Below are 48,095 nucleotides of genomic sequence, written 5' to 3'. Positions count from 1 at the left end.
CCGGATCGCGGATCACGATGACAACGGGCAAAGACCCCATCCTGAGACGATCACACGATCCGGTGCGGGGCCCCGGGTGGCCACCCGGGGCCCCGCAACCCGGCATCTCCACAATGCCACAAATCAAACAGACAATCCTGAGCCGCCAAAGGCGGCGAAGGATCTCGGGAGACGACACGACCCATGATACCCCGGTTATCCCAGTTCGGAGGCCCGCATGACGGCAGCGAACCGCCGCCGCCTGATCCTGTACGGCCTGCCCGGGCTGGCCCTGGCCATGCCCACCATCCCGGTGTTCGTGTTCCTGCCCACGCTGTACGCGGACACGCTGGGGCTGGGGCTCGCCGCTGTCGGGGCGGTGCTGCTGGGCGCGCGCCTGATCGACGGCATCACGGATCCGCTGGTGGGCCTGTTGAGCGACCGCCTGCGCACCCGCTGGGGCCGGCGCAAGCCGTGGATCGCGCTCGGCGGGCTGCTGGCCGGGCCGGCGCTGCTGATGCTGTTCCTGCCGCCGGACGACGCCGGCCTCGGGCACCTGCTGGTCTGGAGCATCGTGCTCTATGTGGGCTGGACGCTCATCAGCGTGCCCTACACCGCCTGGGGGGCGGAGCTCTCGGGCGACTACAACGAGCGCTCCCGCATCACCGGCTGGCGCGAGGGCCTGATGATCGTGGGCATCCTGGTCGCGGGCGCCATGCCGGTGCTGGCGACGATGCTCGGCCTGAGCGAGGGCGCCGGCCTGGGCATGGTCGCCGGCGCCGCCGTGGTGCTGGGGCTGCCGGCCATCGTGCTGCTTCTGGCCAAGGTGCCGGAGGTGCCGTTGCCGGCCGGGCCGCGCCGCAACCTGGGCTCGGTCTGGCAGCAGGCGAAGGGCGTGCTGCGCAACCGGCCGTTCACGCGCCTTCTGGCCGCCTGGGTGCTCAACGGCATGGCCAGCGGCCTGCCGGCGGCGCTGTTCCCGCTCTACCTGGCGCACGGGCTGGGCGTGGATGACGCCACGCGGGATCGCCTCATCCTGATCTACTTCGTGGCGGCGGTCGTAGCCATACCGGGATGGCTGGCGCTCAGCCGCGCCTGGAGCAAGCACCGGGCCTGGGCCGCCGCCATGGTGCTGGCCTGCCTCAGCTTCGTCTGGGTGCCCGCGCTGGGGCCGGGGGACGTCTGGCCGTTCCTGGTGATCTGCGTGCTGACCGGGGCGGCGTTGGGCGCCGATCTGGTGTTGCCGCCGGCCATGCAGGCCGATGTGATCGACCTGGACGCCCTGCGCACCGGCCAGCGTCGCGAAGGCATCTTCTTCGCCCTGTGGGGCATGGGCACCAAGGGCGCGCTGGCCCTGGCCGTCGGTCTGGCGTTCCCGATCCTGGATTGGGTGGGGTTCAAGGCCGACGCGGCGGTGGGCACCAACACACCGATGGCCCTGGCGACCCTGGCGGGGCTGTACGCGCTGGCCCCGGTGGTCCTGAAGCTGGGCGTGCTGGCGCTGGTCTGGAACCACCCCATGACCCGGCGCCGTCAGGCCATCATTCGCAAACGTCTGACCCGGTTGGGAGGGGAGCCCTCATGATGAACGGAAGCCCGGCGCGCGCTCCGCAGCGGCGCCGCTCCTGGAGACACCGCCTCGGCGGCCTGCTCGCGCTGAGCCTGCTGCTGGTCACCGCCACGACACTGACGGGGTGTGGAAACATGAAACCCGACGATTTCGCCGACGCCGAACCCAAGCTGGTGCTGGAAGAGTACTTCCCCGGCAAGACCTATGCCTGGGGCATCTTCGTGGACCGATTCGGGAACCTGCGCCGCCAGTTCCAGGTCGAGATCGACGGCACCTGGGACGGCACGACCCTGACGCTCGACGAGCACTTCGACTATGCCGACGGCGAGAAGGACCGCCGGGTGTGGCGCATCACCAGGACGGGCGAGAACACCTACGAAGGCCGGGCCGACGACATCATCGGCGTGGCCAACGGCACCATCGCCGGCAACGCGCTCAACTGGTCCTACGACATGAACCTGAAGGTGGGCGACAGCACCTGGAAGGTCCACTTCAACGACTGGATGTGGCTGCAGCCGGGCGACGTGCTCATCAACCGCGCCACGGTCACCCGATGGGGCTTCGAGCTGGGCACCGTGACCCTGTTCTTCACCAAGACTCCGCGCAACGCGCCGCCCGCCGCCGCCACCGACGCGCCGTCCTGAGCGCGGCGACGTCCTGAAGGGGGAGGGGCAAGGGCGGCGTCCAGACCCGGCGCGTGTGTGAGTCCTTGCCCCTCACCAGCCATGATGCCGGACGGGCGTTGGACTCCCGCCCGGACCATTTTCATCCCCATCCATCGGGCGAAACGGTCCGGACGGGGCTGCAAGCCCCGTCCGGCATGCGGAAAGCCTGTCCGTGGGACCCTTTGCGATATGCGATACCGGCCGACGGGGCCGGCGCCCTCTCGGCGCCGCATCGGGGCGCCATTCCTTAGGTGGCCGCCCATGGGCAGCCGGGGTGGCGGAGCCGCGCGCCCCAAAGGGGCGCTGCGGCGAAAACAACAAAGACCCATCCTGACGGTTCGGTGCAGCGACCCTGTGCGAAGGAGTCATCCTCATCGTCAGCCGGTCTCAGTCATGCCGCACCTTGCCGTCGCTGGACAGCAGGATGGCGATCGGACGGGTGGCCGGGATGTAGGACATCACGATCATGATGATCCCGGTCAGCGGCACGCACAGGAACATGCCCACGACGCCCCAGATGTTGCCCCACACCACCAGGGACAGGATCACCACCAGCGGGCTGAGGTTCAGCGAGCGCCCCATCAGGCGCGGCTCAAGAATGTTGCCGATGGTGAATTGCACGGATCCCAGCACCCCGGCCACGACCAGCGCCGGGATGGGTGTCGGGAACTGCACCAGCGCCAGCAGAACCGGGAACGCCACGCCAAGCAACGACCCGATGGTCGGGATGTAGTTCAACAGGAAGATGACCACGGCCCAGAACGGCGCGTAGTCCACGCCCACCGCCACAAGCACCCCGTAGCTGACCGCGCCGGTCAGGACGCTGGTCAGGGTCTTGATCCAGACATAGGTCTTGATGTCGAGCTGGATGCGACTGAGCACGCCGCGCACCCAGCGTTCACGCTCCGGGTCGGGGAAGAGCGCCTGCAGCTTGGCGCCGAAGCGGCGCTGCTCGACCAGCAGGAACAGGGTGTAGACCAGGATCAGCCCCGCCTGTCCCACCAGCGACGAGACGGCGCTGGCCACCTGGGGGACCGCATCGGCCAGACTGATCTGCCCGACGAAGTCTTCCAGATCGATCGGCCCCCTGATTCCCGCCAGTTCCGTGGCGTCGTGGACAAGCGTGCGCAGGTTCTCCTGGTACACCGGCGCGGCCTTGGTGACTTCCGAGATGTTCTCGCTGGCCATGCGGCCGAACAGCACCAGCAGCAGCGAGATGACCGCCAGCGCCAGCGCCATGTGGACCCAGCCGGGCAGACGCGAACCGACCTCGGGAATACTGGCGATGCCCTCGGCCAGGGCATTGATGAGATACCAGACGATCACCGCGATCGCGACCGGCACCAGGACGTCCTCGCCCAGCACCAGCACGGAGCCGATCAGCACCGCCGCGCCGAACCAGAGCACCGCCGTGATGGACCGCAGCAGGGCGAGGCGTTCCATTCCCGTCATCCTCCGTCTGATCCCGTCCGCCGGGAGGGCCCCTCCCGCCCCGGCATGCGCGCCCCCGGGTCGAGGCAAGCGGGATCAGAACGCCTGTACCCCATTCCTGGTTCACGATCCATCCCCGCGCCGCCCCTGTCAGGGCTTGGATTCCAGATGACCGGGTTTCATCGTTGGGGCCTTGTCACGAGATCCTTCGCGCTCTTAGGGCGCTCAGGATGACGACTTCTATAAAAAATTGTCATGCTGAGGGAGCCCCCGCGACCATCGGTCCGATGGTCGCGCTCCTTTGCGGCGACGCAACGCGTCGCCGGGGGCGACCGAAGGACCTCGTGAGGCGGGTTTCCCACAACCGTGCACAGAACGGCAATCCGGGTTCGGAGCCCTGCCGCCCCCGTGCGCGGCCCGGCGATGGACCGGAACGCGGATCAGGAGCGCTGATCCAGGTCCCGCATGAACGCGGCCACACGGTCGGAGAGGGTATCGGCCTCGCCCGTCAGGCGGTCGGCGGCGTCCAGCACGGCGCCGGCGGTCTCGCCCAGGTCGGACAGCGCGCCGGCCATCTCGGCGATGGCGGCCGAGACGGTCTGGATGCCGGTGCTCGCCTGATGTGTGTTGCGGTTGATCTCCTCGGTGGCGGCGCTCTGCTGCTCGATGGCGGCGGCCACGGAGGACGAGACCTCCTTGATCCGCTCGATCCGACTGTTGATGTCGGCGATGGAGGTGACGGCCGTCCCCGTGCGGTCCTGCACGCCCTTGATCTGGGTCGCGATCTGGTCCGTGGCCTTGCTGGTCTGGGTGGCCAGCGTCTTGACCTCGTTGGCGACCACGGCGAAGCCCTTGCCGGCGTCCCCGGCGCGCGCCGCCTCGATGGTCGCATTCAGCGCCAGCAGGTTGGTCTGGTCGGCGATGTCGGTGATGAGATTGACCACGGTGCCGATCGACTCGACGCTTTCGGCCAGGCCCTTGATCTGGCCGTCGCTGGCGGCGGCGGCCGTGCCCGCCTCGTCGGCCGCCTGGGTCTGGTAGGTCATCTGGCGGCTGATCTCGGAGACCGAATGGCCGAGCTGTTCGGCGGCGGCCGCGACCGTGCCGGCGTTGCGCGAGGCCTCGTCGGCGTCCGACACGACGGCGGAGGACCGGGCGCGGGTGGTGTCGGCGATGGACGCCATGCGTTCCGCCGCCCCGTGCATTTCCTTGGAGGACGCCTGCACGGAGGACATGGCGGCGGCCACGCTGTCCTCGAACTGGGTGACCAGAAGGCGGATGGCCTCGCGCTTCTCGGCGTCGTGGCGCTCGGCGGCCTGGACCTGCTCGGCCTTCAGCTCGTCCATCTGGATGACGGTGCGGCGGAACACCTCGACCGAGCGCGCCAGGGCGCCGATCTCGTCCTTCCGCGTCACGGCGGGCACCGTCTCGCCGTGGTGGCCGTCGGCGATGCGTGTGGTCACGCCGGTCAGGGCCACGATCGGGCCGGCGATGGAGCGGCCGATCAGCCACAACACCAGCACCATCAGGGCCAGGAACCCGAGGCCGATTCCCGCCATGGTCCATTGCAGCGCGCGGGACGCAGCCAGGATCTCCGCCGTGGGCGCGGCGGCGAACGCGACCCAGGTCGCACCCGCCCGCTCGAACGTGACCGGCGCGGCGGCGAACATGACGTCCTGACCGTCGATGACGGTGGCGCCCACGGTCGTCCGTCCGCGCAGCGCGGCGGCGTGGGCCTGCGCGATGGCCTCGTCCTGGCCGATGATCGACGTGTTCAGGCGGGCGTTGTCGGCGTGGGAGACCCATGCCCCCGTGCCGCTGAGCAGCCCGCCGAACCCGGTCTTGAACACGGCGATCTGGCCAATGCGGGCCTGCAGGTCGTCGAGCGCCAGATCCACCGTGGCGACGCCGATGGCGCGGCCGTCGTCCAGGATGGGCGCGGCGGCGGTAGTCATCAGCACGCTTTCGCCGGCGATCTCGTAGTCATACGTGTCGGTCAGCACCAGGGCGCGGCGCTGGATGGGCAGGTCGTACCACGCCTCCGACCCGCTGCCCTCGCCCATGAGCAGCGGCTCCCAGGTGACGGTGCCGCCATCGTGATAGAAGTAGGGCACCAGCCGGCCGCCGTCGTCGCTGTAGCCCTGGCCGGCGGCCTCCGTGTCCGGTCCCAGAACATCCGGCTCGATGCCCAGGCCGCCGCCCACGAACTGCGGGTGCGCGTCGATGGTCTGCTCCACCACCTTGGCGTAGGCGGTCCGGTCCGTCACCCCGGCGTCCCGCAGGCCGGCCAGGGCCGAGGCCATGGTCACGGCCGATTCCGTGGCCTCGCCCACCACGGCCGTCACCGTGGCGGCGATCTTGGCGGCGTTCTCGCCCAGCGCCTCCCGGCCGACATCCTCGGAGTAGGACGCCTGCTGACTTGAAATCACATAAAAGAACACACCGAACACGACGATCGTGACGATGGAAAACTGAAGCGCAATGCGCCAGGACAACGAGAGACCGGACATCATGGGAGGGCACCTTCTGTTACCACTATGTTGCTGTTCCGTCGCAATTAAGGCAATTCTTTGTCTTGCTACCTTCTGGCGGGGCGGAGTATAGGCGGCACCCGATCCGACCACAATTTAAAACCCGGCGATTTGTGATCCTGCCACCAGCCGAACAGGCCACCGGCGCGGCCGTCGCCGTGTCCCGCGACCCGACTCCCTGCGACACTCTCTGACGGAACGGTTGACACTTCGTTCATGAAACACCGCGTAAAATGTCCCCATGGCCGAGCCGACGATTGACATCCGTCCGGGAACGTTTCTTGATCCGGGGGGCGAGGGGTGTTGCGCCTCAGTCGTTTGCGGGCCCCCTGATCGGGATGACGCCCCGGATAAGGCGTGGACAGGACGCGCCCGCATCGGGCATATCACGACACGGGCGCGCGGCAGGGCCGCAGGCGGAACGGACCGGCGGCTCTGCCATGAGCCGAACCCGCGAGAGCGGGTGCGCCCGGCACCAGGCGGACCGGGAAGCGAAGGACCGTCGCAGGGGAACGCGAGACGCGGGGTGAGTGAGGACACATGTTTTCCAGGATGACGGGATGGCTGTCCGCCGACATGGCCATCGACTTGGGTACCGCCAACACCCTCGTCTATGTGAAGGGACGCGGCATCGTCCTCAATGAACCCTCGGTCGTCGCCATCGCCGAGCACAAGGGCCGCAAGCAGGTCCTGGCCGTGGGTGACGAGGCCAAACAGATGCTCGGCCGCACGCCCGGCAACATCCAGGCCATCCGCCCGCTTCGGGACGGCGTCATCGCCGACTTCGAGGTGGCCGAGGAGATGATCAAGCACTTCATCCGCAAGGTGCACAACCGGCGCAGCTTCGCCAGCCCGATGGTCATCATCTGCGTGCCCTCCGGCTCCACCGCCGTCGAGCGCCGCGCCATCCAGGAAAGCGCCGAGGCCGCCGGGGCGCGCCGCGTCTATCTGATCGAGGAACCCATGGCCGCCGCCATCGGCGCCGGCCTGCCGGTGACCGAACCGACCGGCTCGATGGTCGTGGACATCGGCGGCGGCACCACCGAGGTCGCGGTGCTCTCGCTGGGCGGCATCGTCTATGCGCGCTCCGTGCGGGTCGGCGGCGACAAGATGGACGAGGCCATCATCGCCTACATCCGCCGCAACCATAACCTTCTGGTCGGCGAGGGCTCGGCCGAGCGCATCAAGAAGGACATCGGCAGCGCCTGCGCCCCCGCGGAGGGCCCGGGCCGCACCATCGAGATCAAGGGCCGCGACCTGATGAACGGCGTGCCCAAGGAACTGGTCATCAGCGAAGCGCAGATCGCCGACAGCCTGGGCGAGCCCGTGTCGTCGATCGTCGAGGCGGTCAAGGTGGCGCTGGAGCACACCGCCCCCGAACTGGCCGCCGACATCGTGGACAAGGGGATCGTGTTGACCGGGGGCGGCGCCCTGCTCAGCAACCTGGATTTCGTGCTGCGCATGTCCACCGGCCTGCCGGTGTCCATCGCCGACGATCCGCTGTCCTGCGTCGCCCTGGGGACGGGCCGCGCGCTTGAGGAAATGAAGAAGCTGCGCAACGTCCTGACGACCATGTACTAGGTCCGCCGCCGCCGGAGGGCCCCGCGTCGCGATCCGTGCCGCCGGGCCGGGTCCGTCGTGGGCGGTCGAAGCGACCGCGACCCAACAGCGTGTGCCGGTAACGAGGCAGCCCGCGATGCAGCCCAACGGCCAGATGTCCCGATTCGGGGCCATGAAGGTGGCCCTGCACCGGCTCGCCTTCGGCGTGCTGGTGGCGGCGGCGTTCGGCCTGATGCTGCTGGGCAAGGCCGATACCGTGTTGATCTCGCGCATCTCCAGCACCGTGATCGACGCCCTGACGCCGGTGCTGGAGATCATGTCCAAGCCCGCCGCCAGCGTCGGCGCGGTCATGAACAACATCCGCGAACTGGCCGCCATCCGCGAGGAGAACGCCCGCCTGCGCGAGGAGAACCGCGGCCTGCTGCGCTGGCAGACCGTCGCGCGCGAGCTTCAGGTGGAGAATCAGCGCCTGCGCGAGCTGGCCAACCTGGTGCCCGAACCCGCGCCGAACCACATCACCGCGCGCGTGGTCGCCGACACCGGCGGGGTGTTCGCGCGCAGCCTGCTGGTCACGGCCGGCACCCGCGACGGCGCCCGCAAGGGACAGGTGGTGGTCGCCGCCGAGGGTCTGGTGGGCCGCCTGACCGAGGTGGGGGGGCGTTCCAGCCGGGTGCTCCTGCTGACCGACATCAACTCTCGCGTGCCGGTCATCATGGAGGAAAGCCGCGCCCGCGCCATCCTGATGGGCACCAACGACAACCGCCCGGAACTGGCGTTCATGAAGGCCAAGACGGGGATTTCCCCGGGCGACCGCATCGTGACGTCCGGCACGGCCGGGGCCTTCCCGCCGGATATCCCGGTGGGGGTGGTGGCCTCGGTGGACGATGGCCATATCCGGGTGGAACTGCTGATCGAGGAAGGACGGCTCGATCTGGTCCGGATCCTGGACTACGGCATCGAGGGCATCGTGCCCGACCCCGGGCCCGGCGTCGCCCTGGGCGGGCGGTAGGCGCCGATGCGGCCGACCCTGTGGCAGTCCCTGGTGCAGACCGTGCGGCGGCTGGTGCCGTTCGTGCTGTCGGTGGTCCTGGTGCTGGTGGCCGTGGCCCCCATGACCACGCCGGGGTTCCTGCGGGCCGGCCCCATGATCGGGCTGCTGTGCGTGTATTACTGGGCGGTGCATCGGCCCGACCTGATGGGCTATCTGGGCGGCTTCCTGCTGGGCATCCTGACGGATATCCTGATGAGTACACCCCTGGGGGTCACCTCGCTGGTGCTGATGCTGACCCAGTATGTGGTGTTGACCCAGTATCGGTTTTTCGTGGGCAAGCCGTTCCTGATTACCTGGTGGGCGCTGGCCCTGGTGGCGCTGGGAGCGACCCTGCTGAAGGCGCTGGCCGTGGCGGTCCTGACGGGGTACGTGGTGGCCCCGGGGGCGCTGGCCGCCAGCTACGGCCTGACGCTGCTGCTGTATCCGATCCTGGCCTGGGGTTTCGCGCGCACGCACTTCCTGTTGACCAAGGAGTCCTGAGGACCCGCCGCCATGCAGAAGGACGGAGATCGATCCAAGGTCTTCACCCGCCGGGTCGTGCTGTTGGCCGGCGGCAAGGCGCTGCTGTTCACGCTGCTGGGCGGCCGCATGTATTTCCTGCAGGTCATGGAGGCGGAAAAGTACCGCACCCTGGCCGAGGAAAACCGCATCAACATGCAGTTGATCTCGCCGCCGCGCGGGCCGATCGTCGATCGGCACGGCATCCCCCTGGCCGTCAACCGCCAGAACTTCCGCGCCCAGGTCATCGCCGAGCGCACCAAGGACCTGGAACAGACCCTGGACACCTTCGGCACCCTGGTGCCGCTGACCGACTACGACCGCCAGCGCGTCATCAAGGAGATCAAGCGCCGGCGCAGCTTCGTGCCCGTCACGGTGCGCGAAAACCTGACCTGGGAGCAGATGGCCACCATCCAGGTCAACATCCCCGACCTGCCCGGCGTGACCATCGACGAGGGCCTGACCCGCGACTACCCCTATGCCGACCTCGCCTCGCATCTTCTGGGGTATGTGGCCGCCGTGTCCGAAGAGGATATCGACGCCGGCGACGACCCGCTGTTGCAACTGCCGGACTTCCGCATCGGCAAGGCGGGCATCGAGAAGGTCTATGACCTGCCCCTGCGCGGCACCAGCGGGGCCAAGCAGGTGGAGGTGAACGCCGTCGGGCGCCGCATCCGCGAACTGCGCCGCGAGGACGGCGAGCCCGGCCACGAGGTCCAACTCACCCTGGACATGCGGCTGCAGGACTATGCCTCGCGCCGCCTGGGCGACGACAGCGCGGCCTGTGTGGTCATGGACGTGCACACCGGCGAGCTGCTGGCCATGGCCTCCATGCCGGCCTACGACCCCAATGCCTTCGCGCGCGGGCTGAGCAACAAGGAATGGGGCGAGCTGGCCAACAACCCGCGTGCGCCGCTGCGCAACAAGGCGCTGGCGGGGCAGTACGCGCCCGGCTCCACGTTCAAGATGGTGGTCGCCCTGGCGGCGCTGGAAAGCGGCATCGTCAACGCCGAACAGACCGTCTACTGCCCCGGACACCTGCGGCTGGGCAACCACCGCTTCCACTGCTGGAAGCGCTGGGGCCACGGTCACATGAACATGACCTCGGCCATCGAGCAGTCGTGCGACGTGTACTTCTACGAGGTCTCACGCCGCATCGGCATCGAGCGCATCGCCGACATGGCCACCCGCATGGGGCTGGGCGCGCCCCTGGACATCGAACTGCCGGGCGAGGCCTCGGGCCTGATCCCCACCAAGGCGTGGAAGTCGGCGACTCTGGGCCAGCCCTGGGTGCAGGGCGAAACCCTGGTGGCCAGCATCGGCCAGGGCTACGTGCTGGCCACGCCGCTGCAACTGGCCGTGATGACGGCGCGCATCGCCAACGACGGCCTGGCCGTCCGCCCCACCCTGTCGCGCCAGGCCATCGTGGACGGCCAGCTTGTCGAACAGCCGACGCCCGCGTTCGAGAGCCTGGGCATCAGCAGTTCGGCCATGGCGGCGGTCAAGCACGCCATGTGGCGGGTGGTCAACGGCAACCGGGGCACGGCGCGCGGCGCGGCCATCGACGTGGACGGGGCGACCATGGCCGGCAAGACCGGCACCTCGCAGGTGCGCCGCATCACCATGCAGGAACGCCAGGCGGGCGTGCGCAAGAACGAGGACCTGCCGTGGAAGTTCCGCGACCACGCGCTGTTCGTCTGCTACGCCCCGTCGGAGGCGCCGCGCTATGCGATCTCGGTGATTGTCGAGCACGCCGGCGGCGGGTCCCGGTTCGCCGCGCCCATCGCCCATGACGTGATGATGGAAACCCTGCGCCTGGACCCGTCGCGCCGCCGCGCGCCGGAAGACGTGGCCGCCATCCAGGAGCGCCCGCCCGAGACACCCGCCGAGCGGGCCACCCGCACCGGCGGATCCGCCGTGGCCAGCGTCGAAGGCGGAACCGACGGCGGGACCGACGGCGGCACACCCCCGGGAGGGACCGGCGAATGATCGGCGACGGGCTGATGACCTCCCGCATGCGGCGGGGCGAGATGACGCTGGGCGAGAAGCTGTGGCAGATGAGCTGGTCCCTGATCCTGCTCATCGGCGCGCTGACCGGCATCGGCGTCATCATGCTGTATTCCGCCGCCAACGGCAGCATGGATCCCTGGGCGTCGCGCCACATCATGCGTTTCGGCGTCGGGCTGGTGCTGCTGGTGGTGATCGCCATGATCGATATCCGCCAGTGGATGCGCTACGCCTACTGGCTCTATGCGCTCGCCTTCGTGCTGCTGGTGGCCGTCGAGGTGAAGGGCACCATCGGCATGGGAGCCCAACGCTGGATCGACCTGGGCGTGGTCCAGTTGCAGCCGTCCGAGTTGATGAAGGTCACGCTGGTGCTGGCTCTCGCCCGCTTCTTCCACGGCGCGGATCTGCAGGACGTGGGCCGACCGCTGTTCCTGATCGTGCCGGCGCTGCTGGCGCTGGCGCCGGTGGCCCTGGTGCTCAAACAACCGGACCTGGGCACCGCGCTCATGCTGCTGGCGGGGGGCGGCGTGCTGTTCTTCGCCGCCGGGGTGCGGCTGTGGCTGTTCGGACTGGTGGTCGTCGCCGGCCTGGGAACGATCCCCGTGGCCTGGCAGTTCCTGCACGACTACCAGAAGAACCGGGTGCTGACGTTCATCAACCCCGAACGCGATCCGCTCGGGGCCGGCTACCACATCCTTCAGTCCAAGATCGCGCTGGGCTCGGGCGGGCTGACCGGCAAGGGATTCCTGCAGGGGACCCAGAGCCACCTCAACTTCCTGCCCGAGAAGCAGACCGACTTCATCTTCGTCATGCTGGCCGAGGAATTCGGCATGCTCGCGGGCATGGGCCTGCTGTTCCTCTACGTGCTGGTGCTGGCCTACGGGCTGGCCATCGCGCTGCGTGCGCGCAACCACTTCGGCCGGCTGGTGGCGATCGGGATGATCGTGACGTTCTTCCTGTACGTCTTCATCAACATCGCCATGGTGATGGGCCTGATCCCGGTCGTGGGCGTGCCGCTGCCGTTCGTCTCCTACGGCGGCACGGCCATGCTGACGCTGATGATCGCCTTCGGCCTGTTGATGAGCGTGTGGGTCCACCGGGACGTGCAGATCGGCCGGCGCGGCGCCTACGACGACGGGTGATCCCCGGCGGATGTGATACCGCCGGGCCTATGAAGTGACTTCATAGGCCGGGCGGCCGGTGCGACTGCACCGGCGCCGCGAAGCGGCGTATGGCTTTTATCCTGACGAGTCAGGATAAAAGCCGGCCGGTATGAGGGGGGCGGCGGCCTTCAGGCCACGAGCCCGGCCGGGATCAGTCCCGGACCACCAGCACGGAACAGCCGGCGTGCCGGACCACGCGGGCGGCGTTCGGCCCCAGCAGGTAGTCGCTCAGCTCCGGCCGGTGCGCCCCGATGACCATCAGATCGGTGCCCCGCTCGCGGGCGGTCTGCAACAGGGCCTCGTAGATGTTGCCCTCGCCCACCAGATGGCTGGCCTTGAGGCCGTCGGGCAGGCGGCTGTCCACCTGCTCGCGCAGCCGATCCATGGTCATCTTGACCACCTTGTCTTCATAGCCGGTGGGGAAGAACTGGCTGACCATGCCCTTGCCGTAGTCGGGAATGACCGTCATCGCTTCCAGCGCGGCCCCCCATTGCTGGGCGATCGAGGTGGCCACCGGCAGCGTCCTGTCCCAGTCGAACGGGGAGTCCAGGTCAACCGACACGAGGATCTTCTTGAACATGGCAACGTCTCCCGGGGACTGGTGGCGACCGACCGGCCCGATCAGCCGGATCCTTGGCGCAGCTTAGAACCAGGGCCACGGGCCGTGAACCGATTTTCGTCCGGGCCCGGTCGTAGACTGGGGTCCCCGGAGTTCACGCCCGACCGGCGGTGGCGAGCAGGCCGCCGACGCCGATGAAGGTGGTGCCCGTCACGCGGTTGAACCAGCGCCCGCCCTTGGCCAGCCACGGCGACAGCCGGTGGGCGGTGCCGGCCAGCAGCAGTTCATAGGCGACCTCGATGGTCACGAACGTCCCGCCCAGGATCAGCAGGTGCGGCCAGAAGCCGAGCCCCGGCGTCATGAACTGGGGCAGGAAGGCCGCGAAGAAGATCAGAACCTTGGGGTTGGAGACCGCGACGGTGAAGCCCTGCGCGAACAGGCGGGCCCCCTGGGCGTCCCGGCCCAGCGCCGGGGCCGCGTCGTCCACCACGCCGATCACCGGCGCGGGCGCGCGCCACAGGCGGATCCCCAGACAGATCAGATAACCGCCGCCGATCCACTTGGCGATCGTGAACGCCTGTTCCGAAGCCGCCATCAGCGCCCCCAGCCCGGCCAGCGAGGCCGCGATCAGCACCAGGAACCCGACCCCCGCGCCCAGGGCGGTGAACGCCGTCCGACCCAGCCCGAAGCGCGCCCCGTGAGTCAGCGACAGCAGGCCGTTCGGCCCGGGCGTCAGGCTCAGTCCGACCGAGGCCACCAGGAACATCAGCCACAGGTCCAGGCTCATGGCGCGGTCCTTTGGGCCGGCGTCCAGTCCGGCAGCCGCCCTTCCTCCACCGCGTGGCAGGCGACGGTCCCGTGGGCGTCGCGGATCATCGCCGGGCGCTCGCTCATACACCGCTCGGTGGCCAGCGGACAGCGGGTGTGGAAGGCGCAGCCCGGCGGCGGGGCGAGCGGGCTCGGCACCTCGCCCGCCATCGGGCGTCGGTCCCGGTCGGGCACGCGCAGGTCGGGCACGGTCTCGATCAGCAGCCGCGTATACGGATGCCGGGGCGCGGCGAACAGGGCATCCGCCGGCGCCAGCTCGCACAGCCGGCCCAGGTACATGACCCCGATGGTGTCGGCAACGAAGCGCACCACGGCCAGGTCGTGGGTGATGACCAGATAGGTGAGCCCCAGTTCCCGTTGCAGATCGCGCAGCAGATTGAGGATCTGGGCCTGCACCGAGACATCCAGCGCGCTGGTGGGCTCGTCGCACACCAGGAAATGCGGGCTGGAGGCCAGGGCGCGGGCGATGGACAGGCGCTGGCGCTGGCCGCCGGAGAACTCGTGCGGGAAGCGGTCGGCGTCGGTGGCGCGCAGGCCCACGTGCTCCAGCAACTCGGCCACCCGGCGGCGGATGGCCGCGCCGTCATCCATCAGGCCGTGGGCGCGGATGGGCTCGGCGATGATGCGCCCCACCCGCCAGCGCGGGTTCAGGCTGGCGAACGGGTCCTGGAAGATCATCTGCATCCGGCGCCGGACCGGCGCCAGGGCGTGGCGGTCGCGCAGGCGGCCGATCTCGGTGCCCTCGAAGATCAGGTCGCCGTCCGTGGGCGTGTAGAGTGTGACCAGCATCCGCGCCACGGTGGACTTGCCGCAGCCGGACTCCCCCACCAGGGCCGTGGTGCGGCCGCGCGGGATGTCCAGGTCGATGCCGTCCACCGCCTTCAGGATGCGGCGGCGCTTGCCTTCCAGCACCCGCGACAGCAGCGGCGGCGAGACATCGAAATGCTTGGTCAACCCGCGCAGGCGCACCAGCACCGGCCGGCCGTCCTCGTCCAGCAGCGGGGGCGTGTGGCCGTCGTCCCTCATGCGCGGGTCCTTTCCAGGGTCCGCGTCCCCTCCGACGACCACAGCCAGCAGGCGGCCGACGACGGCGCATGGTCGAACAGCGGCGGCCGCTCCGCCACGCAGCGGTCATGGGCGTGCGGGCACCGCGGATGAAAGGCGCAACCGTCCGGCATGGCGGTCAGCGACGGCATGGAGCCCTCGATCTGGGCCAGCCGGGGCGGCCGGTCGTGGGTGGTGGGGATGCAGGCCATCAGGCCCTCGGTGTAGGGGTGCAGCGGCCGGTTCACCACGTCGTCCACCGGGCCGACCTCGGCCAGCCGCCCGCCGTACAGCACGGCCACGCGGTCGGCGGTCTCGGCGATCACGCCCATGTCGTGGGTGATGAGCATGACGGCGGTGTCGTGCTCGCGGCACAGGCGCTTCAGCAGAGAGGTGATCTGCGCCTGAATGGAGACATCCAGCGCGGTGGTGGGCTCGTCGGCGATGATGAGGCGCGGGTTGGCGCACAGGGCGAGCGCGATCACCACCCGCTGGCGCATGCCGCCGGAGAACTGGTGCGGATAGGCGTCCAGGCGGTCGGCCGCGCCGGGAATGCCCACCTCCTGCAACAGCTCCAGGGCGCGGGCGCGGGCGGCGCGCTCGCTCATGTCCAGGTGGGTGCGGATGGTCTCGGTGAGCTGGCGGCCGACGGTGTACAGCGGGTTCAGGCTGGTCAGCGGGTCCTGGAACACCGCGCCGATCTTGCGGCCGCGCACCTTGCGCAACTGCTCCTGGGTCAGGCCGTCGATGCGCTGGCCCTCCAGGATGATTCTCCCGCCGGCGATGCGGCCCGGCGGCTCCAGCAGGCCGATGATGGCCGCCCCGGTCTGGGACTTGCCCGCGCCCGATTCCCCGACCACGCCCAGAATCTCGCCGGGGTGGATGTCGAACGACACGCCGTCCACGGCGGTCAGAACGCCCCGCCGGGTGGGGAACTGGACCCGCAGGTCGCGCACGGAGAGGAGGGGTTCAGTCATCCGGTCGCCCCGTCCGCATGACTCAGACACAACGGCGAGGCGCCTTTCTCCTCCCCCCGGAGGGGGGCGGTCGGGAGGGGGGAGTTTCGGCGCTCGCCGGCCATTGCGCTCGCAGCATCAACCCCACCCCATCCCTCCCCTGTCCAGGGGAGGGAGTCCGGGCTTCGCCCGCCGCACGGATTGAGAGCCTGTACCGGCCGTGCACCTGTCCGATCCGCCATGGCTGTTTCCTCACCGCAGCTTCGGGTTCAGGGCATCGCGCAGCCAGTCCCCCAGCAGGTTGACCGACAGCACCAGCAGCACCAGGGCCACGCCGGGGAAGATGGTGATCCACCATTCGCCCGAGAACAGGAAGTCGTTGCCGATGCGGATCAACGTCCCCAGCGAGGGCTCGGTCGGCGGCAGACCCACGCCCAGGAAGGACAGCGTGGCCTCGGTAATCACGGCGATCGCCAGGTGAATGGTCGCGATCACCAGCACCGGCCCCATGACGTTGGGCAGCACGTGCCGCACCGCGATCACGACCGGGTGGATCCCCATGATGTGCGCCGCCATGACGTATTCCCGGTTCTTCTCCACCATGGTGGAGCCGCGCACGGTGCGGGCGTACTGCACCCAGCCCGAAACCCCGATGGCGAAGATGATGACCCAGATCGCCACGTCATGATGCACCTCGCGCGGCAGAATCCCGCGCGCCACGCCGTCGATCAGCAGCGCGATCAGGATGGCCGGGAACGATAGCTGCACGTCCGCCACCCGCATGATGAGCGCATCGACCCAGCCGCCGGCGTAGCCCGCCAGCAGGCCCAGCCCGACCCCCAGGATCATGGCGAAGACCACCGAGGCCGCGCCCACGAACAGCGAAATCCGCATGCCGTACAGGATGGCCGACAGCATGTCGCGGCCCTGGTCGTCGGTGCCCAGCAGGTACGCGGGCGATCCGCCCTCCATCCAGACCGGCGGCGTGAAGGCCGCCATCAGGTCCAGGGTGGCCAGCGCGAACGGGTTGGTGGGCGAGATCAGGGGGGCGGCCACGGCCGCGCCGATCAGGCCCAGCGCCACGACGGCCGCGACGATGGTGACCGGCGAGCGCAGGAAGGAATAGAGGATATCCGAATCCCAGGCGCGCCACAGCGCGTCTCGGACGTGACCCATCGGGGTGGCGGTGGGCTCGGTGGCGGAGCGCGTCATGGTCAGTGCCCTCCGCCCGCGCCGCCGCCGCCGCCCACGCGCAGGCGCGGATCCACGACCACGTAGAGGATGTCCACGATCAGGTTGATGAGCACGAACAGGAACGCCACCAGCACCAGATACGCGGCCATGACCGGGATATCGACGAACTCGATGGCCTGGATGAACAGCAGGCCCATGCCCGGCCACTGGAACACGGTCTCGGTGATGATGGCGAAGGCGATCACGCTGCCCAGTTGCAGGCCGGTGATGGTGATGACCGGCACCAGCGTGTTCTTGAGCGCATGGCCGAAGTTGACCGCCCGGGCGGACAGGCCGCGCGCGCGGGCGAACTTGATGTAGTCGGTGCGCAGCACCTCCAGCATCTCGGCGCGCACCAGCCGCATGATGAGCGTCATCTGGAACAGGCCGAGCGTGATCGACGGCAGGATCAGGGCCTTCAGGCCGTCCCAGGTGAGGAAGCCCGTGCTCCACCAGCCGATCTGCACCGTGGTGCCGCGCCCGAACGAGGGCAGCCAGCCCAGCCAGACGGCGAAGATCAGGATCAGCAGGATGCCGATCAGGAAGGTGGGCAGCGACACCCCGATCAGCGAGATCGTCAGGAACGCCTTGGACAGCCAGCCGCGCCGGTTCAGGGCGGTGTAGATGCCCATGGGCACCCCCACCAGCAGCGCGAACAGCCCGGCGGCCAGCGAGAGTTCCAGGGTCGCCGGGGCGCGCTCGATCAGCAGATCCTCGACCGGGCGGCCGTGGCGGTAGCTGATGCCGAAATCCGCCTGGGCCGCGTTGACCACGAAGCGGGCGAACTGCACCGGGAAGGGATCGTTCAGGCCCAGATCCTCGCGCAACTGCGCGCGGTCCTCCATGCTGGTGTCCTGGCCGACCAGGTTGTTGACCGGATCGCCCACGTAATTGAACAGGGCGAACCCGACCAGGGCCACGGTCAGCATGACGAGGACGGACTGGATCAGGCGGCGGACGATGAAGGCGATCATGGCGGTCCCGGCAGGCAGGTCCCAGCGGCGGGGCCGATGGGCGGAGCCGATGGGCGGAGGCATGGCGCCGGACAGACCCCGCACACCGTGCCTCGGCCCGCCTTATCCCATGAACCGGGGGCGGCTGTCACGCGCCGCGCGGACGCGATCCCCGGGGCCGGGCCTCAGCGTCCCGATGAGCCGCCCGGGTCGGATCCCGCCTTGGGGGCCTTGGCCTCGGCGTCGGGCGTGGCCTTGCCCTCGGAGCCCTCGCGGTCGGCCATCAGGCGGTCGAGCTTGCGCTGCATCTCCGCCATCTGGGTCTTCATGGCCTGCACGTCGGTGCTGGTGCTGGTGCTGGTGCTCGCGCCGGCGCCGTTGCCTTCCGCGCCCTTGGGCGCCTCGCGCGGGGTCGGGCCGATCGCCCCGGGCGGGAAGCCGCTCATCATGTTCGCCCCTTCGAAGGGCGAGAACATCTTCATGGCGCTTTCAAAGAACGCCATGTTCTGCTTGTTCAGTTCTTCCATGTTCTGCATGGGGAACAGGCCGTCCAGGGCGTTCTGCATGACCAGGCGCATCTGCTCCTGGTTGCGGGCAAAGGCCTGCATGGAGTGTTCCAGGTACTGCGGCACGACGCCCCCCAGGGAGTCGCCGTAGAAGCTGATGACGTTGCGCAGGAAGCTGATCGGCAACATGTTCTGGCCGTTCTTGCCTTCCTCCTCGACGATGATCTGGGTCAGCACGGACCGCGTGATGTCCTCGCCGGTCTTGGCGTCGTACACGACGAAGTCCACCTGATCCTTGACCATCTGGCTCAGCAGGTCGAGCGTGACATAGCTGCTTGTGGCCGTGTTGTAGAGTCGCCGGTTGGCGTACTTCTTGATGATGACCGGCCCGTCACCTCCCCGCTTGCCGCGCGCGGCGGTCCCCTTCTCCGTCATGCGATCCTGTCCCGTTCCCGGTTCAACTGCCCTGTTCTTCCGCTCTGATACCCGCGGCGGATGAGGATGTCTCATCCGCCTCTTCGGCACCGGCTTCAACGGTCCTCGTCAAAGGCCGCTGGCGTGTGTCCCATCACCGACGATGAAAACACGAGCACCCGGCCCGCTGTCCGCGGCCGGCCCGACTCGTCGGCTGAGACTTTTTTTGCAGTTTCGGGGTTCGCGCGCGGCAATGCAACAGGATTGTGCGATAGCGAGCGAGTCGCCTTTTGGGCGCACCGCCCCCGTCAGCGCAGGAATGGATTGCCGCGCCGCTCCGCCTCGAAGGTGGAAGCCGGCCCGTGTCCCGGGACAAAGGTGATGTCGTCACCCAGGGGCAGCAGGGTCTCCTTGATCGCGCGGATCAGGGCCTGCGGGTCCGATCGCGGAAAGTCGGTGCGCCCCACCGACCCGGCGAACAGCACGTCGCCGACGAAGGCAATCCGGGCCTCGGGCTGGACGAACACGATGTGGCCGGGCGTGTGCCCGGGGGTGTGATGGACGTCGAAGGGGATCCCGCCGACGGTCACCGTGTCCCCGGCGTCCAGCCACCGGGTGGGCACGACCGGCGCCGGCGTTTCCGGCCAGCCGAACATGCGGCATTGCTGCGCCAGTTGGTCGATCCAGAACGCCTCGTCCCGGTGCGGCCCCTCGATCGGCACATCCAGGTCGCGCGCCAGCGCGCCGGCGGCCCCGATGTGGTCCAGGTGGCCGTGGGTGAGCAGGATCTTTTCCAGGGTCACGCCCTTGTCCCGCGCCACGGCAACCAGACGGTCCGGCTCGCCGCCCGGATCGATCAGGGCCCCGGCCATCGTGGCATCGTCCCACACCAGCGAGCAGTTCTGCTGGAAGGCCGTGACGGGAATGACGACGACGCTCAATGCCATGAAGCGGGGATCCTTATGTTTTCATGCGGCACCGGCCCGCACCCCCACCCGGCCACCCAAAGCCAGTATCCTATGGGTGGCCGGGTGGGGGAGCGGGCCGGCCACGGACTTCAACGGTCTCGACAGAGGCCGTTGGTTCTTCCTGTTGATCGGCCATGACCCGGGCGAGCCCGGGTCAGACCGGCGGACGACGGATCGGCCGGCCGTCGTCCGCCGACCAGGAGGATCAGCCGCGACGGCCCTTGCCGCCGGATTTACCCTTGCCCTTGCCCTTCGTCGGTTTGCCTGCCCCGGCGGCAGGCTGCGCCGGTGCCGTCTGGGCGGGAGCCGGCTGCGTGGCACCGGGCTTGGCGGGCGCGGCCGGCTTGGCCGTGGGCGCGGCCGCGGGGTTCGGGGCGGGCTGGGCCGCCTGAGCGGGCTTGGGGGCGACGGCCGGCGCTGCCGGTTTCGGGGCCGCCTGGGGGGCCGCCTGGGGGGCCGCCTGGGGAGCCGCCGGAGCCGCCGGCTTGGGCTCGGGCGCCTTGGCCGGAGCGGGCGGCGCGGACGGCGCGGGGGTCGCGGCGGCCGGAGCCGGCGCGGGCGCGGGTTTAGCCGTCGGCTGGGGCGCCGGCTGAGGCGCGGGCTGCGACGGGGCGGGGGTCGCGGCGGGCGCGGCGGGCGCCGGGGTCTCGGCGGGTGCGGCCGCCGGCTGCGATCCGGCCTGGCTGGCCTCGATCTCCTTCACCAGGGCGCGTTGACGAAAGCTGACCAGGATCAGCAGTCCGATAACCAGTACGGCTTCCACGACGAACATATTGGGCCCCCGAATGCGGTGCGGTCATGACGAAAGCCCGCGGACGGCCCCGGCGCCCGGCCCTCCGCGGTCAGCGAGTGGACGCCGTCGCGGCGCCCGGCAAGGGTTCCCGTCCCGGACAACGACCCCGGGGCGGACCCGCCAATCTTGCGGTTTGGCGCGGCGCGTCAAGAGAAATCCCGGGCGGCGGAGAACACGCCGACCCCCGGGCTCGAACCGCGCGGCCGCACGGCCCGGCGCGGGCCGACTCGCAGCGTGGGACAGGCGCAGAGGGAGGGCGTTCGGTCTGCACCCGACGAAAGGTCCAGGGAAGACCCATTGCCCCGATTTTCCGTGGTGAACCAAAAAAGGAGACCCCCCCGGACGTCGGTCCGGGGGGGCCCGCTCCAACGAGAGGCTGGGGGGCAGTCGGGGGGGTGCCTCCCGTCGGAACCCGGTCCGGCCCGGGACGCGTCAGGCTGCCACGGAAAGGCAACGCGCGGGGACCGAAGGACAAGAGCGGCTCATACGATCGAGGGGGGTGTTGTCTGCCGTAACGACGGCTTTACTTTCTGCCCCGAACAACACCCGATGATCGAAAGGTAGCAGGGACACGAGGGCTCGCGCAACATGTTTTTATTTTCGAAAAGACTACCGATAATAATCAGGTATTGTATCCAATTTTTTATTTCGGACCGCGTCGCAGCGGCGCCGACCATGAAACGGAGGCGTCCGTTTCATGGCCGATCAGCCGCGGACCCCGCGGCCTATTCGCGGAAGTTGTCGTGGCAGTCCTTGCAGGTGCCGCCCAGCTTCTGCATCAGCGGACCCATGGCGGCCTTGTCCGCTTCGGCGGCGGCCACGGCCAGTTCATCGGCGGCCTCGGTCATGGCGTTCAGGCCGCCCTCGAAGGTGTCCCAGTTCTCCCAGATGGCGGGCAGCGCGGTGGTGTCCGCCATGGACTCGCGGGTGTCCTCCTCGAACGCGTCCACGGCCAGTTCACCGGCGAAGGCGATGGACTTGGCGGCGCGCGCGAGGACCCCACCCTCCAGGGCGCACTCGCCCTTCATGAAGCAGCCGAGCGCGCCCATGCTGGCGCCGGCGATGGTCATCACGTCCTTGCGGTGCTGCACGGCGGCCTCACCGTCGTCGGCGAGGGCCGGCGTGGCCGAAACGCCGGCGATCATCAGGGCGGCGGTGGCGGCGGTCAGAACCTTGTTCATGAGCGGCAACTCCCTTGGATGGAACGGTGGATGGTTGGATGGAACGCGTGTTGGACAGACGATCCGCGCGGATCGACCGACCCGCGCGACAAGGACCGACCGCGCCGGGACGGGTCACGGTCGGCACACCCGCGATCGTTCGGGCGATCGTCGGGAGGACACATCCTGAACAGCGAACGCGCCCGAAACAATGACAACTCTCAAGCGCGATCTCAAGGCGCGGGGCACCGCAACCGCCCCCGGCGGCCGCCGCACCGATCCAACGACGACCCAGCGCCCGGCGCCGAACAAACACTGACGTATGGTGGGGCCTTTCGTTTTCAAGAACCGTGGGGCCGCGCCGCCGTGTCCCGGGCGTTGGCCACCGCCATCACCCCGGCGCGGGTGGCGGCGTCGGCGGGCACCCATTCGACCGTCACACCGCGCGCCTCCATGGCCCGGGTGTAGGGCGCGCGCAGGGCCGCGCCGCCCACCAGGATCACCGGCCCGGCGGGCGTCTCGCCCGCCAGCGCGCCATCCAGTTCGGCCCCGATCAGCACGCCCGACAGAAAACTCGCGATCCCCTCGGCCCCCAGTTCGCCGTACAGGAACCGCCCGCGCGACGAGAACAGGTGGTGCAGCGGCCCTTCCGGCCCCTCGGCCTGGGCCACCCCCTGATCGAAGGCGGCCGGGTCGAACGGCGCATCCGGCGCGGCCGGCTCGCCCAGGATCGAGTGCCCCAGCAGCACCGCCCGCACCTCACCCGTCATGAACGTCGTAAACGCGGTCAGCCGGCCGCCCTCCGCCCGGGCCCACTTGGAATGGGTCCCCGGCAGGCAGAACCGCCCGTCCGACCGCCCCAGCAGCGCCAGGGCGCCCAATACCTGGACCTCTTCGCCGCGCATCACATCCACATGGCCGCCCGCGCCCCGGGCATGCACGCCGGGCACGATCCAGGCGCCCGGCAGGCCGGTGGCCTCGACCAGCCCGGCGGCCAGGTCGGCGGACCCCACCGGCAGCGGCGGCTGCCCGGCCTTGCGCCAGCCCGAGGGCGCGCCGACCATCCCCGCCATCAGCACGGGCGGGGTCCCTTCGCCGTTTTCCGCCCGCCACGGCGCCAGCACCGCCCGGGCGTGCTCGGGGAAGTCGCGCCCGGCCATGGCCCGCAGACCCGGCCCGGACGGGATGGTGTCGAGCACGGCCCCGCTCTCCCGCTCCACCAGCCAGGCGCGGAACTGGGTCGTGCCCCAGTCGATGACGATCAGGCGGCTCATGACAGCGGCCCGGCGTCCAGGTCGCGAATCAGGAACACGGCCTCCTCGGCGTCCCGACGCGGCGTCTCATGCGTCAGCCAGGCGTTCCAGCCCAGGCGCGGCGCGCCCTCGGCGGACTCCCCGGCGCGGGGCATGCGCAGGCGGGGCACGGCCTCGCGCGCCAGCACCACCTGCACGTCAAAGGCGAACTCCGGCCCCAGATGGAGCCGGGCCAGCGACGCCAGCCGCTGCAGGTCCGGGCCGTCCGGCTGGAAGCGCCGGAAGCCCTCCCAGTCCACCGGGCCGATGCGCAGACGGACGCTGCCCTGCACATCCCACACCCGGCTGCCCGCAACCGTGTCCACCCCCAGCCGGCTGCCCTGAGGCGCGCCCAGGCGGCTCTGTTCCTCGGGCGGCAGGAACAGCCAGCGGCCGTGGAACTGCTGCACGGTGATCGGCCGGCCGAAATAATCGCCCAGCATCTGTTCCAGCGCGGCCGCCGTGGGAGGACGGCGGCTGAAGTGGCCGCCGTAGTAGACGATCCGCTCGTCGTCCACGGGCAGCCGGTCCGTCAGGCCGGGCAGGCCGAGCCCGACCAGGGACATCAGCGCCTGGGTCACGGCGTCCAGATCGCCGTTCTCCGGGTGCAGCTCGTAGGACAGGTCCAGGCGGTATTTGGCCATGGCCCGCCAGAACAGCGACAGCAGGCGGTGATTGAAGAGATCGAAGAAATCCCGCATGCCCGTGTCATGCTCGCGCGCGCGCTGCATGACCATTTCGGTGTAGTGCTGGGGCAGAGCGCCGTTCGGGCCGGTCAGGCCCAGGAACGTGGCGGCGATGCGGGGGATGCCGTCCTCGGCGGTGTCGCGGCGGCGGGGTGGCGCCACCTGCCCGGGCTGGAAGCCCAGCGCCTGATGGGCGCGCAGCCGCACCGCCTCCTCGCCCGGGGGCGCATCCCCGCCCACGGAGCGGCCGGAGCCCGCGCGCCGGGCCTCGCGCTGGTGCAGACGCACCGCCTGAACGAAGGTAAAGCGGTGGGGCTCGGCCTGCAGCCGCCCCATCACCCCCCGGCGGTCGTCCGGACCGTCCGTGCTCACAGCATCACCCGCGTGCCGGAACGGGGCGCGAAGCGGCGCAGCACGCCGGGCCGGCCGCGCACCGAGACGGACAGCCGCGTGAACGAATTGATGGACACGTACAGCCCCAGGAAGTGGTCGATCACGCTGGCGAACAGGAACGAGCCGGTGGCCGGGATGGCGCGCTCGTCCAGCTCCAGCGACACATCGAGGCCGCGCGCCATGGCCGCGCCGACGCGGGCATGGGTGCGGGCCACGCCCTGGGTGGTGGACAGCCCCACGATGCTCTCGATCAGCGCGCGGGTCTCGGCGGCGCCGCGCACATCGTAGAGCGTCAGGATCTCCCGCAGGGCCTGCACCGCCTCGTCCCCGCCGGTCAGCGACAGGTGATTGAGCGCCAGGTGCGAGACCAGCCGCCAGCGCCCCCCCGGACCGCCCGCCGGGCGTAGGGTGCGGGTGGGCGGGGTCAGCGCGGTCACGCCGGTGACCGCCGCCGAGGCCTCGTTGAGCGCCATGCGCGGGTTGCCGCCGCCGAACGGCAACTGGTTCGGCAGGTCCCGGTTGATGCACAGGGTGTCCACCGACAGCACCCAGCCGTCGCGGTTGGCGCGCTCGAAGTCCAGGTCCGCAAGGCCCAGATAGACCTCGGTGCCGGTGTCGTCGGTGGCGCCGGGACGGCGGTCGGCCATCCAGTACCAGGGCCGCCCGTCGTCGGGATCCCCCGCCCCGTGCGAGACGCCGTAGAACGGGCGGACCTCCACCGTCTCGTCCTCCGGCGAGGTGGCCAGCACCCGTTCGACCCGGTAGACCTCCAGGCCCTTGGGCCGGCGGGCATCGGGAATGACCCGGTAATCCGGCACCGTCTGGGTGATCTCGATGGGCTCGGCGCGCTGACGCAGCAGGTTGACCACCGGCGTGCACCCCAGGGCGAAACTGGCGGCGGAAACGGTGCGCTCCAACTCGCTGAAGGTCCGGTCCAGGTAGACGAACACCTCCAGGGTGTTGCCGGCCTCCAGCATGACCTTGGCGTCCAGGCCGCACAGGTCCACGAACAGGAACTTCTCGGGGAAGGCGAAGAACTCGCTGAGCAGACGGTAGCCCGGGGCCGAGCGCGCCGACCAGGGCAGCAGGCCCTCGTCCTCGGCGAAGCCCACGGGCTTGATCGTCTCCGGCCCCACGATCACCGGGTGGCGGTCCTCCGGCGTGTCCGCCAGCGCCACCGAGACCGCGTTGTTCATGAGCAGTTCATAGAGCGGATAGGCCTCGTGCGGCGGGCCCTGCAGGAACAGCCGCAGCCGGTCCAGGCCCAGGTTCGAGACCGTCTGGTCGGCCTGCAGGCACTTGAACGTCAGCCGCAGGCAGGCCACGGCCTTGCTGGCGCGCGGGTTGTTCGGCGCCTGGAACGGACGCGAGGCCAGGGCCGCCTTCTCCAGCCTTACCGGCCACAGCGTGGTGTCGAACCCGGTGCGGAAGCGGCAGGGCTCGCCGTGGGACGGGCTGGTGTCGATCTCCGTCCCCCGGGGCACGGTATAGCCGCCCGAAAGGTCCGGCTGGCAGGTCATGCCCACCACCGCCATCGAGGGCACCGGGGCCAGATAGTGCGGGTAGAGTACGCCCAGCAGGGCGTCCGTCAGCTCCGGGAAGGTGTCGTCCAGCTTCAGCCGGATGCGCCCGGTCAGGAACGCGAAGCTCTCGATCAGGCGGGCGACGTGTGGATCCTCGGCCACCGTCTCGGACAGCCGCAGGCGGCCGGCGATCTTGGGATTGGCGGCGGCGAACGCGCCGGCCAGACGCCGGATCGCGGTCAGTTCGGATTGGTAATGCGGCAGAAGGTCGTCAACCATGGTCGCTGGAGCGTACCTCCATGTCGCGGGTGACGGGGTCCATGAAGCTGTCGAACACCACGGGTTCGGGCGAGGGATAGGCGCGCATCAGGGCCTCGATGCGGAAGCACAGGCGGCGGTCGTCCGGGTCCAGATCGCCCACGATGCTCACCGCGGCCTGCAGAAAGCGGGGTTCGAAGCGCCGGATGGCGTCCTCCACCGCCTTGCGCAGGCCCTCGCGGTGCTCGGGCGCGGCCATGTCCTCGCCGGTGAAGTCCGGAATGCCGTAGTCCACCACCGACAGCCGCACTTCGTCCAGATCCGCCGGCGGGGAGATGCAGCGGTGCCGGGTGTTCAGCAGGGCTTCCAGATCGCGCCGCACGGCGCGCCGCAGCGACTCCACCTGCCGCGAGACCGAGGCGTTCGGTCCGGTCAGGCCGTCGATGGCCTCGTCATCGCGCAACCGATCGATCAGCGACGGCATGGGGGGTTGCTTGAGCGCACCGTAGGCGGCCATGGCGGGGTCAGTCCTCCGACGCCGGCGCGTTGTCCGGCAGGCTGAGCGTGCCCAGGCCCATGATGGGCTGGTCCGTCTCGCCCACCAGCCAGCAGCGCTGGCCGATGCCGAGGACGGGGCCGGCCTCCTCGTCGCCGACCCATTCCGTCACCCGGCCGAGGCGGTGATCGGGCCGCACGGTCTCGCCCGGCGGCGGCATGTACAGCGCCGGGATGAAGACCTCGCCCTCCGGTCCGTCGGCGACCTCGATGGAGGCCCGCCGCCAGATCAGATCACGCGGGCGCTCCGGCGAGTGGAACTCCAGACTGACCAGTCGTTCGAAGCCGATCCAGTAGTAGTTGCCGTTGGCGGCGATGACCTCCAGCACATTGGCGGTCAGGTCGTCCAGGTCGCGCAGGTCGGAAAACGCCGTGCCGTCGGCGGTGCCGGACACGCCGGTCCGCGCCTCTTCGGCGTCGGCCAGGGCGGCGCGCACGCCAGCCATGTCGCCCTCGCGCAGGGCGGTCAGCGCGCGCAGGTGGGCCTGCAGGCAGGGCGAGGGCTCGCCGATGAACTCGGGCGCGCGCCCCTCGCGGAACACCTGGTCGCGCTGGATGGCGCCGCGCATCACCCGGCGGAACAGGGCGATCCCGACCGCGTGCTCCTCGTCCTGCTTGGAGACGACCTCCATCATCTTGTCGGCGCGGTCGATGTCGCCGGTGAAACACAGCATCTCGGCCAGCCGGGCGCGCGCCTGCACGTCGGTGGGGTTGGCCTTGACGGCGGCCGTCAGGGCCGCGACGGCGCCGTCGAGGTCGCCGGACTGGAACAGTTCCGTGGCGGTGCTGGCACTCATGCTTGGCTCTCCCCCTCTCGCGGGACGGATTTGGTGAGCGCGGCCGGGCCCGTCAGGAGCCGGTGCGCAGCGGTGTCGTGTCCAGCTCCAGCCGGAAGCTGCTGAACACCTGGTCGATCTGGAAATGGGGCACGAGGTGACACGTGCAGGAATAGACGCCGGGTCGCCCCGGCAGTTCCCGCACCGACACCGACGCCTCGCGCAGGGGCCGCTTGGCCTTCTCGATGAACGAGGCGGTGGCCCGGCTCTGCACGTACTGGATCAGCTTGTTGTGCAGGTACAGCTCGCACTCCTCCGGGCTGGCGAAGGAGCCCACCTTGTCGCGCACCATCACCTTGAGCAGATGGGCGAAGCGGGAGACGCACAGCACATAGTGCAGCATGGCCGACAGGCGGGCGTTGATGTTCGCCTCCTGGCGGTCGTAGCGCCTGGGCGCCTGGATCGAGCCGACGGCGCGGAACACGGCGAACGGGGTGTGCTGGTGCGCGGACAGCGGCATCAGGCCCACCTCGGCCAGTTCGCTTTCGCGGATCTCGGGCATGGCCACCGACACCGGGATGCGGTAGGCGAGCCCCGGGCGGTCGGTGCCGTAGTCCGGCGCCGGCAGGTCCTCGACCAGACCGCCGCCCAACTCGTTGCGGCGCGCGCCCCGGATGGTGCCGAACCAGCGGCTCTCGATGAAGGCGCGCACGGCCACGCGGCCGAAGGCGTACACCGGCGACGCCCACAGCCAGGCCGAGGCGTCGGGGGCCGAGACGTCCTCGGCGTAGCGGAAGGGCTGCGCGCCGCTGCCGTCGTCCTCATGGGCGTCGCGCATCAGGGTCCGGGGCAGGGCGACGGCCAGGAAGCGGCTGTCCTCCGAACTGCGCAGCGAGCGCCAGCGGGCGTACTCGGGGCCGTCGAACAGGCCGGCCAGCCGGATCGGCGCCGTCAGCTCGCCGAAGGTGTCCAGCCCCAGCAGGGCGGGCGTGCAGCCGATCACCATGGGCGCGAAGGCGGCGGCGCAGACCCCCGACATGGTCTTCAGCGCGGCCACGTCGTCGGTGCGGTGGTGGCGGTCCGCCCGGTGCTGCACGGCGTAGTCGGCCAGCAGCAGCCCATAGGGCTCGCCGCCCGGGGTGCCGAACTCGTCCTCGTAGATCTTCTGGAACATCTGGCTCTGGTCGAACTCCAGCGCCCGTTCCAGGTCCCGGCACAGATCGGCCCAGCTCAGGTCGAGAACGCGGATCCGCACCAGGTCGTCGCCCTCGGTGGAGTCCACCAGATAGCGCAGGCCGCGCCACGTGGATTCCAGCTTCTGGACGCGCGGATGATGCAGGATGGCGTTCGTCTGGGCGGACAGCAGCCGGTCGATGATGGCGATATCCCGGTCGATGCCGGCGAGCAGCCGGTCCCGGTCGAGCAGCGACGCCCGCTCGGTGCCGACCCAGGCCAGCAGAGCCAGGTCCCACCGCTCCAGGGCGAGGAAGCGGGACAGGGCCTCCGGATGCGGCTCCCCGTCCCCGGCCCGAGCGGCCCGAGCGGCCCGCCCGGACACGACGCCCGACAGCCCGGCGCGGACCCGCGCCGACGCCACGGCCGCACCCTGGGGCGCCGCCCGACGGGGCGTGACCAGGAGTGTCGCGTCGTCGGTGTCGGATGTCACGTCGGGACCTCTCCGAACTGGGGTGAACCAGGCGGGTCATGACGCGCCCGGGGCCGCGACAGGTTCGGCGGCCCGGGGGCCTGGCAGGGCCGATGCGCGGTCTGTCGCGCGACGGCGCCCGCGCCGCGACGCGCCCGAGGCGCTGAACCGGGCTCGCCCGGTTCAGCGCCGATCCGGATCACGCCTGCTTCGGAATGCGCGCGACCAGCCGCATGGACGTGGTCAGCTCTTCCATCTGCAGCCACGGACGCAGGTAGGCCACGGCGTTGTAGGACCCCGGCTGGCCCGGGATCTCGCGCACCTGCACCGCCGCCTCGCGCAGCGGATACATGGCGCGCAGCTCCTGGTCCGCGCCCTCCTTGGCGTTGACGTAGTTCATGATCCAGCGGTTCAGCCAGGCCTCGCAGTCCGGGGCCTCCATGAACGAGCCGATCTTGTCGCGCGCCATCACCTTGAGGTAGTGGGCGAACCGGGACGTGGCCATGATGTACGGCAGGCGGGCGGAGATGGCGGCGTTGGCCGTCGCCTCCGGCCGGTCGTACTTCTTCGGCTTCTGCGTGGTCTGCGCCCCGAAGAACACCGCGTAGTCCGTGTTCTTGTAGTGACACAGCGGCAGGAAGCCCAGCTTGGACAGCTCCGCCTCGCGCCGGTCGGTGATGCCCACTTCGGTCGGGCACTGGGTGTCGGTGTCGCCGTCGTCGCTGATGAAGTTGTGCGTCGGCAGGCCCTCGACCTTGCCGCCGCCCTCGGCGCCGCGGATGGCGGTGCACCAGCCGTAGCTGGAGAACGCGCTGGTCATGCGCACCGCCATGGCATAGGCGGAGTTCATCCAGCAATAGTGCTCATGGTCCATCTGCCGGGCCGAGCCATCCGGATTGTACGGCGCTTCCTCGTAGTCGAACTCCTCGATGGTCTTGGTCGCTTTGCCATAGGGCAGGCGGGCCAGCACGCGCGGCATGGTCAGGGTGACGAAGCGGCTGTCCTCGCTGTCGCGGAAGCCCCGCCACTTGCCATACTCGGACGTGTCGAAGATCTTGGCCAGATCGCGCGGCTTGGACAGTTCGGTGAAGTCGTTCATGCCGAACAGTTCGGGCGAGGCCGCCGAGATCAGCGGCGCGAACGACGCCGCCGCCACGCTGGACAGGCCGGACAGAAGCTCCTGGTCCTCCGGGTGGTTGGTGAACTCGAAGTCACCGACCAGGGCGCCGTAGGGCTCGCCGCCCGGGGTGCCGAACTCGTTCTCGTAGATCTTCTTGAACAGGCCGCTCTGATCGAACTCGACCGCCCGGGTCAGATCCTTGTGCAGTTCGCGCTTGGTGGCGTTCAGCACGCGGATCTTCAGGTTGTTCGAGGTCTCGGTGTTCATCACCATGTAGTGCAGACCGCGCCACGCGCCTTCGAGCTGGCGAAACTTGTCATGGTGCATGATCGCCGCCAACTGCTCCGAGAGCTGCTGGTCGATGGCGGCGATGGCCTCGTTGAAGGTCTGCGTCAGGTTGCGCGAGAACTGGACCGTGCCCTTCAGGGCCTGCTCGGTCAGGGTCTTGATGAGTTCCTGCGCACGGTCGGGCTCGGTCTGCTTGGTGGCCGCGATGGCCTGATCCAGCAGGCTGGGAGCATCGGCAACCGCCGTTTCGGCCGCGGCGCCTTGAGCCTTTTCTGCCTCGCTCATGCCTTGTCCCCTCCCTCGGCGTTTTCACTTTCGGGCTCGACGCCCAGGGCCTGCTGCAGGGCGGCCAGATCGTCCTTGTTCTGAAGCACCTTTTCGAGCAGGGCCTCCAGGTCCTCGGAGCGGTCCGCCTTGGACATCAGGTCCCGCAGCTTGTTGCGGGTCTCCATCAGCGATTTCAGCGCCGGCACCTGTTCGGCCACGCGAGCCGGCTCGAAGTCCTCCATGGAGTTGAACTTCAGGTTGACCGGCATTTCGCTCCCGTCGCCCTTCAGGGTGTTCTCGACCTTCAGGTTCAGGCCGGGATTCATGCGCTGCATGACCTGATCGAAGTTGTCGCGGTCGATGGTCACGAACTTGCGATCGCGCAGCGGCGGCAACGGCGCCGTCGGATCGCCCGACAGCGAGCCCAGCACGCCGACCACGAACGGCAGTTCCCGTTCGACCACCGCGCCTTCGGTCTCCACATCGTAGCGGATGTGCACGCGCGGTTTCCTGACCCGGTTCAATCTGTTGTGAACGCTCTCCGCCATCATCGTCTCCCTTCGTCATGCCGCGGGGCGCCTTCCGGGCCGTGGTCCCGTCGTGCGGCCATGAGCGGCCCCAACTGGTGCCGGCGGGGGCCTGGACGCCCGCGCCGGTCGGTGTGGTGGATCGGGGCGGGGGGTCCGTCCCTTGACCGGGGCGCTGCCCCGGATCCTGCCGGTCCCGTCAGCCTCGTCCTGTCTCTCTGTCTCCACGCCGGCACGCGGTAGGGTCCGCGTGACCGATGACCCCGCCGGTTACTCGGACCCGTCGGAGTCGTCTTGGGGCGGCACGATTCCCGCCCGGATATAGAAGTTGTGCCGGGCGTCATCGTCCGGGATCAGCTCGGCCAGCAGGTTGGTCAGCGGCAGGCGGCCGCGGCGCACCAGGTCTTCCAGGGTGTGCGGAATGACGGAGTGCGGCTCCGTCTTGCGGAAGAACTCGGCGATCTTGAGAAGCTGCGAGAACGCCTGCTCGCGCGACTGGATCGCCCCGGCCGCCGCGACCGACACGCCACCGCCGGTCCCCGCGCCGCCGCCGCCGCCGCCGCCCGCGTCGCCGCCGTCACCCCCGCCGGAGCCGGCATCGCCGCCGCCGGTGTCGCCACCGCCGTCGTCCGCGCTGGCCTTGTTCCAGGTGCGGATGATGAAGGACACAGTGTCCGCGATCTGCTCCAGCGTGTCCCGGATGTTGCTGGTGGGCGGCGCCTCCGCCCCGCACTTTTCGGTCAGCAGCGCGTCCAGGCGGGTGAAGCTGGCCCGCGCGCCCGCCAGGGTCTTGGACAGGTCGCTGTAGAACGAGACCGGCGTTTCCAGCACGGCCTGTTCGAAGGTCTGGTAGGTGATCGCGCCGGCCTCGACGCGGGCGGCGATCTTGTCCTCGTCGGTCAGCTTGCGCAGCTCGCTGGCCTGCTCGAAGCGCCAGTGCCCGAAGGCGCCGGTCATGCCCTGGGTCAACGGAATGCGCCGCAGGGGCGCGATCAGGGTGCCGTCCTGGCCCGACCCGTTCAGATGAACGATGTCGAGAACCTTGTCCTCAACCGTATCCTCGATCGGGGGATAGAGGTCGTCCCAGTACTGCTCGATGAGCCCGATCAGCAGGTCGAAGCCGTCGCGCAGGCCGGCGAAGCCATCGTAACGCACCGACGCCTCGATCAGGGAACAGGCGATCCGCAGATCCTTGGATTCGGTGGCCAGCACCTTGGGGGCCAGATCAACGATTTCGCCCCACTGCTCGGGAATGCCGCCATCGTCCTCGTCCAGGACCATGTTGCGTTCGGCGTTGGACGCCGCCGAGCGCAGGTCCTTCAGCGTGGACAGGGACGAGGTGCCCGAGGTCACCTCCCTCAGGTCCACGCCGGTGGGACACTCGCCCTCGATCGGGGCCAGCATCGCCTCGACATCCAGTACACGTTCGACCATCGCCGTGTTTGCCCCCCAATGGCTCACCCCAGTGGATGCGCCCGACCAGTGTCCCCCGTGCCCGTCACCCGCTTTGACCGTACCCGCCCAGCCCAGGGTGACAGGAATATTTGAGCGAAAGAATAGCCCTTCGAACCCGGCGTGCCAAGCGACGGGACAGGGTCAGGCCGCGCTTCCGCCCTGACACGCCGCGTTGACCGGCCCCGAGATCGCTCCGGCGGGCGCAAGGCCCGGCTGCACTAGCGCACACGGACCGTAAGAGTTTGAGCAGCCGCGCGCCCGTTCGCGGCCCGGTTGATCGTGGCCAGGATGGTGTCGAGGGAATCCACCGGCAGAACCTCCAGGCCGCCACCCCCCAGCAGCACGGAAACCCGCGCGGTCAGGTCGGATTCCGCGCCGATGCAGGCGACCCGCTCGGTCTCGCCCGGGGTGTCCATGCGGATCAGGAACGGCTGGTCCCCGGGCAGGCGCAGGTCCCGGCCCGGCTTGACCATGGGGTCCTTGGCGAACTGTGTGGGGAAGATGCGCACGATGTCGCCGTGCCCCATCTCGTAGAAGCAGTAGGTGAACAGCGGCCGGTCGGCCCGCACGGTCACGTCCAGGGTCTCGTCCGGCGCGAACACCGGCGAGGGGCCCCGCGTCGTGGTGACGCGCAGGCTGTCCGGCGGCAACGCGGCGAGTTGCTCCGGCGGATCGGAGGGCGGGGGCGTCGGTGTTGGCTCGGGCCGGGGATCCGGCACCGTCGGCGGCGCCGGATCGGCGGCGGTGCCCGAGGACGGTTCGGCGGATGGTTCGGCGGGTGGATCGGCGGGCGGATCTGGCGGCGCATCGTCGGGGGGATCCGCCGTGGCGACGGCCTGCGTTTCCGGCGCGGTTCCGGGGGCGGACCCCGTGCTGCGCGTGCTCTCGCCGGTCCCCGGCCCGCTCGGTGCGCTCGGTCCGCTCGGTCCGCTCTGCCCGTCGCCCGCGCCGCCGTCACCGGAGCCGTTCGCGAAGCTGGGCACCGCGGCCGGCGCCGAGGCGGTGTGCGTCCCCGCCGACTCGCCGTCGCCGTCGCGCTGCGGGCGGATCTCGGTCCACCAGTACCAGCCGCCGGCCCCGCCGCCGCCCGCCAGCAGGAGCAGCACCAGCGCGGCCACCAGACCGCCCCGGCCCTTGCGCTTCCGGGGCTCGGGCGGGGGCGCCGCGCCCCGGGCGGTGCGCAGCCCCGGCGCGGTGCCCGTGCCCGTGCCCGTGCCCGTGCGCAGGCCGGTCGCCGTGCGCAGGCCGGGGGCGGTGCCGCCGCGCGAGCCCCAGGTGCCCTCGCCCACGCCCTGCACCACGGTGGCGTCCGGATCGGCGAAGGCGGGCCGGGCCGTGGGGATCGACAGCGGCTCGTCCAGCGTGTCGCGCAGGGCCGCGGCGAAGCTGTCGGCATCCGGGAAGCGGGTGTCCGCGTCCTTGGACAGGGCGCTCAGCACCACATCGTCCAGTTCGGGGGTCAGCTCGGGCACCAGCGCGCTCGGAGGCTCCACCTCGCCCTGCAGCACCTGAAGGTGGATCTGGTTGACGTCGCCTTCGTACGGTTTGCGCCCCGTCAACATCTCGTACAGCACGACGCCCACGCTGTAGAGATCGGCGCGGTGGTCCACGCCCTTGCCCAGCAACTGCTCGGGCGCCATGTAGGCCGGCGTGCCCAGCATGGTGCCGGCCACCGTGATGCCCGCCGACGCCAGCCGCGCCACGCCGAAATCCAGGATCTTCACCTGACCGTCGGGTGTCAGCATGACGTTGCCGGGCTTGATGTCCCGGTGCGTGACCTCCATCCGGTGGGAGTAGGCGAGCCCCTCCAGGATGCGCACCGCGACCTTGATGGCGTCGCGCGGCTCCATGCGCCGCCCGGGCGCCGCCGCCATGTGCGCCTTCAGCGTCTGGCCGGCGACGAACTCCAGGGCCATGAAGCCGGTGCCGTCCTTCTCGTCGAACTCGTACAGCGTGACGATGTTGGGATGCGACATGCCGGCGACCGCGCGGGCCTCGCGGATGAAGCGCTCGCGCATTTCGTCGGCGTCGTCGGAATCCCACAACTCGGAGCGGATGGTCTTGATCGCCACGGTGCGGTCGAGCTTCTCGTCATAGCCTTCGTAGACGATGCCCATGGCGCCCTTGCCGAGCACGCGGCGCAGCAGGTACTTGCCGAGGTGCTGCGGGCCGCCGGGCTCAGCCATGGCCGTTGTCCCTCCAGTGGATGGCCGTGTCGTCGCTGTCGAAGTCGTCGCCGCGGCGAGACCTGGCGGGGTCGGCCCCGCCCGTCGTCACGACGACCACCGTGACGTTGTCCCGCCCACCGGCGCTGAGCGCCTGATCGATCAGATGATCCACGCTGCCCAGGCCGTACCGGCCGAGGGTGTCGGCGATGTCGGCGTCCGGGACCATGCGGCTCAGCCCGTCCGAGCACAGCAACAGCATGTCGCCCGGCGCCAGCGGTCCATGGACCGACGCCGGCTCCAGGTCGCCGCGCGCGCCCAGCGCCTGGGTGACCACATTGGACAGGGGGTGGCCCTCGGCTTCCGATTCCGCCAGCGCGCCGCTGTCGATCATGCCCTGGACCACGCTGTGGTCGTGGGTCACCCGGGTCAACGCGCCGTCGCGCATCAGATAGCAGCGGGAATCGCCCGCCCAGACGCAGGCGAAATGATCCTGATAGACCATCAGCACCACGACGGTGGTGCCGATGGTTTCCTCTCCGCCCAGCGCGGCGGCATGGTCCAGCAGTTCCGCATGGGCCGCGTGCAACCCGTCGCGCACGGCGTTCAGCAACTCCAGACCAGAGGCGGGCGGCGGAATCTCGCTCAGGACGCGGCAGACCGTCTGGCTGGCCAGATCGCCGCGACTGTGCCCGCCCATGCCGTCGGCCACGGCCCACAGCCCGATGTCCGGGCGTTCAAGATAGTTGTCTTCGTTGACCGAGCGGACGAGTCCGACATGGGACGCACTGGCGCTTACGATTCGTTGCGTGCCCTTGTTCATCAGCCGCCGCCCATCCCGCCGTCCCTGACCATGCCGTGCGCGTGTCCCGCACCGTCCTCGTGTTCCGATCATGGCGCGCCCGCGATCCCCGGGATCCTCGGACTCCGGCCGCCCGGTCGCGGCTCGGGCGTCCGGAAGAGCGGCCGGACGGGTCGCGTCGTGCCGAGCACGCTAGCACACCGTGCCGGGCCTGAGAACGCCGTCGTGACCCGGGCGGACGCGCCGCCCCGATGGCCGCGCCGGTATTTGCGTGTCCGTATCATTCCAGTGTTGCTGGCCTGCGACGCCTTTGCGATACTTGAGTGGCGGCGTGGGCTGTTGCGGTGCCACCCGGCGCGCCCCGGTCGGGGATCGCACGCCGGACCAGCGCCATCCGGAGACGCGGGGCGGGGGCCGCCACGGCCCATGACCAGGGAGGTGCATCGCATGCGGACGGTTTTCAGGGGCTTGGTTCTCATCGGCCTGGCAGGGGGTCTGGCGGGGATGGTGTCGGGGTGCGTGACCGTGCAGCGGCCCACCATCGCCCATACGCACATCGGCCACACCATGACGGCCTGGACCGACACCCCGGGCAAGGCCGGGCTGCTGGACACGGCGGAGCGCGAGGCCCGCGTGGTGACGCAGGAGGCCCGGGCCGCCGCGGCCGCGTCCGATCTGGCGGCGATCAAGGCGAACGTGCGCGACATGCGCCACGCCATCGACCCCCGCCTTCAGGCATCCGGGCCGGGCGCCGGCTACGGGCTGCGGCGCGCGCTGGAGGGCTCGGTCAGCCACGTCCGCTTCGCCATGGAATCCGCCGACGCGACCCCGAACGTGCGGTCGAACGGGACCCGGTTCACCGAAATCGGCGAGGCGGTGCTGTATGACGTGGGCCTTCTCATCGGCCTGTCGGACGCGGTGCTGGGCGCCGGATCGGCCTCCGAGGCCCACGCGCTGGCGCAGGAAATGGCCCGCGTGGCGCAGGGTGTCCAGACCGGAATCGACGAGAACAGCGACGGACAGTACAGTGCGGAGGAGGCCGGGCTCCTGCAGATGCGCCAGTCGATGGAACAGACGCTGGCGCAGGAAAACCCGCCCTACACAACGGTTGAGCGCCGGTGGCTGTTCAACCTGATCCGGCTGCCATCCGGCGCCTGGGCGTGGCGCGACCCCGCCGGGGGCGGTGGCAGCGGGATCATGAGCAGGGAAGGCGGCGATGGCGGCGGTGGCGGCTACTAGACAGCGGGATCGCGCCGGGCCGGCGAAAGGCCGGACCGGCGTGGCCGCCTTGCGGGTCGCGGTGATGGCCTCGGCCCTGGTCTGGTCCGCGCCGACCTGGGCGCAGTACGATCACACGGCGGCGCAGTGCCTGGCGACCGCGCCGAACCGGGCGGCCAGCATCTGCACCCGCGCTTTCGAGGCCGACCGCACCAACGGCCGGGTGGCCGTGGCCCTGGCCGAGGCGCTCAAACGCGCCGGACAGGCCGAACGCGCCATCCAGGTCCTGGACCAGGCCCGCGCCGCCGGGGCCGGCGGGGCCGACATCGCGCACGCCCTGCGGATCGCCCGCAGCTACCTTGAGGAACAGCGCTTCCAGGAGCAGCAGGCCGCGGCCCGCGCCGATACCAGCGGCGCGGTGCAGCTTCGGGTGGAGCGGATCAAGTGCGAGACCCTGAGCGGGCGGGCCGCGCTCAGCGCGTGCGAGGTCGCGCTCGCCCTGGCCCCGGATGATGCCGGCCTGCGCGCCCGCCGCGACAGTCTGCGCACGGCCCTGGGGATCGGGCGGCCCGCCGCACCGGCCGTGGCCGCGCGGCCCGAAACACCGGCGCCGGCGGCCCCGACCCGGGCGCCCGCCCGCGACCCCGCGCCCACCCCCGCCGTCTCGGCCGCGCCGCCGGCTCCGCCCCCGCGAACGGATCATGCGGCCCTGGGTCCGAAGCCGGACCCCTTCGCGCCGGTGATCCCCGCGCCGGCCCCCGCCGTGGCCGCCGCGCCCGAGCCGGCCCCCGAGCCGAACCCCGAGCCGACCCCCGAGCCGGCCCCCGCGTTGATCCCCGCGCCGACCCCGCCGCAACAGCAACAGCAGGCCGCGCGACCCGATCCCGCGCCCGCGCCCGAACCGACGCCGCCCCCGCAGCAGGCGGCCGTCCCCGATCCTGCGCCCGCGCCCGATCCCATCCCGGCCCCGACGCCCGCGCCGGCGCCGGTGGTCGAGACCCCGCCGTCGGATCGGCCGCCGCCAGCAGCGCAGCCCGCCGACGTCGCGCCCGTCGAAACGGCACCGACCCCGGCCGCCCCGGCCCCCTCGACCCCCTCGGACAGCGTGATCGTCCTGGGCGGCGTGGGCAGCGGGCTGCCGCGCGACGAGGTCCGGGCCGCCGCGCCTTCCCCTGACGCGGCCAAGCCCGCCCTGCCCGATCCGGACGCCAGCATCGGCGCGCAATTGGCCACGCTGCGCGACCTGCGCGAGCAGGGCCTGTTGACCGAGAATGAATACGCCGACCGCCGCCAGGCCATCCTGCGGCGCGCCTTCGGCCGCGTGGACGACGACGCCCCGTCCCCGTCGGGGACGGCGCCCGCCGTCCAGTGATCGGGTCCCGGGGTCGCGTCCGTCCCCGGGACGTCTCTTCCCCTGTGCGGTCGCGGGCCGCGCCGGGGATGACGACCCCGCCCCCGCGATCGCGGCCGCGCCGTCCGGCGTTGCGCCGCTCCACTTGTCAACCCGACGCGCCGGTCGCCCGCCGACCGCAGCGTCCCTTTCGTGCCGGTTCCCATGCGCTTTGACCCGTCCCATGCCGACTCCCTCCGCCAGCTTCTGGAGTGGCGCCGCGACATCCGCCACTTCCGCTCCGAGCCTGTTCCCGAAGGGGTCCTCGACCGCCTGCGGGACTCCATGGACACCGCACCGTCCGTGGGCAACGCCCGGCCCTGGCGGGTGTTAAGGGTCGAAACGAAAGGTCTGCGGGACGCGGTCCGCGCCGAATTCGAGCGCTGCCGCACGGCCGCATCGACCATCTACGACGGGCCGCGGCTCGCCAAGTACAACCGCCTGAAGCTGGCGGGCCTGGACCGGGCGCCCGTGCATCTGGCTGTGTTCACCGAGACGGACCCGGCGGAGGGCGCCGGACTGGGCCGTCAGACCATGCCGGAAACCCTGATGCAGTCCACGGCGATGGCGATCCACACCCTGTGGCTGGCCGCCCGGGCGGAGAACGTGGGGCTGGGGATGGTCTCGATCCTGGAGCCGCTCGAACTGGAGCGGCTGTTCGCGGTGCCGGAGAGCTGGTGCTTCACGGCCTATCTCTGCCTGGGCTACCCCGAGGCCCACGACGACCGGCCGTTGCTGGACCGGGCGGGCTGGCAGCCGAACGTTCCGACCCGCTGGGAGTCGGTGTAGGCGGGGCGCGGGAGGGGCACACGACAGAAAAGCCAAGTCATACCGCCCGACGGAAAGGTTCATCCTTTTCGTCGGGCGGCCGGTGCGACTGCACCCGCGCCGCGAAGCGGCGGAGCCGCGCGCCCCACAGGGGCGCTGCGGCGACAAAAACAAAGACTCACATGCCGAACGGAGCTTGCAGCCCCGTCCGGACCGTTTCGCCCAGGGATGGGGATGAAAACGCTGCGGGCGGGAGTGCAACGCCCGCCCGGCATCAGAGGAGGTCGGGGGGTGGTCTGGCTTGCCGCGTGGTCCTACCCGTCCGCGCCTGGGCCGAAGGCGCGCGACAGGTAGTCGAGCAGCGTCATGCGCTCGTCCATGGACAGCGGGGCGTCGTAGTCCGTGCCCATGCGCCGCAGTTCCGACGCCCAGCCGGCGCGGTCGCGCGGGACCACGGTCATCTGCACCCAGCCGGTTCCGTCGGGCAAAGGCGGATGGCACAGGGCGCAATGGGCGGCGATGATGCGGCGCGCGGCCGCGTCGGCGGCCGCCATCTCCTCGGCCGATGCGGGCCCCGACAGGACCGACACGGCGGCCGCCCAGAGGACGACCGCCGCGCCAAATCCGGATCGCAGGATCCGCCGCATCACGACTCCGGCGCGTCCGGCGTCAGTTCGACCGTGTGCAGGGTGGCGCCCTCCAGGTCCTTGAGCCGCACCGTCATGGTGCCGTCGCCGGCGATATCCACCTGACCGAAGAACTGCAGGCCGTCGGACGGCGGCAGGTTGGCCTGGCCTTCGGCCGGGCCCTTCTCGTAGTCCACGGTGATGCCGAAGGTGGCGTCCTTGTCGTTGGGACCGAAGGTGCCGGCGTTCAGGGGGCCGGAGACGAACTCCCAGAAGCCGGTGAAGTCCTTGAAGGCGGCCTTTTCCGGGTCGTAGAAGTGCGCCGCCGTGTAGTGCACGTCGGCGGTCAGCCAGACCACGTTGTCCACGTCCGCCGCCTTGATGAAGCGCAGCAGGTCGGCCATCTCCAGTTCGCGGCCCTTGGGCGCGCCGTCATCGGCGTTGGCCAGGTTCTCGAAGTGGTCGCCGTCGCGCACCACCAGGCCGATGGGCATGTCGGAGGCGATCACCTTCCAGGTGGCGTCGGAGGCCGACAGTTCGCGCTTCAGCCAGGTCACCTGCTCGGCGCCGAGGAAGACCGTCTCGTCGGACATGGTCTCCTGCAGGTTGGGCGTGTTCGGACCCCGGTAGGTGCGCATGTCGATGAAGAACACGTCCAGCAGCGGGCCATAGGAGACCGTGCGGTAGACGCGCTCCTCGGTGCCGTCGATGCGGCTCGGCGTGTACTCGGCGAAGGCCTGCTTGGCGCGGGCCGACAGCAGGGCCACACTCTTGACCGCGTAGCGGTCGTCGTCGGTCAGCACCTCCTGCGGGTACCAGTTGTTGGTCGTCTCGTGGTCGTCCCACTGCGCGAACACCGGGACCTCGGCATTGAACGCGCGGACGTTGGCGTCCATCAGGTTGTAGCGGTAGTTGCCCCGGAACTCGTTCAGGGTCTCGGCGACCTTTTCCTTCTCGGGGATGGTCACGTTCGTCCACGTGGAGCCGTCGGCGAGCTGGACCTCGGGCTTGATCGGGCCGTCGGCGTAGATGTAGTCGCCCGAGTGGATGAAGAAGTCGGGCTCGGCCTGGCGCATGGTCTCGTAGATCTTCATGCCGCCCCAGGACTCGTTGATGCCCCAGCCCTGACCGGCGGTGTCGCCCGACCAGGTGAAGCGCACCGCAGCGCGGCCGGCGGGCGCGGTCTTGAACGCGCCGGCGACGGGCGCGCCCTCGATGGTCTGGTCCTCCAGGTCCTGGAAGATGACGCGGTAGAAGATCTCGGTGCCGGCCGGCAGGCCGTCCAGGATCATCTTGGCCGTCAGGTCGCTGTCTTCCAGCGCGGCCGGGCCGACGACGCGGGTGGCGTCCGCGAAGTCCTCGGTCGTGGCCCACTCCACGATCATGCGGGCCTCGCGGTCGGGCCGACCCCAGATGACGGCGGAGTCGGTGGTCACGTCGCCGCTCTGGATGCCGAAGGGCTGGGCGGGACCTTCAGCGGCTTGGGCGACAGCCGGGGCGACAGCCGGGGCGACAGTCGGCGCGGCGGCGGCGAGCGCCAGGGCGATCGCGGTTGCGGCCACGAAACGGGCGCGGGAAGCAGGCATCACGGCGGAGTCCTCCAGACTGGAATCGGGTGGAGAGGATCGAGGACCGTTAGCCTACGGACGGTTGATTGCAGCGCCGTGACGCCCCCTTGAATTTGCCGTGACGATGCGGCGGACGGCGGAGACCACGGCTTGACGGGCTCGCCGAAAACGCGCCCCCTGGGCGGCGATCCACCCGGAGACGGCGAACGAGGGATTATGCTTTTTCTGGACATCACGCGGGAGCAACTGCTCCCGCTCATGCCCAAAGGGGGGCGCTGCGCGGAAATCGGTGTTGCCTCCGGCGCGTTCTCGCAAAAGATTCGCGAGAGTGTTGCCCCCAGCCGCCTGCACCTGATCGACCCGTGGGTGCATCAGGCCGACACGGCGTACGCCGCCGACGAGAACAATCTGGCGCAGGCCGAGCAGGACGCCCGGTTCCGCAACGTGACGGCGATGTTCGCGCCTCAGGTGGCGGACGGCTCGGTGGTGATCCACCGCGCGTTTTCGGCGGACGCCGCCCGGGACATCCCCGACGGCAGCCTGACCTTCGTCTACATCGACGGCGACCACACCACCGACGTGGTGCGGGCCGATCTGGAGACCTACAGCCGCAAGATCGAGGACGCGGGGTTCATCCTGGGGCATGACTACGCCAACCACCCCGGCGCCCGCGCCCAGAACATGGGGGTGATCGAGGCCGTCAACGCCTTCGTCATGGACACGGACTTCGACTTCGTCTTCCTCACGCGGGAGACATGGCCGACTTATGTGCTCGCCCGGCCGGGCAACGCCCATCTGGCGTCCGTGATGGGGGCGCTGCTGATGATGAGCGTGAAGATGACCGAGGTGACCGGGTTCCCCCACACCACGCGCTTTTCGCAAAGCATCGTGCGCCTGGGGGACACGGTCAGGGTGCTGCCCCGGTTCGAGCCGGTCGCCCGCTGAGGGCGGTCGGTCTGCACCCGACGAAAGGTCGAGGGACGCCCCATGGCCCCGATTTTCCGCGATGACCCAAAAAAAGAGGCGACAAACCGGACGGATCCGGCTCATCGCCTCTCAGACTCGGGCCATAGGCCGGTCAGGACGGATTACGCGGCGGCCGGGGCGGCCTTGTCCTTCTTCAGCCAGCGGCTGCCGACCAGACCGCCCAGCGCCGTCAGCATGAACCACGCGGCGGCGGGAAGCGGCACCGTCGACACGACATGCTCGAACGCATTGTTGGGGTCCGAAATCAGAACGACGGAGTCGAACTCAAAGCCCGGGTCGGACTTGAAGTAGACGTTCACAAAACCCAGACCCGGGTCCGGGGGGTTGTCAACCTGGTCACCCGTGAAGCTCTCAACCAAGCTGCCCGAATTCCAGAACTGCAGGGTATTGTAGCTGTCCGGGGAGCCCCAGGTCACCAAGAGACGGTCGATCGCCCCGCCAAACGTGTAGGTGGCCGAGCTACCCCCCTGGACGGAATTGTACTCATAGGTGTTGGCGCCGGCCGTCCCTTCCCAGATGTCCCGGTACACGCCGGGATCGCTGCCCGTAACGTCCATGTCAACGGTGCCCGTCGTCGAGGACGGGGTGTTGTCGTAGGACGTAAACGCACGCGTATCGAAGACGTCGAAGTTCTTGGAGAAACTGATCGCCGCATTTGCGGTGGTCGCGGTCATGCCCAGCGCGCCGCACACCATGGCGGCGCCGAGGGTCGTCTTCATCCACGGAAAAGCAGTCATGTCCCCATCTCCTTCCAGTCTTTGTCGGGCGGTCGAATTTTCGACACGGACCCGAACAAGGCCATCGTTGCGGTGAGTATCACGACCATGATCGTCGAAGCCGGCCGGGTTCCCCTGGTGGCTGTCCCGACGACAGGTCTGGTTCCAGGCGCTCGTTCCTGAGCACACCGCCCGCGAAGGCGATTGAGGCGAATCCACGCCCCCAGCATTCGTCTAAATCTTTATGCGATTGTCAGGCATTTGGAAGCCCCTTTCGACTCCCCCCTCCATCACGTGGAGCATCGGCACGGGCCGACCTCCACCAAATGGTGGAGGTCCTCGGGGCGGGGCGGCATCGTCCCCCGGTCAGGCTCCACCGAATGGGGGAGGGGAGGTGGGGGCGGAAAGCCCGACCGCACACGTGGGAAACGCACAGGGTGAAAGGCCCGCGCCGACGTGCATCGAATCGGTGAGCGCGCCGGCGCGGTTCATGCGCCGCGCTCTGGAGGGTTTCCCCCGAGTCGCTCGCCATGGGCGAGGGCCGCCCTACCCATGGTGCCTGCGCGGATCGGACCTGCCCGCGATCCATGCGACCTCGGGTCCGCGGCGGCTGCGCCAGCTCATGTCGTCCATTCGAAGGAGGACGCGCCATCGCGGTCCGAAGGCGGACTCGGGCGCTGCGGTGTGTCCGGGCCGGGAGGGCGGTCAGCGCGCGGCCGGGACCGGCGGGCCGGGCAGGATCGCGTCTCCGCCCCAGAACAACGCCAGGTCGGTGCGGTCCAGGGCCAGATGAGCCTCGGTCCGCAGCTCCGGGGGTCCTTCATTGCGCAGCAGAACCCGCGCGGGCCCGTCGGCCTCCGCCATCGGGGCGGTCCCCGGGTCGATGGCGTCCAGGATGGCGGTGGCGCCGTCCCGGAAGATCAGCAGGGCGGGCAGGGCGGTCGCCTCGGGGCCAGACCCTCCCCCAGACGGTTCCCCAGACTGTGCCCCAGACGGTCCTAATGTGGCCAGGTCGGCCCATGACAGCCGGGCGTGCCGGGCGTTCAGCCCCAGCGCGGCCGCCACCGCCAGCACGGTTTCGATGGGAAAGCCGTCGCCGGCGATGCCGTGCGCCTCGGCCAGGCGGGTCCGGTCGGCGACAAGACCCCGGTCCGCCGCGATCAGCACCAGGCGGTCCAGGAAACAGCCGTTGACGGCGGGCGCGGACGGGCTGGGCGGCGCGGGCGGGCGCGGATCATGGGATGGGGCGGAGGTCATGACGCACAGATGGACCGGGGGGACGCGGGCGGCAAGCCCTTCTTCCGGGCGGCGCCGTCAGGCGCGGACGGGATCGGGCCGCGGCGCGTCCGCTCCGGTCGGGTCGGCGGGCGCGCCGTCGTCGAGGCGCGCGGCGGCGATCTTGCTCGCCGATTCCTTGGCCTTCTTCTTGTACCGGGCGATCAGGCCGGCGATCTCGTCCGCGCTGCGGGTGCTGTGGCCGCGCGGGATCTCGATGACCGCGGCGGAGGCGGTCAGCAGCGGCAGGTGGCGCTCGACCCCCTCGCGGTCGCGCGCCACGATGAAGCCGGTGCGGCGGGCCTCTTCGTCGTAGAAGCTCTCCACGTCCCGGCGGAACCGCTCGATCAGGTCGCCGATCAGGTGAACCACGTGGTCCGGGTCGAAATCGCGGAAGCCGACAAAGAAATCGTCGCCGCCCACGTGCCCCACGAACACGTCCTCGCGCGGCAGCGCCTTGCGCAGCAGTTCGGCGAACAGGGTAATGGCCCGGTCGCCCTGACGGTAGCCGTAGGTGTCGTTGAACGGCTTGAAGTTGTCGAAATCCAGATAGACCAGGGTCGAGGGCCGGTCCGTGGTGTGCAGGGCCTCGAAGATGTATTCGTTGATCATGGTGTTGCCGGGCAGGCGGCTGAGCGGGTTCTGGTCCCGGGCCATGGCGAGGTTCTTCTCGCTGATGACCTTCAGCAGCGACGAGGCCGACAGGAACCCCATGTATTTGCGGTCCCGGGTGATGAGGACGCATTCGGCCCCGCCGGAGGCCGAGAACACATCCAGGATCTTTTCCGCCGGGGTGGTCACGTCCGCCACGGGGGCGCGCACCACGAACCCGTCCAGCGTGCGGCCCAGGGCCCGGTTGCTCAGCAGGTCCTTGCCGTACAGGCTGTAGGTGTATTCCTTGAGGTCGGCCTCGCGGATGATGCCGACCGGCTCGTCGGCCGCATCGACGGCCGGCAGGAAGGTCTGGTCCTTCGCCTGCCGGAAGCATTCGAAGACCTCGGCCATGGCGGTGCCCATCGTGATCGGCGCCATGTACTCGGTCTGGGCCGCGATCAGGGCCGCGTCGTTGCCCACCCGGCGGTGATCGATCTCCGACAGGGACCGGATCCCCTCGTAGGTGCGGGGCAGATCCTGCGCCGCCGTCACCCGGGGCCCGGCGAGGGGGCCCTGCAGGTACTCGCAGCCGGCCTGGCGGCAGGTCTGGTACTGCTCGACTGTCTCCACGCCCTCGGCGATGACCAGTGTGCCCAGCGGCTGGGCCAGATTCACCAACCCCTGCAGGGCGAGGCGGCGGCCGCGGTCGCGGGCCTGGGCCTGCACGAAGAAGCGGTCCAGCTTGACGAAGTCCGGGCGGGTCAGTGTGAGCAGGGGCAGGCTGGCCGAGCCGGCCCCGAAATCCGCCAGGGCGAGGCGGCCGGAGAGGCCGCGCAGGGTGGCGAGCAGGCGCTCCAGGTCCTCGTGCGCGGCATCCGCGCCCGGCGCCCCGTCGCACAGGGCTTCCACGTTCACGAACGGCATGCGCTCTGAGATGGTCAGGACCACGGACGTGGGCGCGATGCCGTGGTCGGACAGGGAGGCGCGCAGCCCCGCCACGATCCGGTCGGCGTTGGCGAGCAGGCGCGAATCCAGATTGAGGAACAGCTTCAGCGCCGGATTGTCCGGCAGGGCCGCGAACAGACGCACGGCGGCCTGATGGGCCGCCGTTTCGATGTCGAGGAGGCGATTTTGGGCGCGCAAAGGATCGCTGCCGTCGCTGCTGTCGAACGCGGCGTCCAGCAGATCATGGGTGGAGGCGTAGCCCAGCGCCACGGCATTGTCCATGACCGCCTCGACCCCCAGGGTCCGGCCGGAATGGATGCCGACCACCGGGTCCAGCGCCATCCGCAGCCCCTCGATCACGCCGTCCCAGCCGATGGCCCGCGCCAGCGTTTCCTCGTCGGGCGGGGTGCGCCGGCCGTGGGGCACCGTGAAGCGCGGCCGGTACCACGGCGGATTCGCGCGGGCCTCCCACCCGGACTCCGGCGCGTCGGCCGGGTCTGCCGCCTCCCGTTTTCCGGTGTCCTTGGCCATGGCCGTGGTCGAATCCTGTTCGGTCGGGATCGCCCGACCATGACGTGACGATCGGCAGGCCCCCGCCCGGACCGTGGGAGCCAGTGCGCGGCGTTGCGCCGGCTGCGGCCACCCCGGTCAGGACCCCGGAGCATGGCCTCCGCGCGCGGGAGGCGTGTTCGCCGGCGCGCGGGCAACGTCGCTGGCAGGACGGTGTCCGATTCCCGTGTGAAATGGAAGCACTTGATCGCGAAACCGGACGAAAGGCCTAGGCCGAAGATCGGATGCCGCGGGCGTCCGCCCGCAATCATCGTGTCGGCGCGCCGTCGCCATGAAAGCGTCGCATGGGGCCGGGCGGACCGGGCCCCCTGGGATGCGGTTTCAGAGCGTGGCCGGCAACTGGCCCATGCGGCCCACCAGATACTCCAGGTCGTCCGATTCGAAGTCCACGCCCAGATCGCCGTACTGGGTCAGAATCCGCTCGATCATGCGGCGGCTGAAGCGCTCGCGGTCGTTTTCCAGGCCGTCGTAGTCGGTCTGGCGGAAGGTGTCCACGGCCGCGCGCAGGGCCGGGTAGATGTTCTGCGGCAGGCCGGTCTGGTCGAAGATGCCGCGCAGGCCGAGGTCGCCGGAGTCGTGGATCAGCATGCGGGCGTTGGCCAGGGTGACCGACGCCAGTTCGGCCATGGCGCATTCCAGGAAGATGATGTCGCCCATGCAGGCGGCGCGGACGATGATCGACGGCGTCAGCCGGTCGTGCTGGCGCAACTGGCGGACCAGGCGCTGCACGCCCTCTTCGGACGAGCCGGTGGACAGCCCGATGGTGGCCCGTTCGCGCGAGTGCAGGATGAGATCTTCCGCCGCCTCCGCCGACAGGGCATGGCGGGACAGCAACTGCTCCCGCATGGCCTGGGAGACCTGGTTGACCAGCTTTTCGGCGATGGTGATGGGCAGCACCTCGCGACCGATGAGGGAGCCCTGCATGCCCTCGTTCTCGCCGTAGCGGTCCACGATCTTCAGCAGGGACGTTTCGGTCAGGTCCGCGCCCTGGTTGCCGGCCAGCACCTCGACCACGGTTTCGCCGGCCTCGTCCACCAGGGCGTCGGCCACGTCCGCCTGCACCACCTTGCGCCGCGCGATGGCGACCTGTTTGCTTTCGTCCTTGCCGCGCACGATCTCGATCAGGTCGGCGGGTGTCAGGACCTCGGAGAACTCCAGGATCGGCAGCGCCACCGTATCCACATCGCGGGCCAGGGCCTGGGCCACGTCGCGGGGCACCAGCGGGTTGTCCTTCAGGTTTTCCGACAGGGCTTCGCGCACGCGCACGGCCGCGTCCCGCGCCATCAGGCGCAGGATTTCCTCGGCCATGCGCCGCTCGGTGTCGGTCAGGGAGGTATCGTCGATCTGACGCGCCAGCTTTTCGGCCGTCTCTGCCCGCGTCTCGTCGGAAGGGTCGGTCAGAAGACGGTTGACGTCCTGGATCGACAATCGCTGATCGGTCATCGTCGTTGTACCTGTGACTCTCCACCCGCGCGCCCGCTCCGGCCGCGCCACCCCCGCTGAACGGATCCGAGGCGCCAGGATCACCCAACCCGAGGGCCGCCGTGCGCCCCGGATATGCGCCTGAGGGGAAACCGTAATCCGCGTTGAGGATTTTGTATAGCCATTGCCGCCCGCACGCCAGCGCGACGGGCTCAGGTTAACGGGATCGCTCTCCCAGGTCTTTGCAGCGGGTTGGAGACTTGCGCTCGAGGTCCTTCAGCCGCTTCGCGGCTTCAGGATGACATCCTATATATTTAAGGCTCAGTTTGCGTTAGATATGCATGCTGGTTGTTTGGGCGAGATAAGTCCGGCGATGCATGCCAGGATTGCACGGG

The 48,095-nt window shown here is 70.0% G+C and carries 40 protein-coding genes; 11 read left to right on the top strand and 29 right to left on the bottom strand.

The genetic code is table 11. The annotated features are described in order from the left end of the window. Positions 1-217 precede the first annotated feature (217 nt). Both GHC57_RS11600 and GHC57_RS11595 read left to right on the top strand, forming a co-directional pair. Positions 218-1,564, top strand: a complete 1,347-nt coding sequence (locus GHC57_RS11600; RefSeq protein WP_153344368.1) for an MFS transporter — start codon at positions 218-220, stop codon at positions 1,562-1,564. Then, positions 1,561-2,193, top strand: a complete 633-nt coding sequence (locus tag GHC57_RS11595) for a DUF3833 domain-containing protein (protein WP_281354718.1) — start codon at positions 1,561-1,563, stop codon at positions 2,191-2,193. The genes GHC57_RS11600 and GHC57_RS11595 overlap by 4 nt, the downstream gene beginning before the upstream one ends. A gap of 408 nt (positions 2,194-2,601) precedes the next feature. On the opposite strand, the gene GHC57_RS11590 is transcribed toward GHC57_RS11595, so the two are convergent. Both GHC57_RS11590 and GHC57_RS11585 read right to left on the bottom strand, forming a co-directional pair. Then, complete coding sequence (locus GHC57_RS11590; protein WP_170294847.1) at positions 2,602-3,657, bottom strand: AI-2E family transporter; 1,056 nt, start codon at positions 3,655-3,657, stop codon at positions 2,602-2,604. A gap of 428 nt (positions 3,658-4,085) precedes the next feature. Then, on the bottom strand, positions 4,086-6,158 hold the full coding sequence (locus GHC57_RS11585; protein WP_153344364.1) for a methyl-accepting chemotaxis protein: 2,073 nt from the start codon (positions 6,156-6,158) through the stop codon (positions 4,086-4,088). Positions 6,159-6,716: 558 nt separating this feature from the next. Between GHC57_RS11585 and GHC57_RS11580 the strand changes: the two genes are divergently transcribed. The 5 genes from GHC57_RS11580 to rodA all read left to right on the top strand — a co-directional run bounded on the left by GHC57_RS11580 (position 6,717) and on the right by rodA (position 12,434). Beyond that, positions 6,717-7,757: a rod shape-determining protein gene (locus GHC57_RS11580; protein ID WP_153344362.1), complete on the top strand. Its 1,041-nt coding sequence runs from the start codon at positions 6,717-6,719 to the stop codon at positions 7,755-7,757. A 115-nt stretch (positions 7,758-7,872) separates the two neighbouring features. Further along, complete coding sequence (mreC, locus tag GHC57_RS11575) at positions 7,873-8,745, top strand: rod shape-determining protein MreC (protein WP_153344360.1); 873 nt, start codon at positions 7,873-7,875, stop codon at positions 8,743-8,745. Between the two features lie 6 nt (positions 8,746-8,751). Continuing rightward, positions 8,752-9,267: a rod shape-determining protein MreD gene (gene mreD / locus GHC57_RS11570; protein WP_153344358.1), complete on the top strand. Its 516-nt coding sequence runs from the start codon at positions 8,752-8,754 to the stop codon at positions 9,265-9,267. A 12-nt stretch (positions 9,268-9,279) separates the two neighbouring features. After that, positions 9,280-11,274 carry a penicillin-binding protein 2 gene (gene mrdA, locus GHC57_RS11565; protein ID WP_153344356.1) on the top strand — a complete coding sequence of 665 codons (1,995 nt, stop codon included), beginning with the start codon at positions 9,280-9,282 and terminating at the stop codon, positions 11,272-11,274. Next, positions 11,271-12,434, top strand: coding sequence for a rod shape-determining protein RodA (gene rodA / locus GHC57_RS11560; RefSeq protein ID WP_153344354.1), 1,164 nt, complete (start codon positions 11,271-11,273; stop codon positions 12,432-12,434). The genes mrdA and rodA overlap by 4 nt, the downstream gene beginning before the upstream one ends. Positions 12,435-12,606: 172 nt before the next feature. Here the strand turns inward: rodA and GHC57_RS11555 are convergent, their stop codons facing one another. The 21 genes from GHC57_RS11555 to GHC57_RS11455 form a co-directional block, all read right to left on the bottom strand. After that, a complete protein-coding gene (locus GHC57_RS11555; protein WP_153344352.1) occupies positions 12,607-13,035 on the bottom strand; it encodes a universal stress protein in 429 nt (142 codons plus the stop codon). Positions 13,036-13,168: 133 nt separating this feature from the next. Next, on the bottom strand, positions 13,169-13,801 hold the full coding sequence (locus GHC57_RS11550) for a LysE family translocator (RefSeq protein ID WP_153344350.1): 633 nt from the start codon (positions 13,799-13,801) through the stop codon (positions 13,169-13,171). Further along, positions 13,798-14,868 carry an ABC transporter ATP-binding protein gene (locus tag GHC57_RS11545; protein ID WP_153344348.1) on the bottom strand — a complete coding sequence of 357 codons (1,071 nt, stop codon included), beginning with the start codon at positions 14,866-14,868 and terminating at the stop codon, positions 13,798-13,800. The genes GHC57_RS11550 and GHC57_RS11545 overlap by 4 nt, the downstream gene beginning before the upstream one ends. Then, positions 14,865-15,863, bottom strand: coding sequence for an ABC transporter ATP-binding protein (locus tag GHC57_RS11540; protein WP_153344346.1), 999 nt, complete (start codon positions 15,861-15,863; stop codon positions 14,865-14,867). Before GHC57_RS11540 ends, GHC57_RS11545 begins: the two co-directional genes overlap by 4 nt. Positions 15,864-16,094: 231 nt before the next feature. Then, positions 16,095-17,054, bottom strand: a complete 960-nt coding sequence (locus tag GHC57_RS11535) for an ABC transporter permease (protein ID WP_211369178.1) — start codon at positions 17,052-17,054, stop codon at positions 16,095-16,097. Positions 17,055-17,056: 2 nt separating this feature from the next. Continuing rightward, entirely contained in the window at positions 17,057-18,049 is a 993-nt protein-coding gene (locus GHC57_RS11530) for an ABC transporter permease (RefSeq protein WP_153344374.1), read from the bottom strand. Between the two features lie 164 nt (positions 18,050-18,213). Next, the gene (gene phaR / locus GHC57_RS11525) at positions 18,214-18,969 is read right to left on the bottom strand and encodes a polyhydroxyalkanoate synthesis repressor PhaR (RefSeq protein ID WP_153344344.1); all 756 of its coding nucleotides are present in this window, start codon (positions 18,967-18,969) and stop codon (positions 18,214-18,216) included. 287 nt (positions 18,970-19,256) lie between these two features. Then, positions 19,257-19,895 (bottom strand): MBL fold metallo-hydrolase, encoded by a 639-nt coding sequence (locus tag GHC57_RS11520; RefSeq protein ID WP_153344342.1) that lies wholly within the window; start codon positions 19,893-19,895, stop codon positions 19,257-19,259. Between the two features lie 226 nt (positions 19,896-20,121). Continuing rightward, positions 20,122-20,688 (bottom strand): hypothetical protein, encoded by a 567-nt coding sequence (locus GHC57_RS11515; protein WP_153344340.1) that lies wholly within the window; start codon positions 20,686-20,688, stop codon positions 20,122-20,124. A gap of 746 nt (positions 20,689-21,434) precedes the next feature. Continuing rightward, complete coding sequence (locus GHC57_RS11510; RefSeq protein WP_153344338.1) at positions 21,435-21,890, bottom strand: c-type cytochrome; 456 nt, start codon at positions 21,888-21,890, stop codon at positions 21,435-21,437. A gap of 320 nt (positions 21,891-22,210) precedes the next feature. After that, positions 22,211-23,143 (bottom strand): 2-dehydro-3-deoxygalactonokinase, encoded by a 933-nt coding sequence (locus GHC57_RS11505; protein ID WP_153344336.1) that lies wholly within the window; start codon positions 23,141-23,143, stop codon positions 22,211-22,213. After that, a complete protein-coding gene (gene tssG, locus GHC57_RS11500; protein ID WP_153344334.1) occupies positions 23,140-24,219 on the bottom strand; it encodes a type VI secretion system baseplate subunit TssG in 1,080 nt (359 codons plus the stop codon). The genes GHC57_RS11505 and tssG overlap by 4 nt, the downstream gene beginning before the upstream one ends. Further along, positions 24,216-26,042, bottom strand: a complete 1,827-nt coding sequence (gene tssF / locus GHC57_RS11495) for a type VI secretion system baseplate subunit TssF (RefSeq protein WP_153344332.1) — start codon at positions 26,040-26,042, stop codon at positions 24,216-24,218. The genes tssG and tssF overlap by 4 nt, the downstream gene beginning before the upstream one ends. Beyond that, a complete protein-coding gene (gene tssE, locus GHC57_RS11490; protein WP_153344330.1) occupies positions 26,035-26,538 on the bottom strand; it encodes a type VI secretion system baseplate subunit TssE in 504 nt (167 codons plus the stop codon). Before tssE ends, tssF begins: the two co-directional genes overlap by 8 nt. 7 nt (positions 26,539-26,545) lie before the next feature. After that, complete coding sequence (locus tag GHC57_RS11485; protein ID WP_153344328.1) at positions 26,546-27,373, bottom strand: type VI secretion system accessory protein TagJ; 828 nt, start codon at positions 27,371-27,373, stop codon at positions 26,546-26,548. A 52-nt stretch (positions 27,374-27,425) separates the two neighbouring features. Further along, complete coding sequence (gene tssC, locus GHC57_RS11480) at positions 27,426-29,018, bottom strand: type VI secretion system contractile sheath large subunit (RefSeq protein ID WP_153344327.1); 1,593 nt, start codon at positions 29,016-29,018, stop codon at positions 27,426-27,428. Positions 29,019-29,196: 178 nt separating this feature from the next. Beyond that, positions 29,197-30,690, bottom strand: coding sequence for a type VI secretion system contractile sheath large subunit (gene tssC, locus GHC57_RS11475; protein WP_153344325.1), 1,494 nt, complete (start codon positions 30,688-30,690; stop codon positions 29,197-29,199). Continuing rightward, on the bottom strand, positions 30,687-31,220 hold the full coding sequence (gene tssB / locus GHC57_RS11470; protein ID WP_153344322.1) for a type VI secretion system contractile sheath small subunit: 534 nt from the start codon (positions 31,218-31,220) through the stop codon (positions 30,687-30,689). Before tssB ends, tssC (GHC57_RS11475) begins: the two co-directional genes overlap by 4 nt. 249 nt (positions 31,221-31,469) lie before the next feature. Beyond that, positions 31,470-32,633 carry a type VI secretion system protein TssA gene (gene tssA / locus GHC57_RS11465; protein WP_153344320.1) on the bottom strand — a complete coding sequence of 388 codons (1,164 nt, stop codon included), beginning with the start codon at positions 32,631-32,633 and terminating at the stop codon, positions 31,470-31,472. A 239-nt stretch (positions 32,634-32,872) separates the two neighbouring features. Beyond that, a complete protein-coding gene (locus GHC57_RS11460) occupies positions 32,873-34,840 on the bottom strand; it encodes a serine/threonine-protein kinase (RefSeq protein ID WP_153344318.1) in 1,968 nt (655 codons plus the stop codon). Then, a complete protein-coding gene (locus tag GHC57_RS11455) occupies positions 34,833-35,642 on the bottom strand; it encodes a PP2C family protein-serine/threonine phosphatase (RefSeq protein ID WP_153344316.1) in 810 nt (269 codons plus the stop codon). Before GHC57_RS11455 ends, GHC57_RS11460 begins: the two co-directional genes overlap by 8 nt. A 426-nt stretch (positions 35,643-36,068) precedes the next feature. On the opposite strand from GHC57_RS11455, the gene GHC57_RS11450 reads away from it, so the two are divergent. The 3 genes from GHC57_RS11450 (at position 36,069) to bluB (ending at position 39,018) form a co-directional block, all read left to right on the top strand. Beyond that, positions 36,069-36,860 (top strand): hypothetical protein, encoded by a 792-nt coding sequence (locus GHC57_RS11450; RefSeq protein WP_153344315.1) that lies wholly within the window; start codon positions 36,069-36,071, stop codon positions 36,858-36,860. Then, positions 36,838-38,211, top strand: a complete 1,374-nt coding sequence (locus GHC57_RS20270; protein ID WP_153344313.1) for an SHOCT domain-containing protein — start codon at positions 36,838-36,840, stop codon at positions 38,209-38,211. The genes GHC57_RS11450 and GHC57_RS20270 overlap by 23 nt, the downstream gene beginning before the upstream one ends. A 171-nt stretch (positions 38,212-38,382) precedes the next feature. Continuing rightward, a complete protein-coding gene (gene bluB, locus GHC57_RS11440; RefSeq protein WP_343031166.1) occupies positions 38,383-39,018 on the top strand; it encodes a 5,6-dimethylbenzimidazole synthase in 636 nt (211 codons plus the stop codon). Between the two features lie 293 nt (positions 39,019-39,311). Here bluB and GHC57_RS11435 read toward each other — a convergent pair whose 3' ends face one another. Next, positions 39,312-39,644, bottom strand: a complete 333-nt coding sequence (locus GHC57_RS11435; protein ID WP_153344311.1) for a hypothetical protein — start codon at positions 39,642-39,644, stop codon at positions 39,312-39,314. Beyond that, the gene (locus GHC57_RS11430; RefSeq protein WP_153344309.1) at positions 39,644-41,209 is read right to left on the bottom strand and encodes an alkaline phosphatase D family protein; all 1,566 of its coding nucleotides are present in this window, start codon (positions 41,207-41,209) and stop codon (positions 39,644-39,646) included. The genes GHC57_RS11435 and GHC57_RS11430 overlap by 1 nt, the downstream gene beginning before the upstream one ends. A 198-nt stretch (positions 41,210-41,407) precedes the next feature. Here GHC57_RS11430 and GHC57_RS11425 point away from each other — a divergent pair, with 198 nt between their 5' ends. Beyond that, entirely contained in the window at positions 41,408-42,136 is a 729-nt protein-coding gene (locus GHC57_RS11425; protein WP_153344307.1) for a class I SAM-dependent methyltransferase, read from the top strand. A gap of 143 nt (positions 42,137-42,279) precedes the next feature. Here GHC57_RS11425 and GHC57_RS11420 read toward each other — a convergent pair whose 3' ends face one another. The 4 genes from GHC57_RS11420 to spbR form a co-directional block, all read right to left on the bottom strand. Continuing rightward, on the bottom strand, positions 42,280-42,915 hold the full coding sequence (locus GHC57_RS11420) for a VPLPA-CTERM sorting domain-containing protein (protein WP_153344305.1): 636 nt from the start codon (positions 42,913-42,915) through the stop codon (positions 42,280-42,282). Between the two features lie 684 nt (positions 42,916-43,599). After that, on the bottom strand, positions 43,600-44,151 hold the full coding sequence (locus tag GHC57_RS11415) for a cysteine peptidase family C39 domain-containing protein (RefSeq protein ID WP_153344303.1): 552 nt from the start codon (positions 44,149-44,151) through the stop codon (positions 43,600-43,602). A gap of 57 nt (positions 44,152-44,208) precedes the next feature. Next, positions 44,209-46,239, bottom strand: a complete 2,031-nt coding sequence (locus GHC57_RS11410; RefSeq protein ID WP_246152276.1) for a GGDEF domain-containing protein — start codon at positions 46,237-46,239, stop codon at positions 44,209-44,211. Between the two features lie 360 nt (positions 46,240-46,599). Continuing rightward, positions 46,600-47,721 (bottom strand): SpbR family protein, encoded by a 1,122-nt coding sequence (gene spbR, locus GHC57_RS11405; protein ID WP_153344301.1) that lies wholly within the window; start codon positions 47,719-47,721, stop codon positions 46,600-46,602. Positions 47,722-48,095 lie beyond the last annotated feature (374 nt).

The sequence above is a fragment of the Roseospira navarrensis genome, assembly GCF_009601025.1.
Lineage (GTDB): Bacteria > Pseudomonadota > Alphaproteobacteria > Rhodospirillales > Rhodospirillaceae > Rhodospira > Rhodospira navarrensis.
The sequence above is the reverse complement of the archived record's forward strand: the minus strand, read 5'-3'. Positions and strand labels throughout refer to the sequence as shown.

Coding starts and splice junctions, on each gene's coding strand:
- rodA (WP_153344354.1), top strand. CDS start 11,271: ATGATCGGCGACGGGCTGATGACCTCCCGCATGCGGCGGGGCGAGATG.
- GHC57_RS11460 (WP_153344318.1), bottom strand. CDS start 34,840: ATGGCTGAGCCCGGCGGCCCGCAGCACCTCGGCAAGTACCTGCTGCGC.
- GHC57_RS11425 (WP_153344307.1), top strand. CDS start 41,408: ATGCTTTTTCTGGACATCACGCGGGAGCAACTGCTCCCGCTCATGCCC.
- GHC57_RS11535 (WP_211369178.1), bottom strand. CDS start 17,054: ATGACGCGCTCCGCCACCGAGCCCACCGCCACCCCGATGGGTCACGTC.
- GHC57_RS11485 (WP_153344328.1), bottom strand. CDS start 27,373: ATGAGTGCCAGCACCGCCACGGAACTGTTCCAGTCCGGCGACCTCGAC.
- tssB (WP_153344322.1), bottom strand. CDS start 31,220: ATGGCGGAGAGCGTTCACAACAGATTGAACCGGGTCAGGAAACCGCGC.
- phaR (WP_153344344.1), bottom strand. CDS start 18,969: ATGACGGAGAAGGGGACCGCCGCGCGCGGCAAGCGGGGAGGTGACGGG.
- GHC57_RS11520 (WP_153344342.1), bottom strand. CDS start 19,895: ATGGCATTGAGCGTCGTCGTCATTCCCGTCACGGCCTTCCAGCAGAAC.
- GHC57_RS11415 (WP_153344303.1), bottom strand. CDS start 44,151: ATGACCTCCGCCCCATCCCATGATCCGCGCCCGCCCGCGCCGCCCAGC.
- GHC57_RS11580 (WP_153344362.1), top strand. CDS start 6,717: ATGTTTTCCAGGATGACGGGATGGCTGTCCGCCGACATGGCCATCGAC.
- GHC57_RS11555 (WP_153344352.1), bottom strand. CDS start 13,035: ATGTTCAAGAAGATCCTCGTGTCGGTTGACCTGGACTCCCCGTTCGAC.
- GHC57_RS11505 (WP_153344336.1), bottom strand. CDS start 23,143: ATGAGCCGCCTGATCGTCATCGACTGGGGCACGACCCAGTTCCGCGCC.
- GHC57_RS11450 (WP_153344315.1), top strand. CDS start 36,069: ATGCGGACGGTTTTCAGGGGCTTGGTTCTCATCGGCCTGGCAGGGGGT.
- GHC57_RS11515 (WP_153344340.1), bottom strand. CDS start 20,688: ATGTTCGTCGTGGAAGCCGTACTGGTTATCGGACTGCTGATCCTGGTC.
- GHC57_RS11585 (WP_153344364.1), bottom strand. CDS start 6,158: ATGATGTCCGGTCTCTCGTTGTCCTGGCGCATTGCGCTTCAGTTTTCC.
- tssE (WP_153344330.1), bottom strand. CDS start 26,538: ATGGCCGCCTACGGTGCGCTCAAGCAACCCCCCATGCCGTCGCTGATC.
- GHC57_RS11420 (WP_153344305.1), bottom strand. CDS start 42,915: ATGACTGCTTTTCCGTGGATGAAGACGACCCTCGGCGCCGCCATGGTG.
- GHC57_RS11455 (WP_153344316.1), bottom strand. CDS start 35,642: ATGAACAAGGGCACGCAACGAATCGTAAGCGCCAGTGCGTCCCATGTC.
- GHC57_RS11595 (WP_281354718.1), top strand. CDS start 1,561: ATGATGAACGGAAGCCCGGCGCGCGCTCCGCAGCGGCGCCGCTCCTGG.
- GHC57_RS20270 (WP_153344313.1), top strand. CDS start 36,838: ATGGCGGCGGTGGCGGCTACTAGACAGCGGGATCGCGCCGGGCCGGCG.
- GHC57_RS11510 (WP_153344338.1), bottom strand. CDS start 21,890: ATGAACAAGGTTCTGACCGCCGCCACCGCCGCCCTGATGATCGCCGGC.
- mrdA (WP_153344356.1), top strand. CDS start 9,280: ATGCAGAAGGACGGAGATCGATCCAAGGTCTTCACCCGCCGGGTCGTG.
- tssC (WP_153344325.1), bottom strand. CDS start 30,690: ATGAGCGAGGCAGAAAAGGCTCAAGGCGCCGCGGCCGAAACGGCGGTT.
- GHC57_RS11550 (WP_153344350.1), bottom strand. CDS start 13,801: ATGAGCCTGGACCTGTGGCTGATGTTCCTGGTGGCCTCGGTCGGACTG.
- GHC57_RS11530 (WP_153344374.1), bottom strand. CDS start 18,049: ATGATCGCCTTCATCGTCCGCCGCCTGATCCAGTCCGTCCTCGTCATG.
- spbR (WP_153344301.1), bottom strand. CDS start 47,721: ATGACCGATCAGCGATTGTCGATCCAGGACGTCAACCGTCTTCTGACC.
- GHC57_RS11435 (WP_153344311.1), bottom strand. CDS start 39,644: ATGCGGCGGATCCTGCGATCCGGATTTGGCGCGGCGGTCGTCCTCTGG.
- GHC57_RS11600 (WP_153344368.1), top strand. CDS start 218: ATGACGGCAGCGAACCGCCGCCGCCTGATCCTGTACGGCCTGCCCGGG.
- mreC (WP_153344360.1), top strand. CDS start 7,873: ATGCAGCCCAACGGCCAGATGTCCCGATTCGGGGCCATGAAGGTGGCC.
- GHC57_RS11540 (WP_153344346.1), bottom strand. CDS start 15,863: ATGACTGAACCCCTCCTCTCCGTGCGCGACCTGCGGGTCCAGTTCCCC.
- GHC57_RS11410 (WP_246152276.1), bottom strand. CDS start 46,239: ATGGCCAAGGACACCGGAAAACGGGAGGCGGCAGACCCGGCCGACGCG.
- tssF (WP_153344332.1), bottom strand. CDS start 26,042: ATGGTTGACGACCTTCTGCCGCATTACCAATCCGAACTGACCGCGATC.
- GHC57_RS11590 (WP_170294847.1), bottom strand. CDS start 3,657: ATGGAACGCCTCGCCCTGCTGCGGTCCATCACGGCGGTGCTCTGGTTC.
- tssA (WP_153344320.1), bottom strand. CDS start 32,633: ATGGTCGAACGTGTACTGGATGTCGAGGCGATGCTGGCCCCGATCGAG.
- GHC57_RS11430 (WP_153344309.1), bottom strand. CDS start 41,209: ATGCCTGCTTCCCGCGCCCGTTTCGTGGCCGCAACCGCGATCGCCCTG.
- mreD (WP_153344358.1), top strand. CDS start 8,752: ATGCGGCCGACCCTGTGGCAGTCCCTGGTGCAGACCGTGCGGCGGCTG.
- GHC57_RS11545 (WP_153344348.1), bottom strand. CDS start 14,868: ATGAGGGACGACGGCCACACGCCCCCGCTGCTGGACGAGGACGGCCGG.